Source organism: Methylobacterium komagatae, assembly GCF_042661665.1.
Lineage (GTDB): Bacteria > Pseudomonadota > Alphaproteobacteria > Rhizobiales > Beijerinckiaceae > Methylobacterium > Methylobacterium komagatae.
In genome coordinates this window covers 2,148,938-2,203,842 of sequence record NZ_JBHSWN010000001.1, presented here as the reverse complement: position 1 = coordinate 2,203,842, position 54,905 = coordinate 2,148,938, and the positions used below count along the sequence as shown (strand labels likewise).

The 54,905-nt window shown below is 69.6% G+C and carries 51 protein-coding genes and 6 pseudogenes (1 of these 57 cut by a window edge); 29 read left to right on the top strand and 28 right to left on the bottom strand.

Annotated elements, in window-relative coordinates:
• Window positions 1–556, bottom strand: the 5' end (the start) of a protein-coding gene (locus tag ACFQE0_RS10760; RefSeq protein WP_378969395.1) for an OPT family oligopeptide transporter. It extends 1,415 nt beyond the left edge of the window; only the first 556 of its 1,971 coding nucleotides appear in the window; the start codon lies at window positions 554–556; its stop codon lies beyond the left edge, outside the window.
• Window positions 557–690: 134 nt separating this feature from the next.
• On the opposite strand from ACFQE0_RS10760, the gene ACFQE0_RS10755 reads away from it, so the two are divergent.
• The 5 genes from ACFQE0_RS10755 to ACFQE0_RS10735 all read left to right on the top strand — a co-directional run bounded on the left by ACFQE0_RS10755 (window position 691) and on the right by ACFQE0_RS10735 (window position 5,895).
• Window positions 691–1,026 carry a hypothetical protein gene (locus ACFQE0_RS10755; RefSeq protein ID WP_378969393.1) on the top strand — a complete coding sequence of 112 codons (336 nt, stop codon included), beginning with the start codon at window positions 691–693 and terminating at the stop codon, window positions 1,024–1,026.
• A 33-nt stretch (window positions 1,027–1,059) separates the two neighbouring features.
• Window positions 1,060–1,962 carry an aldo/keto reductase gene (locus tag ACFQE0_RS10750; RefSeq protein WP_378969390.1) on the top strand — a complete coding sequence of 301 codons (903 nt, stop codon included), beginning with the start codon at window positions 1,060–1,062 and terminating at the stop codon, window positions 1,960–1,962.
• Window positions 1,952–2,689, top strand: a complete 738-nt coding sequence (locus tag ACFQE0_RS10745; protein ID WP_378969388.1) for an NADPH-dependent F420 reductase — start codon at window positions 1,952–1,954, stop codon at window positions 2,687–2,689. Before ACFQE0_RS10750 ends, ACFQE0_RS10745 begins: the two co-directional genes overlap by 11 nt.
• Window positions 2,686–4,065, top strand: coding sequence for an NTP/NDP exchange transporter (locus tag ACFQE0_RS10740; RefSeq protein ID WP_378969386.1), 1,380 nt, complete (start codon window positions 2,686–2,688; stop codon window positions 4,063–4,065). Before ACFQE0_RS10745 ends, ACFQE0_RS10740 begins: the two co-directional genes overlap by 4 nt.
• A gap of 1,518 nt (window positions 4,066–5,583) precedes the next feature.
• Window positions 5,584–5,895: a hypothetical protein gene (locus tag ACFQE0_RS10735; RefSeq protein WP_378969384.1), complete on the top strand. Its 312-nt coding sequence runs from the start codon at window positions 5,584–5,586 to the stop codon at window positions 5,893–5,895.
• 129 nt (window positions 5,896–6,024) lie between these two features.
• Here ACFQE0_RS10735 and ACFQE0_RS10730 read toward each other — a convergent pair whose 3' ends face one another.
• Window positions 6,025–6,297: a DUF6894 family protein gene (locus ACFQE0_RS10730; RefSeq protein WP_116655264.1), complete on the bottom strand. Its 273-nt coding sequence runs from the start codon at window positions 6,295–6,297 to the stop codon at window positions 6,025–6,027.
• A 217-nt stretch (window positions 6,298–6,514) separates the two neighbouring features.
• Between ACFQE0_RS10730 and ACFQE0_RS10725 the strand changes: the two genes are divergently transcribed.
• The 5 genes and pseudogenes from ACFQE0_RS10725 to ACFQE0_RS10705 all read left to right on the top strand — a co-directional run bounded on the left by ACFQE0_RS10725 (window position 6,515) and on the right by ACFQE0_RS10705 (window position 11,160).
• Complete coding sequence (locus ACFQE0_RS10725) at window positions 6,515–7,306, top strand: Crp/Fnr family transcriptional regulator (protein ID WP_116655265.1); 792 nt, start codon at window positions 6,515–6,517, stop codon at window positions 7,304–7,306.
• A gap of 33 nt (window positions 7,307–7,339) precedes the next feature.
• Window positions 7,340–9,577, top strand: a complete 2,238-nt coding sequence (locus ACFQE0_RS10720; protein ID WP_116655266.1) for a PAS domain S-box protein — start codon at window positions 7,340–7,342, stop codon at window positions 9,575–9,577.
• Window positions 9,578–9,651: 74 nt separating this feature from the next.
• Window positions 9,652–10,029 (top strand): response regulator, encoded by a 378-nt coding sequence (locus ACFQE0_RS10715; RefSeq protein ID WP_116655267.1) that lies wholly within the window; start codon window positions 9,652–9,654, stop codon window positions 10,027–10,029.
• A gap of 144 nt (window positions 10,030–10,173) precedes the next feature.
• Window positions 10,174–10,718 (top strand): annotated as a pseudogene (locus tag ACFQE0_RS10710) (YciE/YciF ferroxidase family protein).
• A 184-nt stretch (window positions 10,719–10,902) separates the two neighbouring features.
• The gene (locus tag ACFQE0_RS10705; protein WP_116655269.1) at window positions 10,903–11,160 is read left to right on the top strand and encodes a hypothetical protein; all 258 of its coding nucleotides are present in this window, start codon (window positions 10,903–10,905) and stop codon (window positions 11,158–11,160) included.
• Window positions 11,161–11,383: 223 nt separating this feature from the next.
• On the opposite strand, the gene ACFQE0_RS10700 is transcribed toward ACFQE0_RS10705, so the two are convergent.
• The 4 genes from ACFQE0_RS10700 to ACFQE0_RS10685 all read right to left on the bottom strand — a co-directional run bounded on the left by ACFQE0_RS10700 (window position 11,384) and on the right by ACFQE0_RS10685 (window position 13,450).
• The gene (locus ACFQE0_RS10700; RefSeq protein ID WP_378969380.1) at window positions 11,384–11,956 is read right to left on the bottom strand and encodes an alpha/beta hydrolase; all 573 of its coding nucleotides are present in this window, start codon (window positions 11,954–11,956) and stop codon (window positions 11,384–11,386) included.
• Between the two features lie 56 nt (window positions 11,957–12,012).
• Window positions 12,013–12,303 (bottom strand): hypothetical protein, encoded by a 291-nt coding sequence (locus ACFQE0_RS10695; RefSeq protein ID WP_246730628.1) that lies wholly within the window; start codon window positions 12,301–12,303, stop codon window positions 12,013–12,015.
• 207 nt (window positions 12,304–12,510) lie between these two features.
• A complete protein-coding gene (locus ACFQE0_RS10690; RefSeq protein ID WP_116655270.1) occupies window positions 12,511–12,927 on the bottom strand; it encodes a hypothetical protein in 417 nt (138 codons plus the stop codon).
• A 67-nt stretch (window positions 12,928–12,994) separates the two neighbouring features.
• On the bottom strand, window positions 12,995–13,450 hold the full coding sequence (locus ACFQE0_RS10685) for a hypothetical protein (protein WP_133250858.1): 456 nt from the start codon (window positions 13,448–13,450) through the stop codon (window positions 12,995–12,997).
• Between the two features lie 153 nt (window positions 13,451–13,603).
• On the opposite strand from ACFQE0_RS10685, the gene ACFQE0_RS10680 reads away from it, so the two are divergent.
• Complete coding sequence (locus ACFQE0_RS10680; protein WP_378969378.1) at window positions 13,604–14,008, top strand: CsbD family protein; 405 nt, start codon at window positions 13,604–13,606, stop codon at window positions 14,006–14,008.
• A gap of 453 nt (window positions 14,009–14,461) precedes the next feature.
• Here ACFQE0_RS10680 and ACFQE0_RS10675 read toward each other — a convergent pair whose 3' ends face one another.
• Window positions 14,462–14,707, bottom strand: a complete 246-nt coding sequence (locus ACFQE0_RS10675; protein ID WP_116655273.1) for a hypothetical protein — start codon at window positions 14,705–14,707, stop codon at window positions 14,462–14,464.
• A 230-nt stretch (window positions 14,708–14,937) separates the two neighbouring features.
• Here ACFQE0_RS10675 and ACFQE0_RS10670 point away from each other — a divergent pair, with 230 nt between their 5' ends.
• Both ACFQE0_RS10670 and ACFQE0_RS10665 read left to right on the top strand, forming a co-directional pair.
• Complete coding sequence (locus ACFQE0_RS10670) at window positions 14,938–16,470, top strand: sensor domain-containing diguanylate cyclase (protein ID WP_116655274.1); 1,533 nt, start codon at window positions 14,938–14,940, stop codon at window positions 16,468–16,470.
• A gap of 186 nt (window positions 16,471–16,656) precedes the next feature.
• A pseudogene (locus ACFQE0_RS10665) lies at window positions 16,657–17,104 on the top strand (low affinity iron permease family protein).
• On the opposite strand, the gene ACFQE0_RS10660 reads toward ACFQE0_RS10665, so the two are convergent.
• Together ACFQE0_RS10660 and ACFQE0_RS10655 are read right to left on the bottom strand one after the other, a co-directional pair.
• Window positions 17,101–17,379 (bottom strand): hypothetical protein, encoded by a 279-nt coding sequence (locus tag ACFQE0_RS10660; protein ID WP_378969374.1) that lies wholly within the window; start codon window positions 17,377–17,379, stop codon window positions 17,101–17,103. The pseudogene ACFQE0_RS10665 and the gene ACFQE0_RS10660 sit on opposite strands and share 4 nt — an antisense overlap.
• Window positions 17,319–18,095 (bottom strand): HWE histidine kinase domain-containing protein, encoded by a 777-nt coding sequence (locus ACFQE0_RS10655; protein WP_378969372.1) that lies wholly within the window; start codon window positions 18,093–18,095, stop codon window positions 17,319–17,321. Before ACFQE0_RS10655 ends, ACFQE0_RS10660 begins: the two co-directional genes overlap by 61 nt.
• Window positions 18,096–18,343: 248 nt before the next feature.
• Between ACFQE0_RS10655 and ACFQE0_RS10650 the strand changes: the two genes are divergently transcribed.
• From ACFQE0_RS10650 to ACFQE0_RS10625, 6 genes are all read left to right on the top strand, one after another.
• Window positions 18,344–18,814 (top strand): DUF3597 domain-containing protein, encoded by a 471-nt coding sequence (locus tag ACFQE0_RS10650; protein ID WP_116655277.1) that lies wholly within the window; start codon window positions 18,344–18,346, stop codon window positions 18,812–18,814.
• A 484-nt stretch (window positions 18,815–19,298) separates the two neighbouring features.
• Entirely contained in the window at window positions 19,299–21,224 is a 1,926-nt protein-coding gene (locus ACFQE0_RS10645) for a cation:proton antiporter (RefSeq protein WP_378969370.1), read from the top strand.
• Between the two features lie 61 nt (window positions 21,225–21,285).
• Window positions 21,286–21,579, top strand: coding sequence for a CHASE3 domain-containing protein (locus tag ACFQE0_RS10640; RefSeq protein ID WP_378969367.1), 294 nt, complete (start codon window positions 21,286–21,288; stop codon window positions 21,577–21,579).
• Complete coding sequence (locus ACFQE0_RS10635) at window positions 21,576–22,847, top strand: PAS-domain containing protein (protein WP_378975412.1); 1,272 nt, start codon at window positions 21,576–21,578, stop codon at window positions 22,845–22,847. The genes ACFQE0_RS10640 and ACFQE0_RS10635 overlap by 4 nt, the downstream gene beginning before the upstream one ends.
• The gene (locus ACFQE0_RS10630; RefSeq protein ID WP_378969365.1) at window positions 22,817–23,509 is read left to right on the top strand and encodes a response regulator; all 693 of its coding nucleotides are present in this window, start codon (window positions 22,817–22,819) and stop codon (window positions 23,507–23,509) included. The genes ACFQE0_RS10635 and ACFQE0_RS10630 overlap by 31 nt, the downstream gene beginning before the upstream one ends.
• A 118-nt stretch (window positions 23,510–23,627) precedes the next feature.
• A complete protein-coding gene (locus ACFQE0_RS10625) occupies window positions 23,628–23,780 on the top strand; it encodes a hypothetical protein (protein ID WP_160534098.1) in 153 nt (50 codons plus the stop codon).
• A 32-nt stretch (window positions 23,781–23,812) separates the two neighbouring features.
• Here ACFQE0_RS10625 and ACFQE0_RS10620 read toward each other — a convergent pair whose 3' ends face one another.
• The 7 genes and pseudogenes from ACFQE0_RS10620 to ACFQE0_RS10600 all read right to left on the bottom strand — a co-directional run bounded on the left by ACFQE0_RS10620 (window position 23,813) and on the right by ACFQE0_RS10600 (window position 32,280).
• Window positions 23,813–24,187, bottom strand: coding sequence for a response regulator (locus tag ACFQE0_RS10620; RefSeq protein WP_116655281.1), 375 nt, complete (start codon window positions 24,185–24,187; stop codon window positions 23,813–23,815).
• Between the two features lie 100 nt (window positions 24,188–24,287).
• A complete protein-coding gene (locus ACFQE0_RS10615; RefSeq protein WP_116655282.1) occupies window positions 24,288–25,469 on the bottom strand; it encodes a sensor histidine kinase in 1,182 nt (393 codons plus the stop codon).
• A pseudogene (locus tag ACFQE0_RS27630) lies at window positions 25,426–25,812 on the bottom strand (PAS domain-containing protein); the annotation flags it as partial. The gene ACFQE0_RS10615 and the pseudogene ACFQE0_RS27630, both read right to left, overlap by 44 nt.
• Window positions 25,813–25,921: 109 nt before the next feature.
• Window positions 25,922–26,446 (bottom strand): annotated as a pseudogene (locus ACFQE0_RS27625) (GAF domain-containing protein); the annotation flags it as partial.
• Entirely contained in the window at window positions 26,350–26,781 is a 432-nt protein-coding gene (locus tag ACFQE0_RS27620) for a hypothetical protein (RefSeq protein WP_133250859.1), read from the bottom strand. The pseudogene ACFQE0_RS27625 and the gene ACFQE0_RS27620, both read right to left, overlap by 97 nt.
• Window positions 26,782–26,984: 203 nt before the next feature.
• On the bottom strand, window positions 26,985–30,938 hold the full coding sequence (locus tag ACFQE0_RS10605; RefSeq protein WP_378969361.1) for a PAS domain S-box protein: 3,954 nt from the start codon (window positions 30,936–30,938) through the stop codon (window positions 26,985–26,987).
• A gap of 169 nt (window positions 30,939–31,107) precedes the next feature.
• Window positions 31,108–32,280 (bottom strand): YihY/virulence factor BrkB family protein, encoded by a 1,173-nt coding sequence (locus ACFQE0_RS10600; RefSeq protein WP_116655286.1) that lies wholly within the window; start codon window positions 32,278–32,280, stop codon window positions 31,108–31,110.
• A 443-nt stretch (window positions 32,281–32,723) separates the two neighbouring features.
• On the opposite strand from ACFQE0_RS10600, the gene ACFQE0_RS10595 reads away from it, so the two are divergent.
• From ACFQE0_RS10595 to ACFQE0_RS10580, 4 genes and pseudogenes are all read left to right on the top strand, one after another.
• Window positions 32,724–33,740 carry an NAD(P)H-hydrate dehydratase gene (locus ACFQE0_RS10595; protein ID WP_378969358.1) on the top strand — a complete coding sequence of 339 codons (1,017 nt, stop codon included), beginning with the start codon at window positions 32,724–32,726 and terminating at the stop codon, window positions 33,738–33,740.
• Window positions 33,733–36,048, top strand: coding sequence for a PAS domain-containing sensor histidine kinase (locus ACFQE0_RS10590; protein WP_160534100.1), 2,316 nt, complete (start codon window positions 33,733–33,735; stop codon window positions 36,046–36,048). The genes ACFQE0_RS10595 and ACFQE0_RS10590 overlap by 8 nt, the downstream gene beginning before the upstream one ends.
• A 231-nt stretch (window positions 36,049–36,279) precedes the next feature.
• Window positions 36,280–36,594 (top strand): annotated as a pseudogene (locus ACFQE0_RS10585) (acyl-CoA dehydrogenase family protein); the annotation flags it as partial.
• 137 nt (window positions 36,595–36,731) lie between these two features.
• The gene (locus tag ACFQE0_RS10580) at window positions 36,732–37,310 is read left to right on the top strand and encodes a class I SAM-dependent DNA methyltransferase (protein WP_116655289.1); all 579 of its coding nucleotides are present in this window, start codon (window positions 36,732–36,734) and stop codon (window positions 37,308–37,310) included.
• 49 nt (window positions 37,311–37,359) lie between these two features.
• Here ACFQE0_RS10580 and ACFQE0_RS10575 read toward each other — a convergent pair whose 3' ends face one another.
• Window positions 37,360–37,905 carry a PAS domain-containing protein gene (locus ACFQE0_RS10575; protein ID WP_378969355.1) on the bottom strand — a complete coding sequence of 182 codons (546 nt, stop codon included), beginning with the start codon at window positions 37,903–37,905 and terminating at the stop codon, window positions 37,360–37,362.
• A 494-nt stretch (window positions 37,906–38,399) separates the two neighbouring features.
• Here ACFQE0_RS10575 and ACFQE0_RS10570 point away from each other — a divergent pair, with 494 nt between their 5' ends.
• The gene (locus ACFQE0_RS10570; RefSeq protein WP_116655292.1) at window positions 38,400–38,684 is read left to right on the top strand and encodes a hypothetical protein; all 285 of its coding nucleotides are present in this window, start codon (window positions 38,400–38,402) and stop codon (window positions 38,682–38,684) included.
• A gap of 16 nt (window positions 38,685–38,700) precedes the next feature.
• Here the strand turns inward: ACFQE0_RS10570 and ACFQE0_RS10565 are convergent, their stop codons facing one another.
• The 4 genes from ACFQE0_RS10565 to ACFQE0_RS10550 form a co-directional block, all read right to left on the bottom strand.
• Complete coding sequence (locus tag ACFQE0_RS10565; RefSeq protein ID WP_246730632.1) at window positions 38,701–39,483, bottom strand: hypothetical protein; 783 nt, start codon at window positions 39,481–39,483, stop codon at window positions 38,701–38,703.
• Window positions 39,435–39,908 (bottom strand): hypothetical protein, encoded by a 474-nt coding sequence (locus ACFQE0_RS10560; RefSeq protein WP_246730634.1) that lies wholly within the window; start codon window positions 39,906–39,908, stop codon window positions 39,435–39,437. Before ACFQE0_RS10560 ends, ACFQE0_RS10565 begins: the two co-directional genes overlap by 49 nt.
• A 738-nt stretch (window positions 39,909–40,646) precedes the next feature.
• The gene (locus tag ACFQE0_RS10555; RefSeq protein WP_116655294.1) at window positions 40,647–41,315 is read right to left on the bottom strand and encodes a uracil-DNA glycosylase; all 669 of its coding nucleotides are present in this window, start codon (window positions 41,313–41,315) and stop codon (window positions 40,647–40,649) included.
• Window positions 41,312–42,463 (bottom strand): nucleoside triphosphate pyrophosphohydrolase family protein, encoded by a 1,152-nt coding sequence (locus ACFQE0_RS10550; RefSeq protein ID WP_116655295.1) that lies wholly within the window; start codon window positions 42,461–42,463, stop codon window positions 41,312–41,314. The genes ACFQE0_RS10555 and ACFQE0_RS10550 overlap by 4 nt, the downstream gene beginning before the upstream one ends.
• A 206-nt stretch (window positions 42,464–42,669) precedes the next feature.
• Here ACFQE0_RS10550 and ACFQE0_RS10545 point away from each other — a divergent pair, with 206 nt between their 5' ends.
• The gene (locus tag ACFQE0_RS10545; RefSeq protein ID WP_116655296.1) at window positions 42,670–43,191 is read left to right on the top strand and encodes a hypothetical protein; all 522 of its coding nucleotides are present in this window, start codon (window positions 42,670–42,672) and stop codon (window positions 43,189–43,191) included.
• 7 nt (window positions 43,192–43,198) lie between these two features.
• A complete protein-coding gene (locus ACFQE0_RS10540; protein WP_116655297.1) occupies window positions 43,199–43,792 on the top strand; it encodes an Nmad2 family putative nucleotide modification protein in 594 nt (197 codons plus the stop codon).
• Window positions 43,793–44,415: 623 nt separating this feature from the next.
• On the opposite strand, the pseudogene ACFQE0_RS10535 reads toward ACFQE0_RS10540, so the two are convergent.
• The 3 genes and pseudogenes from ACFQE0_RS10535 to ACFQE0_RS10525 form a co-directional block, all read right to left on the bottom strand.
• Window positions 44,416–47,708: pseudogene (locus ACFQE0_RS10535) on the bottom strand (efflux RND transporter permease subunit).
• A gap of 3 nt (window positions 47,709–47,711) precedes the next feature.
• Window positions 47,712–48,878, bottom strand: a complete 1,167-nt coding sequence (locus tag ACFQE0_RS10530; protein WP_378969350.1) for an efflux RND transporter periplasmic adaptor subunit — start codon at window positions 48,876–48,878, stop codon at window positions 47,712–47,714.
• A 132-nt stretch (window positions 48,879–49,010) separates the two neighbouring features.
• A complete protein-coding gene (locus tag ACFQE0_RS10525) occupies window positions 49,011–49,322 on the bottom strand; it encodes a hypothetical protein (protein ID WP_053620323.1) in 312 nt (103 codons plus the stop codon).
• A 107-nt stretch (window positions 49,323–49,429) separates the two neighbouring features.
• Here ACFQE0_RS10525 and ACFQE0_RS10520 point away from each other — a divergent pair, with 107 nt between their 5' ends.
• Window positions 49,430–49,702, top strand: coding sequence for a metal-sensing transcriptional repressor (locus ACFQE0_RS10520; RefSeq protein WP_050735142.1), 273 nt, complete (start codon window positions 49,430–49,432; stop codon window positions 49,700–49,702).
• Window positions 49,703–49,710: 8 nt separating this feature from the next.
• Window positions 49,711–51,045, top strand: coding sequence for an MFS transporter (locus ACFQE0_RS10515; RefSeq protein ID WP_053620388.1), 1,335 nt, complete (start codon window positions 49,711–49,713; stop codon window positions 51,043–51,045).
• 299 nt (window positions 51,046–51,344) lie between these two features.
• Here the strand turns inward: ACFQE0_RS10515 and ACFQE0_RS10510 are convergent, their stop codons facing one another.
• Window positions 51,345–52,469: a nickel/cobalt efflux transporter gene (locus tag ACFQE0_RS10510; protein ID WP_116655299.1), complete on the bottom strand. Its 1,125-nt coding sequence runs from the start codon at window positions 52,467–52,469 to the stop codon at window positions 51,345–51,347.
• A gap of 13 nt (window positions 52,470–52,482) precedes the next feature.
• Window positions 52,483–52,761: a metal/formaldehyde-sensitive transcriptional repressor gene (locus ACFQE0_RS10505; protein WP_050735140.1), complete on the bottom strand. Its 279-nt coding sequence runs from the start codon at window positions 52,759–52,761 to the stop codon at window positions 52,483–52,485.
• Between the two features lie 87 nt (window positions 52,762–52,848).
• Between ACFQE0_RS10505 and ACFQE0_RS10500 the strand changes: the two genes are divergently transcribed.
• Entirely contained in the window at window positions 52,849–53,064 is a 216-nt protein-coding gene (locus tag ACFQE0_RS10500; RefSeq protein WP_050735139.1) for a DUF1289 domain-containing protein, read from the top strand.
• A gap of 78 nt (window positions 53,065–53,142) precedes the next feature.
• Here the strand turns inward: ACFQE0_RS10500 and ACFQE0_RS10495 are convergent, their stop codons facing one another.
• Entirely contained in the window at window positions 53,143–53,367 is a 225-nt protein-coding gene (locus ACFQE0_RS10495) for a hypothetical protein (RefSeq protein WP_133250860.1), read from the bottom strand.
• Between the two features lie 472 nt (window positions 53,368–53,839).
• Window positions 53,840–54,697: a hypothetical protein gene (locus ACFQE0_RS10490; protein WP_378975741.1), complete on the bottom strand. Its 858-nt coding sequence runs from the start codon at window positions 54,695–54,697 to the stop codon at window positions 53,840–53,842.
• Window positions 54,698–54,905: the final 208 nt, after the last annotated feature.

Here is a 54,905-nt window from a genome sequence, read left to right as displayed (position 1 = left end):
CGGCCAGCACCCGCAGCCCGTTGGTGAGGAAGGCGACGATACCCGACCCTGCGGCAGCGGCGAGCAGGGTCGACAGCCCGCCTCTGCCCTCCTCCGTATGCCCGGCACGCAGCACCTCGGCGGCGGCGATGCCTTCCGGGTAAGGCAGGTTGCTGCCGGTCACGAGGGCGCGCCGCAGGGGGATGGAGAAGGCGACGCCGAGCCAGCCGCCGACGAGGCAGACGAGGCTCGTCTCCCAGAACGGAAAGCCGTGCCACGTTCCGATGAGCACGAGGCCGGGCAAGACGAGAATGACGTTGCACAGGGTGCCGGCCGCCGAGGCCTGCGTCTGCACGATGTTGTTTTCGAGGATACCGCCGCCCACGAAGCGCAGCGCCCCCATCGACAGCAGCGCCGCCGGGATCGAGGACGAGAACGTCATGCCCGTCTTCAGACCCATGTAGACGTTGGCCGCCATGAACGCGACGGTGATGACGGCGCCGAGCGCGAGCCCCCGCAGGGTGATTTCCCGTCCGTGCCGTCCCGCCGTGTCGGCGACCGTGTTCCTGGCGTCCATGGAACCCCGTCCATTCCCTTGCGCGCAAGACACCACGTCCGAACGGCCCCGACAACGTGTTGGCCTTCGGGAGAGGCCTCCCCTATCTGAGCCCCGATCGGGACGGGCGATCGCGGGGAGCGGATCGGGACACAATGAAGCAACTCGAGGCCATTATCGCCTGGACGCCGGCCCGGTGGGCCGACCTTCGGCCGGACACCGCCGGGCAGGTCGTGGTGCTGCCGTTCTCCGAGGGCGACGCTGCCAAACGCTTCGCCATGCGGGCCGGAGCCAGTTCTTCGGCGCTGGCCAAGCTCACCGAGGAAGAGCGCATCGCCCGGCTGTTCATCGACTTCCAGACCCTGGTCGTCCGCGACGGGATCGATGTGCAGGCCGCGCACCGGGCCTTCCTCGCCATCGACGAGTACCGCTTTCGCATTGCCCCCGACACGGAGGGCGCCGAGTTCGAGGACCCGCCCGAGGAAGACTGACACGGCCCCCTCATCGCCAGAAGGACGAGCCCGATGACCCTGTCCCGCCGCGCCCTCCTCGCCGCCGCCGCCCTCGCGCCGGTCGCGCAGCGGGCCATGGCCGACGCCCCCCTGATCAGGCGGCCGATCCCCTCCTCCGGTGAGACCCTTCCGGCCATCGGCATCGGCACGTCGCGCCGCTACGAGGTCGCACCCGTACCGGAGCAGGTGAAGCCGTTGCGCGAGGCGATCGAGACCTTCGTGAAGCGCGGCGGCTCGGTGATCGACACGGCCCCGAGCTACGGCACCGCCGAGGACGTGCTCGGCATGATCCTGTCCGAGGGCGATCTTCGCCGGAACGTTTTCCTGGCGACGAAGGTCGACACGCGCGGGAGCGAAGAGACCAAGGCGCAAGTCGCCCGCTCCCTCCAGCGTCTGCGCACGGATCGCCTGGACCTCGTGGCGGTCCACAACCTGATCGACACGGCCAACAACCTCACCGTCCTGCGCGGCCTGAAGGAGCAGAAGACGCTCCGCTATGTCGGCGTCACCGTCTGGCGGGACAACCAGTTCGACGGGCTCGAGCCGGTGATGCGCGCCGAGAAGCTCGATTTCGTGCAGGTGAACTACGCCATCGACAACCGCGCCGCCGCCGAGCGAGTCCTTCCGCTCGCGGCCGAGAAGGGCATCGCGGTGATGGTCAATGTGCCCTTCGGGCGCGACCGACTGTTCAAGGCGGTGCAGGGCAAGGAGGTGCCGGGGTTCGCCAAGGAGTTCGGCTGTGCGACCTGGCCTCAGTTCTTCCTGAAATACGTCCTCGGCCACCCGGCCGTGACCTGCCCGATCCCTGGCATGGCGAAGGCGGCCTATGTCGAGGACAACCTCGGCGCCGCCCACGATCCGCTGCCCGATGCCGGGCAACGCAAGCAGATGGAGGCTTTCATCGATGCGCTTTGATCAGCTCACGCGCCGCGCGGCGCTTGCATTCGCCGTTCTTTCCTTGGCGGCGTCCCTCACATTCGCGCAGGACAAGGCCGCCAAGATCCGGATCGGCGTGATCGGCGGCGGCAATATCGGCGGCACGATCGGCGGGCTGTGGGTGAAGGACGGGCACGAGGTGATGTTCGCTTCGCGCCATCCCGAGCAGTTGAAGCCGCTCGTTGATGAACTCGGCCCCAAGGCCAAGGCGGGCACGCCCGAGGAGGCGATCAAGTTCGGCGACGCCGTGTTCCTGGCGGTGCCGTACAAGGCCTATCCGGACCTGTCGAAGGAGGTCGGCCCGCTCCTGAAGGGCAAGGTCGTGCTCGATGCGGGCAACGCCACGCAGAAGCGCGACGGCGAGCTCTACGACGAGGTGCAGAAGAACGGCCTCGGGATCACCTCCGCGAAGTACTTCCCCGGCGCCAAGCTGGTGCGGGCGTTCAGCACGGCCAACTACAAGGTCTTCGCGAAGGAAGGCGCCAATGGCGGCAAGGATCGCGCAGGCGGTCGCATGGCGATTCCGATCGCGGGTGACGACCCGGAGGCGCTCAAGGTCGCCGAGGGGCTGGTGCGCGATGCCGGGTTCGATCCTGTCGTGATCGGCGGGTTGAAGGACGCCGACAAGGTCGCCATCGGCGCACCCGGCTTCGGGCACAACGTCACCGCGCCGGAACTGCGTGAGAAGCTCGGGATGGCCAAGTGAATGACCGACTGAGTGGCGGCGAGGCGGTCGCGCCCCGGCGCGGGCCCCTCGCGCGGCTCATCGACATCCGGCCGGGCGAAGGCCCGGCTCTGGCCTGGTCCTGGGCCTATATCTTCTCGATCCTCGCGGCCTACTACGTCCTTCGGCCGATCCGCGACCAGATGGGCGTGGCGGGGGGCATCGAGAACCTGCCCTGGCTGTTCACCGCCACCCTCATCGGGATGCTGGCGCTGAACGTGCCCTTCGCATGGCTGGTGAAGCGCCTGCCACGGGCGCGGTTCGTGCCGCTGACCTACCGGTTCTTCGCCCTGAACATCCTGTGCTTCGCTGCCGCGCTCTATCTGGCGCCGCCGGAATGGGACGTTTGGATCGGCCGGGTCTTCTATGTCTGGCTGTCGATCTTCAACCTGTTCGTCGTCTCGATCTTCTGGGCGACCATCGTCGACGTCTTCACCAACGAGCAGGGGCGGCGGCTCTTCGGCTTCATCGCAGCCGGGGCGACGCTCGGCGCCATCGCCGGGTCCGCGACCACGGCGGGGCTCGCCAAGAACGTGCCCACCTGGGGGCTGATGCTCTGCGCCGTGGTGCTGCTGGAAGCGGCGGTGTTCTCGATGCGCGGCCTCGCCCGGCTGGCGCGGCAGCTTCACGAGATGCCCGGCTCGACCGAGACCGGCGAGGCGCGGGATTCCGCCATCGGGGGCAGCATCTGGTCCGGCATCACGCGGACCTTGGCCTCGCCCTATCTCCTGAACATCTGCCTGTTCCTGCTGCTGTTTTCGATCACCTCGACGTACCTGTATTTCGAGCAGGCCGGCATCGCGAAGCGCAGCTTCCCCGACCGGCAATCGCAGACCGCATTCTTCGCGAGCGTCGACCTCGCGGTGAACGTGCTGACGCTCGGCGTGCAACTGTTCCTGACGGGGCGGATCGTCGGTCGGATCGGCGTGGCGGCGACGCTGGCGCTGCTCCCCGCCTTCAGCATCCTCGGATTCGCGGCCCTGGCCTTCGCCCCGACCATCGCGGTGATCGTGGCGTTTCAGGTGCTGCGCCGGGCGGGCAACTTCGCCATCGCCCGGCCGATCCGCGAAGTGCTGTTCACGGTGGTCCCGCGCGAGGACCGCTACAAGGCCAAGAGCTTCATCGACACGGTGGTCTACCGCCTGGGCGATCAGGCGGGCGCGTGGTCCTTCACCGGCATCGGCGCCCTGGGGCTCGGAACGGCCGGCGTGTCGGGTGTGGCCGTTCCGCTCTCGATCCTGTGGTTCTTCAACAGCCTGTGGCTCGGCCGGGAGCAGGAACGACGGCGGGCTGAGGAGATGGCATCGGAGGGCACTACGCCCTCCCCTCTCCCCGTCTTGCGGGGAGAGGCCCGCTGACACCTCGTCCTGTCAGCGGGGAGCGAGAGGCGAAGCCGAAGCGGAGGTGAGGGGGCCAACCGAAGGAGCCTCGTTCGGCGCGACCCCTCAGCTCCGGCTGCCGCCTTGCTTCGGCGACGACAAGGTCGCCGAAGCCCTCTCCCCGCATGCGGGGAGAGGGGATGCTGTCATTTCTCGGCAAAGCTTGTCCTGGTTTGAGGTATCCCCCCAGGGAGTGCTCTCAAATGAGTTTGACTTAAAGCACACGGAACTCTGTCCTTACAGGTCCGTGCTTACAGAGAAGTTTGACCTTGTTGGCGAACGGCCCCTCACGTCCGCTCAGCTTTGCGTTTCCGCGTTCTCGACCGACTGCGGCTTCCGCGATGGCTCGGAGGATAACAGATTGCCCTCGTCTCATCGTCACGCCGGCACAGTTTTTCGGATTGAGGCGGCTGCACCACAGTCTGGTTCGGGAAAAGAGTCTGCGCAGCACAGTCCGCAGCAGAACCGACAACCCGCCTTGGCGCAAGCTAACGTGAGAATTTGTCTCGATTTCTCTTACTCCCGGAGGGGCGGTCTCATTAAAGTTTATCTCGATCTGCAGGGAACGTATTCCGCCTCGCTCCCTAGACCCGTCATGCCCAAGCGTGAATGCCTGTTCCAACCCTTGGAAACAGAGGCCGGCATCAAACCCGATGCCGGCCCGATCATGGTGTCGATGGGTCCAGACCGCATCCTTATCGTGATCTGCGGACCGGGCCATGCCCTTCGGGTTGCCGTACTTTCTTTTCGGATCAGCCGCGAGGACACCACCGGCCCCCAACGCCGGGGGCTGCCATCCGGTCGAGCGCCCTGATCGGTCAGGCCCGCGAAGGCGCCTTGGCGGTCGGCTCGGCTGGCTTCGCCGAACCGTCGCTGCGGTCCTCACGTGGTCGGATCGTCCGCTCCATGATGATCTGGACGGCGGCCCGGCTCGCACGAGGAAGCCGCCTCGGGACGAGGCGAGCCGGACGGCTGGGACAGCCGAGGCAGACTATCAGGAAAGCCTGTCCCGATTTGAGGCCCTGCCAATGGTACGCACTCAAGAGAGCTTGTCCCGATTGTCAGGGAAGCCTGTCCTCACGCCCCGGGATGTGCTTGAAGCCGGTGGCCTCCGCAGAGGGGCGCCCGTGACCGCGCGCCCCTCTGCGAGCATGATGATCCCCGTGGCGGGCGTGAGCCAGGACCGTTGGCCGGGACGAAACCTTTTCGGTTTCGCGGCCTGATCGGGCATCCACTCACGGGAATTGCCGCGCGCAGGAATGCTCTCCGCTTTCGACGGGCAGGGCGCCGCCCACGTCGGACGGGGTCTGCGGAGAGCTGGGAGCGTTTGCGAGGCGGTCGTCGAGCTCCCTGCCTTCTTCCTTCATCGAGGTCATGAAATCAGGGACCGCAGGTCGAAACACCGGTCCGGGGCGGGTCCAGCCCCGACACCGTCGGTCGTCGAGGCCGTTTCAGCTCGCCGCGCTCAGGTCTGCGGCGGTGATCGCATGGCGACGCGTGACGATCAAGCCACAGGCGATCCGGTCCGGCCTCATCTGGAGGTCGTTCGTGAACAAGAGAAGGGAAGTCCCGCTCACGCGGGCGGAGATTATCGCCATCATCCGTGCCGGGCAGGCGAGCTTTGCGGAGATACCGCATGCATGCACGGAGGCGATGCTAGGAGAGAGGGTGGCGAGCCTAACGATGAAGTCCGTCAGGCACCGTCCTTTTGAAGCGAGCCCGGTACAAGAGACGACGCGGCCGCGCGAGCTGCCGCTGTTCGACTGGGTAGTCGACCCGGTCGCAGTCTATCGAGGGCGGGCGGAGTGAAGCCCTGAACACCTCGGTGCGAGGGGCATCGGAACGCCGGCGTCCTTAGCCACGGTTGGCCGCCCGCAAGCTGCCGCGACTATCGAAAACGCGCGAGGCGACCATGGCTGCGTCCGGCCGACGGCGCCCTCAGCCATTGCGGCCGTCGATGGCTCGTAGATCGGGCTCGGGGTGGCACTCCGCGTCCAGGTTCAGGCGCACGGTGCATCGCTCGCTGCCCATCTCGTCGCGGACGAAGGCCACGAAGGTGCGCTTGCCGTCGCTCGGCGGGCCTTCGCGGCCGATGTCGGGCAAGGCGGCGATGGCAGCGTCACGCGCTTCACGCAGGCTATCGTATTCCTGGCCTTCCACATCCTCCAGCCAAACCGGGCCGTCCTGGAAGTCTAGGAAATAACGGGGCATCGGACTACGCGGGCTCCGTGACGCAAGCGGTTTCGAACCTAGAAACCCCTCGCTCGCCCAAAGTTGCATATGTTGGATTTCGCGCACGCGCCGGTTGGGCAAGCCTGCAGAATGCGCCGCCCTTGCCCGGGTATGAGCACTTGTGACCAGACAGCGGTGCAAGCGTTGCGATAACGCTTGCACGCAAGCCGATCTGGACCGAACTGCCGCTACCCACATGCTACCCGACGTCGACGCACTGCTCAGCGGCAACCTGCTCCTCAGCGCACTGCGCCTGCCCGATCAGGCGCTCTTGAAACCGCATCTGGAACTGAAAGCGTACGGACGCGGCGAGGCGCTGTTCGAGGCCGGTGAGGACGTCGGCCACATCGCGTTCCCGCTTGGGCAGTGCGTGGCCGCCCTGGTCATCGGCCTGCAGGATGGACGCGCGGTAGAGACAGCCACGGTCGGCCATGAGGGTGCCATCGGTGGCGTGGTCAGCCAAGGCTCGCTGCCGGCGTTCAGCCGTGCCGTCGTGCAGATCCCCGGTTCGGTCCTACGCATCGAGGCGGCGGTGCTGCAGAAGATCAAGCAGACCTCGCCCGGCCTGCGCAACCTAATCACCCGCTACTCCGACTGCCTGCTCGCCCAGGTGCTGCAATCCGTGGCCTGCAACGCCAGCCATACCATCGAGGCGCGTTGCGCACGATGGCTTCTTGGCCTTCAGGACCGGCTGGGCGGCAACGTCCTGCCGATCACCCACGAGGTGCTGGCCGAGCTCCTGGGCGTGCAGCGCTCCTATCTGTCGCGCGCGCTGAGGACGCTGCAGCAGCAGGGACTGATCCAGGTCCGGCGCGGGCGCATCATCATCGTGAGTCGCCCGGCCGTGGAGGCGTCGGCATGCGAGTGCCACGGGGCAGTCAAACGGCACTTCGAGGCCGTGCTGGGGGCCGTCTACAGCGCCGGCGGCACGCTAATATCGCTCCGCCCGCTGCCGTCCGACGGTAAACCGCTGTGCCAGGCTGTTTGAACGAGAGGGATTTCGCTTGAAGGTCCGGTAGCCGTGCCCTGGTCCGACGATCCCCTCAACAACGTCCCGAAGCAAAGCTTCGAAGATGCCGCGCGCCTGGCCGCCGAACTGTGCCGGACGGCGCAGGCGGTCATCTGCCTGCACGATGCCGGAATCCCTCAGGTGCACGCCTCCTACACCGTCGCGGAGGCGAGCCGACGGCTCCCGCCGGTCGCGTGTGCCGAGGTGCCTGTGCCGGAACGGCTGCTCGTCGTGCCCGACCTGCGGCTGGACCCGGCGTATCGCGACGGCCCGCTGGCTCGCGCCGAAGCCGGTACGCGATTTTACGCGGCCGTTCCGTTGAAGACTGCGCAGGGCGAAGTCCTGGGCACCCTCTGCCTGCTCGACCCAGCGCCGCGGCCGGAAGGCCTGACCGAGGCGCAGGGAGAGTGCCTCTGTGGCTTGGGCCGCCAGGTCGTGACGCTCCTTGAGCTCCGGCGAGCCGGGCAGCGGTACCGCGACCAGAAACTGCTGCAGGAACGCATCCTCGGCAGCGCGACCGACTACGCCATCATCGCGATGGACCGGAACGGCCATGTGACGCGCTGGAACGCCGGAGCCGAACGCGTCCTCGGCTGGCGGGAGGACGAGATCCTGGGCGACCCAGCCCATGTGATCTTCACGCCGGAAGACCGCATGGCAGGGCGGCCCGAGACGGAGATGGCGCTGGCCCTTCGTGACGGCAGCGCCCCCGACGAGCGCTGGCACCTGCGCAAGGGCGGGGAGCGGTTCTGGGCCAACGGCGAGATGATGCCGCTGAGGGACGAGCGCGGCACGACGCAGGGCTTCCTCAAGATCGTGCGCGACCGTACCAAGCAGCGGGCGGACGACGCGACGCTGCACAAGGTTCAGGACCAACTGCACCTGGCGGTCGCGGCCACCGACATCGGCATCTTCGACTACGACCTGGCTACGGGCGACCTAGGCTGGGACGCCCGCGTGTGCGCCCTGTTCGGGCTGCCGCCGGACGCGGAGGTTGGCTACGAGGTGTTCCTGGCCGGCCTGCATCCCGGCGACCGGGACTGGGTCGACCAAGCGGTCAAGGCCACCCTCGATCCCGCAGGTGACGGCACCTACGATATCGCGTACCGCACCATCGGCTTGACCGACGGCGTGGAGCGCTGGATCTCGGCCAAGGGACAGGCCTTCTTCGAGCAGGGACGGCCCGTACGCTTCATCGGCACGGTCCGCGACATCACCGAGAGCCGGCAGGCCGAGCAGACGCTGCGGGAGACCGAGGAGCGCTACCGTCTGGCGGCTCGCGCGACCAACGACGCGATCTGGGACTGGAACCTGCACACCGACCACATCCGCTGGAACGATGCGGTGCGGACGCTGTTCGGCTACGCGCCCGAGGAGGTCGGCCCGAGCGGCAAATGGTGGACCTCGCGCATCCATCCGGACGACCGTGAACGCATCAAGACCAGCATCCACGCAGCCATCGACGGGGCGACCGAGAACTGGACCGAGGAGTATCGCTTCCTGCGGGCCGACGGCTCCCATGCGGACATCCTCGACCGCGGCTACGTCCTGCGTGACGAGGGTGGCAAGGCGGTGCGGATGATCGGCGCCATGCTCGACATCACGGAGCGCAAGAAGGCCGAGAAGCACCAGCGCCTGCTCACCGCCGAGTTGCAGCACCGGGTCAAGAACACGCTGGCGATGGTCCAGGCGATTGCCAGCCAGACCTTGCGCGGCGCCACGGACATCGACGAGGCGCGCGAGGCGTTCTCCGCGCGCCTGATCTCGCTCGGGAGGGCGCACGACATCCTGACCCAGGCGAGCTGGACCGCCGCGCCGATAGTCGACGTGGTTGAGGGCGCCCTCAGCGTCCACCGGCAGGCGGACGCGTCCCGGATCCGGGTGAACGGACCCAACGTGCTGCTGGGTGCCAAGCCGGCCTTGTCCCTGGCGCTGGCGCTGCACGAGCTCGCCACCAACGCTGCCAAGTATGGGGCGCTCTCGACCGCAAATGGCGCGGTCGACCTGCGCTGGCACGTCGTGCACGAGGGCGAGCAGCCGCGGTTCTGCCTGACTTGGACCGAGCAGGGCGGGCCGCCGATCCTGAGCCAACCCACCCGTCGGGGGTTCGGCTCGCGGCTGATCGAGCGCAGCTTCGCGTCCGAGGTCGGCGGCGAGGTAAGGCTGACATACGCGCCGACGGGTCTCGTATGCCGTTTGGAGGCGCCACTCGCCTCAATGCAGGAGCCGCGCGAGGCCGTCGCGGCCTAGTGGCGGCATCCTGCGCCGGCATGTCGTGCCCACCAGCGCTGAAACCATCCGCCCGCCTCCGCGATTGGACTAACATGGATCAGACCACCCCGCCGCCCGCCGTCGCCCTGGTCGCCGAGGATGAGTTCCTCCTTCGCATGGAGGCCGCGGACACGCTGAGCGATGCTGGGTTCACGGTGCTGGAGGTGGCGAGCGCCGACGACGCGCTGCGCTTCCTGGAAGACAAGGATGGCGTCGACTTGCTGTTCACCGACGTGAACATGCCTGGTCGCCTCGATGGCTTTGGTTTGGCCCGTGAGGTTGCCCTACGCTGGCCAGGGATCACCATCATCGTCTGCTCAGGCGCAGCCAAGCCCTCACCCGGCGACCTGCCCGCCAAGGCTCGGTTCATAGACAAGCCGTACTCGCCCGCCCTGGTTCACGAGGTCGTTCGCGAGCTGCGCGCGGGCTGAGCGGTGCGTACGGTTCCCGAAACTTTGCAGCTTTCCCCAAGATAAAGCTTGGACCCAGCCATACGGAACAACGTTCCTCTGAGGCTGGCCCCGGTGAGACCACTCCCGCGGCCGGGATATTCGACAACAGGGAGATGGGATCAGATGGCCACCAAGCAGAAAACCTTGCAGGACGCGTTCTACGCGACCCTCAAGGACGTGTACTACGCGGAGAAGCAATCCGTACGCGCGCTGAAGAAGTCTGCCAAGGCGGCCGAGCACGAGGAGCTGCGCCAAGCGTTCGAGACCCACGCTGAGGAGAGTGCCAACCAAGTTGAGCGCCTGCAGCAGGTGTTCGAGATCATCGGCAAGCCGGCCCGCGCCAAGACCTGCGAGGCGATGCAGGGATTGACCTCGGAGATGGAGGAGGACCTGGAGGACTTCGGTGGCACGCCGGCCGCGGATGCCGTGCTGGCAGGCTGCGCGCAGGCGGTCGAGCACTACGAGATCGCCCGCTACGGCACGCTGAAGACCTGGGCGTACCAACTCGGCTACGAGGATGCCGCCAAGCTGCTCGATGAGACCCTGCAAGAGGAGAAGAAGACCGATCGCTCCTCTCGCAGATTGCCGAGCGCATCAACGTCGTGAGCCCAGGGGAAGAGGCTGAGGAAGGCCCCGCCAAGGGCAAGAGCGGCCGCAAGACCGCCTGAATCAAACCAAATCGTCTGCCGAACTTGGGTGGGCGCCTCTCGCCGTCCTCTCCCCTGCGGGTGGCGTTGCTCAATGCGGTGCGCACGTAGCACAATCCGCTCCCGAGCAAGGGGCATTCGTCTCCATCTTGTCCAGAGACATGGCATTGCCATCTGCTGCACTTCACTCAAACGCGGATGACGGATGCGGCGCCAGCTCCGACGGCTGATGTACCAGACCATGAACGACATCCTCGAACTTGAGGATTACGCGCGTGACATGTCCGGGGCGGCCTACTGGTGCGAACGGGATGGCCAGCACGTCCTCGCCGACGAGATGCGGTGCGTGGGCCGGGAGTACCGCGTCCGCGGCTTGGAGATGCGCGCTACGCTCGCTCTTCTCGAACACATGTTAGCTCAGCCCGATAATACGGAGGCCTCAGGACCCAGCGCTGCCGGCTGAGCGGAATCGATCTGCTGGCGTGGCGCGTTCCTAACCCAAATCCCTTGAGGTCGAAGTTGCCGCCCCCGTGATACGGCTTGAGGGTGTTGTCCGTACGATGCCTGTGCCGGTTGATGCTCCTTTACGAATGAAGGTCACCGGTTGAGCCGGTTTGCAGGCTCGATGAGTAGCGCCACGTCCGAGCATCCACCCTAGCCATTCTTCGGCAACCCCGCCTGGCAGTTCAGCGCACGAAACCCTGCCTGGCCGGCCATGCGCGGCATAGGTTCGGCCGATCCGTCGTCGGGGTCCCCTGTCGGCCCATGCCGAAGCCGTGACCGCCCGTCCCGAACCGATGCACCTCAACCGGCACACCTTGAGCCCGGCAGCTCGCTTCGAGCAGGCTCGCGTTCTCGGGGCTTACGGTCGCGTCGTCCCCGGCCTGCACGATGAACATCGGCGGGTCGCCCGCGCGCACTTGGCTATCCACCGACAAAGCATCGCGCGTCTCACGGGTCGCGTGATCGCCCACCTCGGCACGGGCGGTCGCAGTCCGATCCGAGGGTGCGTCCAGGGTCGCGACAGGGTAAGCCAGCACTACGCAATCGGGGCGGGCCGACTGGTCGTCGATGGCGTCGACAGCGGCGTACGAGCGGGTCTCGCCGCGAACCGCGACCATCCCGAGGACGTAGCCCCCCGCCGAGAAGCCGAGCACGCCGACGCGCCTTGGATCGAGGCGGTAGCGGCCGCCGCGGCGCGCACTGTCCGCATGGCCCGTTGACCGTCTTGCAACGGCGCCGGAGTGTGATCGCGCCATCCCTCCCGCGGGAGGCGGTAGGTCAGCACGAATGCCGTGACGCCCAGATCCGTCAGTCAGCGCGCCGCCGGGTAGGCCTCCGAGGCTTGGCTGATGCCCGACAGGCCACCGCCCGCCGCGACCAGCATCGCGGTGCCGTTCGGCCGGGCCGGTACGAACGTTTCCAGGAAGGATGCGGCGACGTTCGTGATCACCCCGTCCCTCTCGTGGAGCGGTCCCGTCGGGCCACCGCCGCCGGGCGGGGTTCCTGGCCAGAGCCGGAGGCGTTCGGGCACGGGCTCGGCGCGGGAGGTAACGGCGATGGTAGTCGCAGCGGCGGCGAGGAGCGTACGGCGGTCAAGCGGCATGACACTTCCTGACAGAAGTCCCTGCCAAGCAAATCCCATGTCGGAGCGGACGCTGGGCGCCGGGCACCTCGCCATCGATCCTACGTCAGATTCGGTCCATTCCGCTCAGCCGGGAATGACGCCTACACCGTCGTTCGGCCGCACGGGCGCGCGCGAGGCTTGCAGCGCGCGGCCGCGACGCGGGGGTCGGTCGGAGGATCCGAACGACTACTTCGTGATCTTCACCGAGACGGGGTCGCTGCCCGGGAAAGTCTCTTCGAGCGCCTCGTCGAGTTTTTCCTCAAGACGGTCCGGATGGTCGCCGGGCGACGCCCCGTCCACGGACATGTGCATCGCCTCGTCGGAGAGGATGCGGAGCCGCCGTCGCTCACCGCCCTGCCGCACGACCTCGTAGGCGAGGAAGGCGAAACCCGCACCGATGAGGAGCACGGGAAGCGGGTTCGCCCGCACCGTCGCGGCCAGGTGCTCCGTCGTCGCGGTGATGCCGTCCGGGTTGCGGATCCCGATCAGGTCGTCGGCCAGGCTCGACCGATTGAAGCGGGCCGAGAGGTCGGCGAGCGTGGTCTCCAGCCTGCCCCGGGCCGCCTCGACATCGTACTCCAACGCGTCTGCCGACTTGCTCATCCGTTCACGCGCTCGGTGATGACTGCTTCGCCAGCCAGCCTCGCAACGCTTCGCCGGGCGGGTTCGCTCACGGACGGCCCCCGATGTCCGGGACGGGCAGGACGTCGACAGGGACCACCGCGTGCGGCCGCGGGACCGGCCGAAGCGCGGAAGCCTTGAGGAAGCGGAGGAGCGCGATGCCGGCCAACGCCGCGGCGGCCAGGGCGACACCGGGCCTGCGTCGGACGGCAGCCTCGACCTCGTCGTAGAGCTCGCCGACCGTGCGACGTCCGATATCCCCGGAGAGCTCCTCGACGCCCTCCGCCGCGTTGTCGAAGAACGCCTTCAGGCGCGGCGCATCGGTGAAGACCGCGCCCGCCTCGTGGATGCCCGCAGCGACGTCCGACACCGCCCCAACCGCGTCCTGCTTCCGGTTCGCGGCGTAGCGCTGGACCTGCTCTCGGATGGCCCCGGCGAGGCCGACGCCCGGCGCCGGTTCGTGCTCCAAGGCAGCGGCCGCAGGGTCCCCAGAGTGGTCCGGCATGAGTGAGGCTCCTCCACGCGAGCGGACGGCAGGCCCGTCGGAAACGGCAAGCCGCCGAGTGGGTTCCGCAATCCGACGCCCGAGCCGCGGTGGTCCGAACGGGCCTCTGCCGCGTTAAGCCGCCGAAGGCGCATCGCGCCAATGGAGGAAGCCATGGACGAGAAGCGTGTGACCGGCGAGGTCAGGAAAGTGGCGGGCCAGGTCGAGGGCGCCGTAGGCGACCTGACCGGCGACAGGCAGACCAAGGCGGAGGGGCAGGCGACCGAGCTGCGCGGCACCGTCGAGAACCTGGCCGGGCAGGCCAAGGACGTGGCAAGCGACCTCGCGGGCCAGGCGAGCCAGGCCGCCGGACAGGCGGGCGACATCGCGCGCGAGGCCCTGCGGACCGGCCGCGAGAGGCTGCCGGGCAGTGACGAGGTCTATCGGCGCGGCAGCGAAGCCTACCGACGCGGCAACGAGGCCGTCCGGGGCCACGTGGGCGAGACACCGCTGGTCGCGCTTCTGGCAGCGCTCGGCGTGGGATACCTGCTCAGCCTGTTCATCCACGGGCGGGACTGAGACTTAGGGGCGGCCATCGCTCGCCAGGCTCATGCTTCAGGCGTGCCGCCGACGGGGCCCGGAGTGCCCGACGCTTCGGGCACCCGTAGCCGCGCGAACCGCCGAGCCGGGCTGAAGCATGCGGATATGGCGTAACGGCTGCCGTGCATCGCCGATGGGTGGCTCTTCCACTCATCGGCGCGTCAGTGCAAGGAGCGCACGGCCGCCGCTTGTCGCGACCGGTCGGCAAGTGACCCGAAGCCGGCGCCCCTCGCGACCGTGACCCAGGTCCCGCACGCGGCCATCACGTCGCGAAGGATGGCCACGCTCTCCTCGACCTCGGCCAGGGTCCCAAGCTTACGCGTCGGAAGACCTTGCCGGAGGCGAGCACCGCGATGACCGCAAATAGCCCGTCGGGCATGTCGACGATGCGGCACTCGACCGGCTTGACCATGATCCCGTGCGTCCGACGGCTCAGGCCATGAGGCGGCGGGTGTCGGCGGCGACCAACTCCCGGTAGCGCGCGACAACCTGATCGTGGGATCCACCCATCATCAAGGTGTTGGCGGCCTCCATCGCGGCGACGACCTTCTCGCCGACCATCGACACTATCTCGGCCTGCGCGTCAGCGCCGCCCCAGGCGATGCGCACCAGCCGCAACTCGATGACTCTCTGCGCCTCCGCGGGAAGCAGGAACGCGGCACAGAAGGGGTTCAGCATGGGGTCTCCGAAGGGGGCGACGCAACCGACAACGCGAGGGGAGTCACCGCGTTGACGGCGGACGCTTACGTAGACGGCGCCGCCCCTGGCGCCCGGGGGCGCTCCCGGCCACATCAACGCGGCATTAAGGATGATCCCTCGAACCGTTCAGGGACAACCTCCGACGAAAACGCCGCGTAAGGCATCCGCAGCCATAAAACAGGCAACGACAACGCTTGGGGGACGCCCCGATGGCCTTTCCGCTCCGTCATGCGCGACGGCTGCGTTCCGCCCGCACCTGGATCGCGACGGGCGTGCTCGCCCCCATCGGGATGCTCACGGTTTCGGGGCTGATGCTGCTCGACCTGCGGCGGGACGCCTGGGACAAGGCCGAGCAAACGTCGAGGAACCTGCTTCAGGTCATCGAGCGCGACATCGCCAGGAACGTCGAGATCGTCGACCTGTCGCTGCACGCCGTCGTAGACAACCTGAAGGCACCCGGCGTGGCCGAGGCCACGCCCGAGATGCGCCAGCTCATCCTGTTCGACAGGGCCGCGACGGCCCGCGATCTAGGCGTGATGTTCGTGCTCGACGAGGACGGCGACAGCGTCGTAGAGGCTGCCCAGGTCCCCGCCCGCAAGGTGAACTACAAGGACCGGGACTACTTCCAGGCGCACCGGGCGAGCGCCGGCCTCGGGCTCTACATCAGCCGGCCGCTCGTCTCCCGGCTGACCGGGGACCGCATGATCGTGCTCAGCCGCCGCATCGACAAGGCGGACGGCTCCTTCGGCGGCATCGTTCTGGCCACCCTGAGGCTCAGCTACTTCAGCCGCCTGTTCGACCAGATCGGCCTCGGGCCGGAGGGTGCGATCAACCTCTATCTGCGCGACGGCAGCCGCGTGATGCGCCATCCCTACGCCGAGGCCGACATCGGCGCGAGCATCGCCGGGACGCCGAACTTCGAGCGGTTCGTCCGCGAGCGCAGCGGCACCTTCGTGGGCACCTCGGCGCGCGACGGCGTCGAGCGGCACTACGCCTTCTCCCAGGTCGGCGACCTGCCGCTCGTGCTCAACGTCGCCCTCGCGACCGCCGACATCGAGGCCGGCTGGCGCGCCAAGGCCGCCGTCCTCGGCGCGACGGTCCTGGTCCTGTGCGGCGTGACCGTATTCCTGTCGCTCCTGTACGGGCGAGACCTGCGCCGGCGGGACGCGCTGCAGGCGGAACTCGCCCGGCTCTCCCTGACCGACGTCCTCACCGGGCTGCCGAACCGGCGCCGCTTCGAGCGGGTGTTCGAGCGCGCCTGGAGGGAGGCCGGGCGAACGGGCAAGCCGCTGTCGCTGCTCGTCGTCGATGCCGACCACTTCAAGCGCTGCAACGACCGCTACGGCCATGCGGTCGGGGACGAGGTGCTCAAGGGGCTCGCCCGCTGCCTCTCGACAAGCGTGCACAGGCCTGAGGACCTTGTGGCGCGGGTCGGCGGCGAGGAGTTCGTCATCCTCCTGCCCGAGACGGACGGGGCCGGGGCGCTGCGCGTCGCGGACAAGGTGCATGAAGGCGTCGCGACCCTCTCAGTTGCTTCGGCCGGTATCGGCGCCGGGGCCGTCACGGTGAGCATCGGCTTGGCGAGCGGCTTCGGCGACGACGTTGACGGCGGCGGTCTCTACCGCGATGCCGACGCGGCGCTCTACACCGCCAAGGAAAGCGGCCGCAACCGAACCTGCCGCGCCGGAGGTGCCCGTCGAACCGCGGCGCCGGTCGAAGCGCTTCGTCTGGTCGGCTCCTGAACCAAGATCGGCGGAAGAGGCTTTCCGAGGGCGGCGACCTGGGACGCCTTCGCGACCGAAGCGGGAGGAGAGGCTGAGATACGCGATCCGGGCAGGCTTGCCTTCACCGCGCGGCGAGGATCCCGGATCGAACCTTCGGCGTTCCGGATGCCGAGCTCGGCCGAAAGCCGGCGCAGGGTTCCGGTTATGTCGGCCTCACGCGTCTTCACGACCTTCGCAGGCAAGGTGGCCAAGTGGGCCGGGCACCCGCTCGCCTTCGCGCTCGGGGCGGCCTCACTCGTCGTGTGGGCGGCGAGCGGGCCGTACTTCCACTTCTCCGACACCTGGGGCTCGTCATCAACACGGGCACCACCATCGTGACCTTTCTGATGGTGTTCCTGATCCAGAACTCGCAGAACCGGGACGGGGCGGCCATCCAGGCCAAGCTCGACGAGCCATTCGGTCGAGCGCGGCCCAGAACCGCTACATCGGCATCGAGAACCTCACCGAGGAGGAACTCGCCGAGCTTCGGCGGCGCTGCGAGACGCGCGCCCGCGCCGAGCGCCTGGACGACGCCCGGGAGGCCGCCGACGCCGCCGAGGCCCGCGCCCATGAGAAGGCGGCTCGTGCCGCGGCCGAGGCGGGAGGCGGCTAGACCCTAGGCCCGGGCAGAGGGATGGCAACGGCGACCCTCAAACCGTCCGGGTCGAAGGCGATATCGACCTTGGCGCCGACCTGGAGGGTCAACACGCGTTTGAGGAGCTGCGAGCCGAAGCCCTCGCGGGTCGGCAACGCGACGGGTGGCCCGTCGTGCTCGTTCCAGGTCCAGTGGAGCAACCGGCCGTCGGGACCGTCCTCGACCGACCATCTCACCTCCAGGCGCACATCCGGGTCGCCGAGCGCACCGTGGCGGATGGCGTTCGTGGCCATCTCGTGCAGAGCCATGCCGACCGGGACCGCCAGCCCAACGCGAGCACGACCGGTGGCCCGCTCAGGAAGATGCGCGTCCGTCCGGGCTCGTCGTAGGCGCGGAGCGCCGTCGACAGGAGCCCCTCGAACGAGACCGCCTGGGCGCGGTCGTCCGTGATCAGCGCGTGCGTCTGGGCGAGCGAGGCGATGCTTCCCGTGAACGCTTGCCGGAATTCGGCCAGACCGAGCGACGAGCGCAGGCTGGCGTCGAGCACGGCCTGTACGGTGGCGAGCGTATTCTTTACCCGATGGCGGAGCTCGCGCACCAATAGGTTCTGGCGGTCCTCGGCCGCGCGCCGCTCGGTTATGTCTCGCGGCGCCGAGACCCAGCGCGTGATGCAGCCGTCCATGTCTCGCATCGGCGTGATCAGCCACTCGACCATGTAGGTCGTGCCGTCCTTGCGGTGGTTGAGCGCCTCGCCTTGGGCGCACTCGCCGGCTTCGAGAGAGGCGCGCAGCCGGTTTAGCGCGGTCCGCTCCGTGCGGGGCCCTTGGAGGAGGCGCGGCGAACGGCCCAGAACCTCATGCGCCTCGTAGCCGGTCATGCGGGTGAAGGCGGAGTTGGCGTGTTCGATGTGAGGGCCCGGCTCGTCGAGTTCGGCCGAGGTGATGAGGATGGCCTCGCCAGCCACCTCGACCGCGGCCTTGAACACTTCCATCTCGGGCAGCGCCACCATCGCATCCTCACCCACCTCCAAGGCCGCGCCCCGAGTTGGTGTCGGTGCCGCGAGGCTGCACTTAACTTGTGTGGATTCCGCCGGTTGCCGACCGGGCGTTCGGCGACAGACGCTCATACCGCGCCCCGTCGCCGCAACCCCTGCGCCCAGGGCCGCGTGACGCCGGCAACCTCGATCCGGAACGCCCTGCTCCCATCCCGTTGTCGAGCGCTCGCCCCGGGCAAGGGCCCAGGACTACGGAGGAACCCATGAGCATCTTCGGGTCGATCATATCAAAGATCTTCGGCGGCGGCGCGAGCGCCCAGGCGGCGACCCCGCACGCCTCAAAGGCGCCGAGCGTGTCGGCAGCGGCGCAGCGCTCGGACGGGCCGACCGGCTCGGCCAGCAGCGCCGCTGCGCCTTCGATGAGCGGCGCCCCGTCCCCGGTCGCGGCCGGTCCTTCAGGCGCCGGTCAGGCAAGCGTCGACGTGGGCCGGGTCCTCGCCGACCTCGCCTCCGAGAAGGGCCAGACCCTCGACTACAAGCGCTCCATCGTCGACCTCCTGAAGCTGCTCGACCTCGACAGCAGCCTGCAGGCGCGCAAGCAGCTCGCCGACGAGTTGCACTACACAGGCGACAAGGAGGACTCGGCCACGATGAACGTCTGGCTGCACAAGCAGGTGGTGCAGAAACTCGCCGAGAACGGCGGCAAGGTGCCGGACGACCTCAGGCACGCCTGACCGGGTCGGAAGCCGACATAGGGAACCGTGGGGTGGCCGGGGACTTCCCGGTCACCGACCGACGAAGTAGAGCATGACCGAGAAGAAGGGCCACAGGGGCGCGACGGCCAAGAAGGCGAACGCAAAGGCAGTCACGAGGGCAAATCCGACCCGCGGACCTCGTCGTCGGCCCAGGCCGAGCTCGGCAAGACAGGCGGCAAGAGCAAGTAGGAGTACCGCGCGGCGTCGAGGCGCTGCCGGCTCGCCACCACGAGGACGCCAACGGAGCGCGCACGTCGCCGCCTCACGTCGTCGTCCGCGGCGTCTCACCGCGATTTCCGAGCGACTGCCGCATGGGCCTCGCGATTCTGCACCGCCAATTCCCGATGCCACGCGGGCACCGAGCCGGCCGGCGTTGCCCGAGTCGTAATAAGCACGGGACCCTAACCGTCCGGGAGCGTTGTACCGGGTCGGTCGCAACCGGCGCATTCCCGGAGCGTTGCGTATGGAACAAGGTGTGGCGACGGCGGTGTTGTGCATCGTCGCCGGCGGGGTCACCGCGCAGGTCCTTGCCGCCCGGTTCCGCGTCCCGGCCATCGTCCTCCTGCTGGGACTGGGATACCTCGTCGGCCCCGTGCTTGGGCTTCTTCATCCTTCCGAGGCTTTCGGTGCAAACCTTCGCCCCTTGATCGGCCTCGCCGTGGCCGTCGTCGTGTTCGAGGGCGGCCTCGCCCTCGACTTCCGCGAGCTCAGGGCCGCCGGCGCGGGCGTGCTCCGGCTCACGGCTATCGCTTTGCCCATCAACTTCGTGTTGGGCACGCTCGCCGCCCACCTCATCGGCGGCATGCTCTGGGGACCGGCGGCCGTGTTCGGCGCGATTCTGGTGGTGACCGGTCCGACCGTCATCCTGCCGCTGCTGCGCCATGCTCGCCTGGAGCGGCGCTCGGCCGCGTTCCTGAAGTGGGAGGCCATCGTCAACGATCCGGTCGGAGCCATTCTGACCGCCATCGTCATCGAGATCCTGGTCGGCTCGGGTCACCGGTCGGGCGAACAAGCCGTGACCGACCTGGTGCTGCACCTTGCCGAGGGAGCGGTGGCAGCAGCCATCCTGGGTGTCGGCTTTGCATTTCTGGTCGCCTGGGCCTTCAGACGGGATCTCGTCTCCGAGACCCTGAAGACGCCCGTGCTCCTGGCGCTCGCCCTCGTCGCCTATGCCGTGCCGAACCTCCTGATGCACGAGGCCGGGCTGATCGGCGCGACCGTGTTCGGCATCGCGCTGGCCAACCTCCACGTCCCCGGCATCGGGGAGCTGCGGCGGTTCAAGGAAGCCCTCGTCGTCCTCCTGGTCTCCTGCCTGTTCGTCGTCCTCACGGCCGACCTGAACCTCGCGGTCCTCGGCAAGCTGTCCTTGCCGATCCTGGCGTTGACGGCCGCGACGCTGTTCGTGGTGCGACCGGCGTCGATCTGGCTGGCGACCTGGCGCAGCGACCTGACCTGGCGCGAGCGCCTGTTCGTCGGCTGGATCGGCCCGCGCGGCATCGTGGCGGCGGCGGTCGCCGGACTGGCCGGCCCGAGACTGAGCGAGGCGGGCTACGCCGGCGGCGACCTGATCCAGCCGACGGTGTTCGCCGTCATCGTCGCGACGGTGTTCGCCCACGGCTTCTCGCTTGCGCCGCTCGCGCGTCGGCTTGGGCTCTCGGTCGCGGCCGACGCGGAGCGCCTGGCCATTGTGGGCGCCTCGCCCTGGTCGAGCGACCTCGCCGTGACGCTCCACCAGGCCGGCGTTCCGGTGCTTCTTGTCGACACCTATCCCGGAGCCCTGCGCGCGGCCCGGTCCGCGGGCGTGCCGACGCTGCAGGCCGAGCTTCTCTCGCGCCACGCGGAGGAGGGCTTGGCCGATCAGCCGCCGGATTACCTGCTCGCGGCGACCCGGGACGAGCTCTACAACGCCTTGGTCTGCACCCGGCTCGGCCCCGAGCTCGGGCGGGAGCGGGTGTACCAGCTGGCGCCCTCGGCCAACCACCTCCTGCACGCCGAGACCGGCGTGAGCCGGGACCTGCGCGGCAAGGTGCTCTCGGACGGCGGTCTGGACTTCGAAACCCTGGCCGAACGGCATGGCGCCGGCTGGCGCTTCTCGGTCGCGCCCGCCGGCGCAGGGGATGTTCTGGCCAACCCGTGTCTACTGGTCATCCGGTCCGGCGGCCGCCTCGACTTCCTGTCGCCTGAGCACGAGCCGGCGAACCGGAGCAGGGTGACAGGCTGGTCCTGCTGTCGGCGCCCTGCAGGGACACCCGGCCAGCGTCCGATGCTCGGTCCCGCGCCGATGCACTCACCGGCTAGGCGGTCCAACGCGCCCGACGTCCGCAATTCACCCGCAATCGTGCCGCATCGCCCCGGCCTGCCCACTTGGCCGCCGCGACCGAATCCCTGAAGCCACGTGCATCGGCGACGTCACCGCGGCCGTCGGTGGGCACGGCACGGACACGGTGAGCATGAGCCAATATCTCGTCAGGCGCGCCAACGTCCTCGTCCTCGTCGTCCCACTCGTCTTCCTCAGCGTGATCGGGGTTGTCAGTTGGGAGCGGCTCAACGCCTCGCGCGACGCCCGCGAATGGTCGCAGCACAGCTACGCCGTGCTCTCCACGATGAAGGACCTCGCCATCGCGCTGCGCGACGCGGAGCGCGGACAGCGCGGCTATCTCCTCACCGGCCGCGACGAGTACCTGGGCCCCTACCACGCCGCCCGCGACCGTCTCGGCCTGCTCCAAGGCGAGCCCAGAAGCTGACCGCCGACAACCCCGCCCAGCAGGGGCGCCTGCGCGCCCTCTCGCCGGCTGTCCAGCACAAGCTGGAGGAACTCGCGCAGACCGTGCAGGCCCGCCGCGACGGCGGCCTTGAGGCCGCCTTGCGCATCGTCAACACCGACGAGGGTCGGGGCCACATGCGCGCGGCGGAAACCGTGCTCGCCGCCATGCTCACCGACGAGCAGCGATTGCTCGATGAGCGCCTCGCCCAGAATGACGCCCGCGCCGCGTGGGTGCGTTGGCTCGTCATCGCCGGCTCGGCGCTCGCCGTCCTGACCCTGCTCTGGGCCGCCCGCCTCCTCAATCAGGCCTGGTCCCGCTCCTACGAGACCGAGGCCGAGCAGCGGGCGCTGGCGCTGCGCCTGCGCACCACCCTCGACAGCCTGAGCCAGGGCGTCGCGGTGTTCGGGCCCGACCGCACGCTCGCGAGCTGGAACGAGTGCTTCGTGGTCCTGCTCGACCTGCCCAAGGCCATGCTGCGCCCGGGCACGACCTACTCCGCCTTCGTCGAGCACACGAGCGAGCCCGACCGACCCTCCCTTGAGACCGAGGACCAGATCCGGCACGGGAGACGAAACCCGCGCGAGGCGGTCACCTACGAGCGGGAGCGCGCCGACGGGCACCACTTGGAGATCCGCCGCACGCCGATGCCGGATGGCGGCTTCGTGCTCACCATCTCGGACATGACCAAGCGCGCCCAGGCCGAAGGCGTGCTCCGGGAAGCCCAGAAGATGCAGGCCATCGGGCAGCTGACCGGGGGCATCGCGCACGACTTCAACAACCTGCTCCAGGTCATCCTCGGGAACCTGGAGTTCGTCCGCGCCAAGCTGACGGACGACGCCAGGCTGCAACAGCGGATCGAGCGCGCGGCGTGGGCGGCGCAACGCGGCGCGACCCTGACCGGCCAGCTCCTCGCCTTCGCGCGCAAGCAGCCGCTGGCGCCGGCCGCCATCGACCTCGCCGCAACCATGCCGGACCTGATCCCGCTGCTCCGCCGCACGCTCGGCGAGCACATCGAGGTGCGCTACGTCGAGACGGCGGGCCTATGGCCGGCGATGGCCGACCCGGCGCAGCTGGAAGCCGCGGTCCTGAACCTGGCGCTGAACGCGCGCGACGCCATGCCGGGCGGCGGCAGGCTCACCATCGAGCCGGCAACAAGGTGCTGGACGAGGAGTATGCGCGCGACCACGCCGAAGTCGTTCCCGGCGACTACGCCCTGGTGGCTGTCTCCGACACCGGCCACGGCATGACGCCGGAGGTGGTCGCTCGGGTGTTCGAGCCGTTCTTCACGACGAAGCCGGACGGCAAGGGCACCGGGCTCGGCCTCGCGATGGTGTTCGGCTTCGTCAAGCAATCCGGCGGGCACGTGAAGGTCTACTCGGAGCCCGGCGAGGGCACAACGGTGAAGATCTACGTGCCGCGTGCTGTCGGGGCGGCCGCCGCGGCTCCGCGCACCGGCGCGCCCGTCGAACTGCCGCGTGGCACGGGCACGGTCCTGGTCGTCGAGGACGAGGCGGCGGTGCGCGAGATCGCCTGCGCGATCCTCACCGACCTCGGCTACCGGGTGCTGGAGGCGGCCGACGGCGAGGAGGCCATGCTGGTGTTCGGGGCGAACACGGCCTCCGTCGACCTGCTGCTCACCGACGTGGTGCTGCCGGGAAAGGTGCGGGGACGCGAACTCTCCGAACGGGTCCGCATGGTGCGCCCCGAGGTGAAGGTGCTCTTCATGTCCGGCTACACCGAGAACTCCATCGTGCACCACGGCCGCCTCGACGACGGCGTCCAGCTCATCGGGAAGCCGTTCAAGCGCGAGCAACTCGCTCGAAAGGTCGCGGAGGTCCTCGGAGCCCCAATCACCGCTCCGGAAGGCTCCGGCAAGGTGGTGGAGCTCAGGCCGAAGCGGGATACCTAAGGCGGACCGGCGCACCTGCAAGCGCGGGACGCGTCACCGGTCCGCAGGCTATGCTGGCCCCATGGTCGCCGAGGAAACCGAGCTCGCAATGGTCAGGCGACACCTCCGAGAGGGCGGCATGAACGTCGCCCGGCAGACGGCGCTGGTCGACCGCCTGAGGGCGGAGAACCTTCCCGTCGCGGAGGCCGAGGCCCTGCTCGCCACCTTCGAGGACCGCCAGCGCCAGCACGAGGCCCATCTGGCGAGGGCAGAGGCCGAACGCGGAACGTAGGGCGCTCGCCGGGCAGGCGGGGGACACGTCCGTCACGGCAGCGCCCGGACGGCGTCGAGGAGCTGGGACTGCCTGTAGGGCTTGGGCAGGAAGCGCCCGTCGTCGGGCGGGTCCTCGTCCCGCAGTGCGAACCGTCCCGAGGTCACGAGGAGCCGGATGTGCGGCCAGCGCTCGGCTACGCGCCCGGCGAGCGCCAGCCCGTCCAGCGTGCCCGGCATGTCGATGTCGGTGAACAGCAGGTCGACTTGCGGCTCGCGCTCAAGCATCCCCCATGCCTCGTCAACCGTGTGCGCCTTCATGACGTCGAAGCCGGCCTCCTCCAGCATGTCGACCGCGACCATGCGGATGATCGGTTCATCCTCAACGACGAGTACGGCAGGGCGTGCGGTGGTCGTTCGGTGGGACATCCGGAAATGGCCAGGGTGAGATGGGGCGCTTCGTGACGGGCAGGTCGGGCGGTGCGTTTCAGCTTGGCAGCAGATTGCGTAGCCGCGACCGATTACGGCTTCAGCCCTCGTCCTGGAAGTTGCGCAGGGGTGCCTCGACCGCGCAGGTGACCCCTGTCGGCGCGTAATCCAGCGAAAGGACGCCGCCGACCTGGCCGATCAGGCCGCGCTCGATCAGGCGCGTCCCGAAGCCCTTGCGGGCCGGCGGCTCGACTGGGGGACCGCCGCGCTCGCGCCAAGTAAACCGCAGGGCCGGGCCGGTGTCAGGCGCAGAGACGGACCGGGACAGGTCGACCTGCCCGTCCGGGACGGAAAGCGCGCCGTACTTCACGGCGTTGATGGTCATCTCGTGCAGCATCAGCGCGAGCGAGAGCGCCGCCTTCGCGCCGACCTCGATTTCGGGGCCGTCGACCCGCACACGCTGCGACGCCCCCTCCAGAACGCCGATGCCCTCCCGGACGACCGCCGCGAGCGAGGCGCGTTCGGCAACGCCGCCGAGCAGGATGTCGTGCGCCTTACCGAGCGCGATCAGGCGTCGGGAGAGCACCTCGCGCGCGTCGTCCACGTCGGTGGCGCCCCGTAGGGTCTGGGTCACCACGGCCTGCACCATGGAGAACAGGTTTTTCATGCGGTGCGAGAGCTCGTGGTTAAGCAGGCGCTGCCGCTCCTCGGCCCGCAGCCGGGCGACGCCGACCTCGACGCGGTCCGCCACCGCTCGCATGAATTCCAGCTCCTGTGCGGTCCATGTCCGGGGCACGCGGTCGTGCACGAAGAACAGCGCCACGGTCCTCCCACGCTCGCGCAGCGGGGTATCGACGAAGGCCGCTAGGTCGATTTCCTGCAGCGCTCGCACGAACGAGGCGGTGCGCGGATCGGTTGCCACGTCGTGCACCACCAGGGGCTCGCCCCGCATGAAATCATGGTGGAAATCGCCGTAATCGGCGAAGCGGTGGAGGCCGGCGATGCTCGCCTGACCCGGCGCCGTCCAGTCCGGCTCGATGGTCACGTGCTCGCCCGTCGCGTCGAGGCCGCCAAAGCCGGCGCGACTTGCGCCCAACGCGGTGCCGGCGACCGTGGCCGCCGCCCGCGTCACCTCGGCAACCCCGGTCAGGTCGCAGTCGGTCCCCGAGCTCCAGCAGAACGCCCTTGTACCGCTCGCTTTCGGCCAACGCGTCCCGGTCTGCCCTCTGCCCGGTGATGTCGCGGGCCACGCCGACGAAGCGGATCGGTCGGCCGGCCTCATCGTATTCGAGCTCGCCCTTGCGGGCGATCCATCGCAGTTCCCCCGTGTCGGGCCGGCGGATGCGGTACTCCACGTCCCGCGGGGCCTGACCGCTCCGCCGCGTTTCCGCCGTCGAGATGAGGTGCGCATCCTCGGGGATGATGAGGTGCTCGAAGGCCGTGGAGGGGTAGCTGTCGCGCGGAGGCAGGCCGTAGAGACGGCAGAACTCGGGCAAGGCGTGCAGGATGCCGTCCAGCCCGTTGGCGAACACGCCGACGCCGCCAGCCTCTTGCGCCCGGCGCAGCCGGGTCTCGGCCTCGCGCCGGGCAGCGGCCTCGCCGATCTCGGCGAGGCCGGCCGACACGGTGCCGGCGGGAACCTGGGCCAGCTTGAGGTCCAAGGCGGTGAAGGCGCTGCGCCGGCTTGATTAGCTTCAGCACCCCGATTGCCTCACCGGCTCGCCTGACCGGCACCAGCGCGCAGGAGCGCAGGCGAAGGGAGGCGACGAGATCCCGCTTGACCCGGGGGTCCTCCAGAACGTCGGGCACCAAAATGGGCTCGCCGGAGAGCAGGCATGCCCCTGCGAGGCTGTTTCGCAGCGGAAGCCGCAGGCCGGCGTGGACCACGAGCACGCCCTTGGTGGCACGGTAGACCAGCTCCTCGCCGTCCAGCGTCTCGATGACGGCACCCTCGGCATGCGGCACGGCCACCATCGCGCCCGCGACCAAGGCGTCCAGCATGGCCCCGATGTCGCCCTTGGCCACGGACATGGCGGCCTGGGTGCGGATCAACTCCTCGCTCCGGTCGAGCAGACGCCGCTGCTCGGCCAACGCGCGGCGTAGCTCCATCTGCGCCATGACCTGGTCGGCCAGCGCCCGCAGGGACTCGGCCTGCCCCGCCGTCAGCCCGGACGGGCGCGGAGCGACGTCGATGACGCAGAGGCTCCCCAGCGCCTTGCCGCCCGGCGTGCGAAGGGGCGCGCCTGCGTAGAACCGGATGCGGGGCCCACCGGTGACCGGGGGGTAGCCCGGGTGCGCGGATCGCGGCTCAGGTCGGGGATGACGAGCAGGTCCGGCTCGACGAGTGCGTGGGCGCAGACGGAAGCGTTCAGGTCCGTCCCGCACTCCGGGAAGCCGAGGCGTGCCTTGAACCACTGGCGGTCGCCGGCGACGAGGCTGACCAGGGCCACCGGATTCTCGCAGTTGTTGCGGGCGAGCAGGACGATATCGTCGAAGTCCTTCTCCGGGGCGGTGTCGAGGATGTCGTAAGCGGCCAGGGCCGCGAGCCGGGTCGGGTCGACCAGGGTATCCAAGGCGGGTGCAGATACGGTCATGGAGAGGCCGGCGCTACGGGGCCCCGCGCGGAACCGACGGGCGCGGAGCGTCTGGGATATACGGCCATGCGTCGCCCATTCGCTTCGTTCAGGCAACGCTTGACCCTGTCCCGATAGCGCGAAATCGGCGCGCGGTGCAGCTTATGCCGGCGCCAGATGCCGAGAAGGCACGGGATCCTCGACCGGTCGCCATCGCGGGGCCGTTAGGATGCCGCGATCAGATCCTTGATGCGCGTGGCCAGCGCCTCCATCACGAATGGCTTGGTCAGCACCGCCATGCCGGGCTCAAGGTGGCCGTTGCCGACCGCCGCGTTCTCCGCGTAGCCGGTGATGAACAGCACCTTCAGGCTCGGGCGGTTCACGCGCCCGGCATCGGCCATCTGCCGGCCGTTCATGCCGCCGGGCAGGCCGACATCGGTGACCAGCAGGTCGATGCGCACGTCCGACTGCAGCACCTTCAGCCCGGCGGCCGCGTCCGCCGCCTCGATGGCCGTGTAGCCGAGATCCTCCAGCACCTCGGTGACCAGCATGCGGATGCTCGGCTCGTCGTCGACGATGAGCACCGTCTCGCCCTGCTCGGCGCGCGGGGCCGAAGCGAGGTCCGGCATTCCCTCGATGTCCTCCGCGTTGCCGTAGTGGCGCGGCAGGTAGATGCACATGGTCGTGCCCTGGCCGACCTCCGAGTAGATCCGCACCTGCCCGCCCGACTGCCGGGCGAACCCGTAGATCATGGACAGGCCCAGGCCGGTCCCCTCTCCGATGGGCTTGGTCGTGAAGAAGGGGTCGAAGGCGCGCGCGACGACCTCCGGGGTCATGCCGGTGCCGGTGTCGGTGACGCACAAGGACAGGTACTGGCCCGGCGGCAGGTCGCGCTCTCGCGCCGCACGGTCGTCGAGCCACTTGTTGGCGGTCTCGATGGTGATGCGACCCCCCGCCGGCATGGCGTCGCGCGCGTTGATGCACAGGTTCAGCAGCGCGTTCTCAAGCTGCGGCGGGTCAACGAGCGCCGGCCAGAGGCCCGCCGCCCCAACCACCTCGATGTGGATGGCGGGCCCGACAGTCCGGCGGATCAGCTCCTCCATGCCGTGGACGAGGGCGTTCACGCTGGTCGGCTTAGGGTCGAGCGTCTGCCGCCGCGAGAACGCCAGCAGCCGGTGGGTGAGTGCGGCCGCGCGCTTGGCCGCACCTTGGGCCGCCGTCATGTAGCGGTCGAGGTCGGTCAGGCGGCCCTGGCTCATGCGGGTCTGCATCAGCTCCAGTGAGCCGGAGATGCCGGTAAGCAGGTTGTTGAAGTCGTGGGCGATGCCGCCTGTGAGCTGGCCCACCGCCTCCATCTTCTGCGATTGCCGCAGAGCCTCCTCGGTCCTGGCGAGCGCCTCGGCGGCCTCCTTCTCGGCCTGCACGTCGCGACCGACCGCGTGGATGAAGCTCTCGTCCGGCACCGCCGTCCAGGATAGCCAGCGGTAGCTGCCGTCCTTATGCCGGTAGCGGTTCTCGAAGCGCGGGATGACAGAGCCGACGGAGAGGTCGCCGGCCGCAGCCGCGGTGGAGGCCGCGTCGTCCGGGTGCACCAGGTCCATGAAGGAGCGCCCGATGAGTTCGGCTTCGCTCCAGCCGAACAGAACGGTCCAAGCCGGGTTCACCGCGACGATGGTCCCGTCGAAGCGGGCCACCAGCATGACGTCGGTCGAGAGGCGCCACATTCGGTCGCGGTCGCGCGTGCGTTCCTCGACCTGCTCCTCCAGCGTGGCGGCCAAGTGCTCCAACTCGGCGGTGGCCCGCTTCCGGTCGTCGATGTCGGTGTTGGTGCCGACCCAGCGCAGGATCCGGCCGGCATCGTCGCGCACCGGCTCGCCCCGGACCAGGAACCAGCGGTAGGCGCCGTCGGCGCGGCGCACCCGGTACTCGGTCTCGTAGACGAACTCGGCGGCGCGAGCCTGGGCCCAGGCGGCCGTGACCGGTCCCACGTCGTCCGGATGGACGATGCGGGCCCAGGCATCGGTGCCGAGCAGGCTGCCCTTCGGCTCGCCGCAATAGGCGTAGAACTGGTCGTTGAACCAGTACAGCGACCCGTCCGGGTATGCGGCCCAGACCTGGTTCGGAATAGCCTGCGCGAAGACCCGGAACTGCTCCTCGCTCTCGCGCCGGCGCGCCTCGGCGCGGAAGCGCTCGATGGCGGCGCGGGTGCGCTCGGCGACGTCGCGGACGAAGGCGAGCTTGTCGGTGCGCCAGTCGCGGACCTGCCGGTCGTGCAGGAAGAACACCGCCACGATGCGCCCACGCTCCATCACGGGCACGTTGATCAGGGCCCGGGCGCCGATGGCGAGGAGGGGACCCGGGTTGCCGGCGGTCCGCGGGTCGGCGGTGACGTCCCGGATTACGACCTCCTGTCCTAGTTCCAGGCCCGCGCGGACATCGCCGTAATCGGCGAAACGATGGCGACCGGCGACGCTCGGAATGCCCGGCGCCGTCCAGTCGCGCTCGATCTCGACGTGCTCCAGCGTCTCGTCGACCGTGCCGTATCCGGCGCGGTCGAGACCCAGCGTGCGCGCCATGATCTCGGCCCCGGCCGCTGCCATCTCGGCGGTGTCCCGGCATCCCTGGAGGCGGTCGCCTATGGCGATGAGGGCCGTACGGAAGGATTCCTGCCTGCGGCGCTCCGTCAGGTCGCGCGTGACGGTGCCGTAGCCGGTGACGGTGCCCGCCGCGTCACGGACCGGGAAGATGGTGTAGTGGACCGGGACGGCGGCGCCGGTCGAGAAGTTGCGGAACGAAAGGTCGCCTTCCCAGAAGCCGGCCTCGCCCACGGCGGGCAGGACCTCGTCCGCCACCGTCGGCCTGTCCCCGGGCTCGAAGTAGTCCTTTATGGCATAGCGGCGCACCTCCTCCAGGCTCTCCAACCCCACGAGCCTGCGACCGGCCTCATTCAGGAACTCGGCCTTCCCTCCCAGGTCCGCTATGCCGATGAAGTCGCTCGATTGCTCGACGAGGGCAGCAAGCTGGCGTGCCTGCGCTTCGGCAACCCGGGCCTCGGTGATGTCGAGCACGGTTCCGACGAAGCGCATGGGCGCGCCATCCCGGAAGACGGTGTTGCCCCGTGCGGCAAGGGTGCGTTCCACACCGCCGCGCCGGCCGACGACGCGGTACTCGATGTCGAAACCCTCGGGCGAGCCGATGGCGGCCCGGACGGCTCGGTCGGTCCTCTCTCGGTCGTCCGGATGCACCCCGGGCAGGAAGGCGCCTTCGTAGGAGACCGGGTCGTCGTCCGAGAGCCCAAACAGGGCGCGGGTACGCGCGTCCCAGGTCAGCGTGCCGGTGACGAGGTCGTAATCGTAGGTGCCGGTGCCAGCCGCCTCCAGGGCGAGCCGGAGCCGGTCCTCCGCCACCTGCAGGTCGGCCCTTGCGCGGTGGCGCTCGGCGATGTCGGTGACCATGACGAAGATGCCGTCGAGGACCCCATCCGCGGTCCGGCGCGGGATGTAGCGGATCTCCGATTGGCGGGTGGCGCCGTCCCGGTACGGCATCAGCGCGTCGAAGGTGACCTCCTCCCCGGCCAGGGCCCGTGCCATGAAGGGCAGCCGCGCCCGGTAGACCTCCTCGCCGACGACGTCGCGCATGGGGCGGTCGAGGATCTCGCCGGCCGGGAGACCGAACCAAGTCTCATAGTGACGGTTCACGAAACGGTAGACGTGGTCCTTGTCGATGAAGGAGATCAGCACCGGCAGCGCGTCGGTCACGACCTGAAGTTCGTCGCGGCTCCGCCGCGTCGCCCCCTCCGTGTCTGTGGCCTCGGTGCGGTCGCGCAGGATCTTGAGGAAGCCCAGGTCGCCACCGGCCGGCGAACGCAGGGGCATCATCTCGCCGTTGGCCCAAAAGTGCGAGCCGTCCTTGCGCATGTGCCAGCGCTCGTCGGCCACGCGCCCCGTCTGCAAGGCGCATCGCATCTCGGTAGCGGGCCGATCAGCTGCCTGGTCCTCGGGGGTGAAGAAGCTCGCCGCCGGCTGCCCGACCATCTCTTCGGACGACCAGCCCAGGATGCGCTCGGCGCCCGGGTTCCAGGCGGTGACGCGCCCTTCGTGGTCGGTGGTGATGATGGCGAGGTCGACGCCGCTGTTGAAGATCGCCTGGCATATGGCCGGGGTCGGCTCGCCGCGCATGGGTCGAGAGGAGGTGTTCAAGGCAAGGTTACGCGGAGTGTTCGAGGAGAAGGCGGGCGACCGGCGAAGGTGGAAGCCGCTTGCCTGTTATTTGAGGCGAGCCGTAGGCCAACCCATCCGGTTACGCAGTTGCCATGGGCCGGACCGCGTCCCGGGCTGGCGTCCGCAGTCAAGCGGACGCAGCGACGGTATCCGCCATGCGGGCCTGCCGCGCGCCGAGAGGCTTCCCGCCGCCGACCGTGGTGTCGCGGGCTGTCTGATGCTCCATCTCGGCGTTGAGTTCGGCCCCCAGCAGCACCACCGTCGTGGACAGCCAGATCCAGGTCATGAACCCGATGGCAGCGCCCAGCGAGCCGTAGGTCTCGTTGTAGCTGCCGAAGTGGGCCACGTACCAGGAGAACAGGCCCGACGCGACGAGCCACAGCGTGCCGGCCACTGCGCTGCCCCAGGTCACCCAGCGCCATTTCGGCTTCCGGCGGCTGGGGCCGAAGCGGTAGAGCACCGCCAGGCTGCCGATCACGAGGAGCAGCAGGGCCGGGAATCGAAGCAGGGCGATGTACCAAGCCTTTTGGTCGAGCCCGAGCATCTGCAGCGCGGCCGGCACCACGACGATGCCGGTGAGCGCCAGAACGACGAACACCAGCGCGCCGAGCGTGAAGGCCAGCGACTGCAGGTTCAGCATGACGAAGGAGCGCTTCTCCTCCTCCTCGTAGGCGATGTTGAGCGCGTCGAAGACCGCCTTCATCCCGCCGTTCGCACTCCAGAGCGAGATCAGGATGCTGACGATGGCGGTGAGGCCGAGCGCCGTGTCGCCCTTGTCCACCAGCCGCTTCACCTGGCCGCCGACGATGTCGATGGCCCCGTCCGGCAGGATGCCGCGCAACTCGTTCAGGTGCGCGTTGATCGTGCTGGGGTCGGACACCGCGCCGTAGATGGAGACGAGCGCCGCGATGGCCGGGAACAGGGCCAGGATGGCGTAGAAGGTGACGCCGGCCGCGACCAGCAGGATGCGGTCGTTTGAGAACTCCCGGTAGAGGCGCAGGGCGATGTCCTTCCAGCCCTTGGCCGGGATCTCGGACGGCGTGTCCGCCTGGCGGCCGCGTTCCGGCTCACGCTCGGCCACGTGCTCGGCCGCCGCGCCCTCGTGCGAGACGGGTTCGTCCTCAGAGCCGAGTTTGCGGTCGCCCTTTCCGGATCCGCTCGCAATGCGAGAGGGGCCTCCGCGTCGCCTCGGGAGGGCGACCAGGCCGACAAGCGCAACGCCCAGGAAGGCGGTCCACAAGGTCGGGGAGGTCGGCGTTGTGGCTGCAGGGGAAGGAGGTGGAGCGGGCTGGTCCGTCATGGCTCATCGAGACGCAGGGCACGCGGGCGGCCCTGGGGCATCGTCACAACGGGAATGGACACGCTTTGGTGCCAGTCGGTCGCCGAAATTCTGCTTCCCGATGCGGCCTCCGGGGGGAAGCGGTCGTTCGCACGGGGCCGCAATATCCAGGGCCCGGACCGTTCAGCCGCGGCAGGCCAGGGGCCCGGCCGCCCCGACGACTGTGCCTGCGCGATGGACGACCTGACCTCACGCATCCGGCACATGATGGAGGCATGACGCAGGCAGGCCCGTGCACGGGGCGCTGCGATGACCGGGCGGGAACGCGGCCGTCACCACCCGTGAACTTGGCCGCGCGAGGGCAGCACCGGCAAGCTGGCGCTCGTGCGCTACAACTTCGTGGCGCCCGTCGCCGAGGCCGGGGCGCCGGTCACCTCCGAACCCGACGCGAACGTGGCCGCCCGATGACGCACGAGGTCCTCACCGCGGAGAGCCTCAAGGCGTTCCCGCTTCCGGTGCCGCACGAGGGCAGCAAGGACGAGCGCGGCAGCGCACTTGTGCTTGGGGGCTCCAGGTCGGCCCCGGGTGCCGCCCTGCTGGCCGGCGTCGCCGCCCTGCGGGCGGGCGCGGGCAAGCTCAAGATCGCCACCGTCGAAAGCAGGGCCGGCCGCATGGGGCTGGTGGTGCCCGAGGCCATGGTCATCGATCTTCCCGAGACACCGGCGGGCGGCGTCGACGGCGCGCGCGGCACGGACTGCCTGCTCAAGGTGACGAAGGGCTGTGACGCGCTCTTGGTCGGCCCCGGGCTGGTCGAGGACGAACCGACCACGAAGCTGGCCGTGGACCTGCTGGAGGCGCTGCCGGATGCGTCCTCCATCCTCGACGCCGCCGCGGTCTGTGGCCTGGGCGCTTATGCTGAAGCCGTCCGCCGGCACGAGGGCCGTATGGTGATCACGCCGCATGCCGGCGAGATGGCGCAACTGCTGGGCCGCGGTCGGGAGGAGGTCGAGGCGGACCCACTCGACGCTGCGTTGAAGGCGGCCGACCTGCTGGGAGCCGTGGTGGTGATGAAGGGCGCCAAGACCTGGATCGTGGACCCGCAGGGCGCGCGTTGGCTCTATGAGGGCGGCGGCCTCGGCCTCGCGACGTCCGGTTCGGGGGACGCCCTGGCCGGCATCGTCGTCGGGATGCTCGCGCGCGGTCTGGAGCCGTTGGCCGCGGCGCTGTGGGGCGTGTTCCTCCACGGGGAGGCCGGCAGGCGCCTGGCAGCCTCCGTCGGCCCGGTCGGGTTCCTCGCCCGGGGCTCCCCGGCGAGGTGCCGCACCTGCTCCGCGAGACGGCGGCCTAGGGGCCCGAATCCGATCCCTGGTACCCACTCGTGGAGGCCGTTCAGGGTGGCAAGCGGTTTTGGGGCTGTCGCCCGAAAGCCGACCTCGGGTTGCGCATCGGCGCAGCGCCATGCTCACTCGACGGATGGATGAGCGTACGACCATCGCCGATCTCGAACGTCGGCTCACAGAGAGCGAGACGCGGCACCGCCTCCTGATCGAGAGCTGGGTGCAGGCAGTGTGGGAGACGGATGCCCAGGGCGTCGTCGTCGCCGACAGCCTGAGCTGGCGCGCCTATACAGGGCAGGCTCTGGAGGAGTGGCTCGGCTACGGCTGGTTGGACGCGATCCATCCGGAGGACCGCGCCTACGCCGAGCGGCAATGGCGGGAGGCGGTCGCCGCGCATGGCCTTGTCAACGCCGAGTTCCGCCTTCGCGCGCCCGACGGAGGGTGGCGCTGGACCAATGTCCGCGCCGCTCCCGTGTTCGACGCGGGAGGAAACATCGAGAAGTGGGCCGGCATGAACATCGACATCGACGCCAGTAAGGGCGCCGAGGCGCGGTTGCGCGAGAGCGAGGAGCGCTACCGGACGGTATTCGAAGTGATCGACGAGGGCTTCTGCGTCGTCGAGCCGATCCATGACGCGGACGGAAACGCGACGGACTACCGCATCATCGAGGTGAACCCGGCGTTCGAGCGGCAGACGGGCCTCACGGACGTGACGGGCCGGCTCGACTCGGAAATCGCAGGAACCGAGCCGCGGTGGATCGAACTCTATGCTGAGGTCGCGCGAACTGGCGAGAGCAGGCGGCTTCAGGATTATCACGAACCTACGGGCCGTTGGTACGACGTCCACGTCGGTCGACTGGGCGACACGACCAAACCGCGCGTCTCGATTGTCTTCACCGACATCACCGCACGCAAGAAGGCCGAGACGGCGCTGCGCGAGAGTGAGGAGCGGCAGGCGTTCCTGCTCAAGCTGAGCGACGCCCTCCGGCCGCTCGCGGATGCGGTCGAGATCCAGTCCACCACGACCCGGCTGCTCGGCACGCACCTTAACCTCGACCGGGCGATGTACGCCGAGGTCGATGGCGAACTCGGCAACGAGTCCGGAACGATCCGCGGTCAGTACGTGCGGCCTGCCAATGGCGGCCTGCCGTCGGTCACCCCGTTCCCGGAGCGGTTCGCCTATCGCCCCTACGGCGAGCGCACGATGCCGGGGCGCTATCGCGGTGACCTCCTGGTGGTCGCCGACATCGACGCCGTCCCTGGCTTTGACGTGTGCGAGCGGGCTGCTTGGGCTGCGGCCAACGTGCGGGCCGCCATCGTTGCGCCGCTCGTCAAGGGCGGGCGACTGGTGGCCGAGTTCGGCGTGCACAGCGCGATGCCGCGTGCGTGGACCGACCACGAGCTATCGCTTGTTCGAGAGGTGGCCGAACGCACCTGGGCAGCGGCGGAGCGTGCCCGCGCCGAAGCGGCGATGCGTGCGGGCGAGGAGCGGCTGCGAATGTTCGGTGATGCCTCGTCCGACGTCCTCTGGATCCGCGATGCCGAGACCCTGCGGTGGATCTACCTGACGCCAGCCTTCGAGACGATCTACGGCCTCGACCGAGACACGGCGCTGCGCGGCGACAACATAACGGGCTGGCTCGACCTGATCGTACCCGAGGACCGTCAGACCGCTCTCGATGCCATCGAAAGCGTGCGCATGGGGCAGCGCGTTGCCTTCGAGTACCGCATCCGCCGCCCGGGCGACGGCGCAGTCCGCTGGGTGCGCAACACCGACTTCCCGATGCGCGATGCGGCCGGGCGGGTGTGCTGGCTCGGCGGCGTCGGGCGCGACATCACTGAGGAGAAAGTGTCCGCCCAGCGTCAGGAAGTGCTGGTCAACGAGCTGCAGCACCGTGCTCGCAACCTGCTCGGCGTGGTCAGTGCCGTGGCGAGCCGCACGATGAAGCAGGGCGGCGCAGTCGAGGCGTTCGAGGAGCGTCTGCAGGCGCTCAGCCGGGCTCAAGGCCTGCTCAGCCAGCAGGGCAGCGACACCGTCGAAGTCGGAGCCCTTGTCCGCGCCGAGCTCGCCGCGCATGCACAGGAAGGATCGGTGCGGGTACGCGTCGGTGGTCCGGAGGTGAAGCTCACGGCGCGGCAGGTGCAGAACTTCGCCCTGGCCCTGCATGAGCTGACCACCAACGCCGTGAAGTACGGGGCGCTCAAGGACGACCACGGCTGGCTCTCGGTCACTTGGGATGAGGTGCAGGACAGGCGTGGGCGGACGCGCCTGACGCTGAGCTGGACTGAGAGCGGGGTGGCCGTGGGGCCGCAGGCGGTGACGCGGCGCGGCTACGGCACCGAGCTGATCCAGGAGGCGCTCGCTTACGTGCTAGAGGCTGATGTCGAGTACGAACTGAGCTCAGACGGCGTGCGCTGCCGGATCGAGATGCCGGTCGGCCAACCTGAGTGAACGGGGATCTGTGCAGCTCGGTTGGCCTCAGGGAGATGCCTGCGCGAGGAGTGTTTACGCCCGACCCTGCCCTGCCGCTCGATGGCCGTCGCGTCCTCATCGTCGAGGACGAATACCTCATCGCCATGGAGGTGAAGCGCTGGCTGCAACGAGCAGGCGCCAATCCTGGGCGCTTGGGACGACTACCACCGCCAGCCGACGTTCTCGGGCGGTGCTTCGCGCTTCGCGGCGGTGCAGCTCGGCGGCATCGAGGCGGTGTTCTACGCATGGCGGAGGCATCTCGCCGAGACCGGCCGAGGCAGTGACCCGCACCAGCTCGCACGCCTCGGCGAGGGTGCCATCGCGGTCGAGAGCGCGCGAGGCTGGGTCGAGCGTGCGGCCCGGACCGTTACCGAGGACGAACTCACCCCCGAGCGCATTGTCGCCTTCGTCAACTTGGCCAGGTTGGCCATCGATCGAGCTGGCATAGAAGTTCTGCAACTCGCCCACCGCTCCGTCGGCTTACAGGGCTTCCTGCGCGAGCACCCCCTGGAGCGGCTCTCGCGCGACCTCACCACCTACCTGCGCCAGCCCGCGCCGGACCGGGCGCTCACGACGGCGGCCGCCGAGATCCTGGAAGCCCGCGGCGCTGCGGGAGATCTGTTCGAGGCGGGAGCCGCGCGACGACCCGGTACGTCCATTCCCTGCCGGCGAGCTACTTCGACGAGCGCTACGCCGAAAACCCGGACCCCTGGGAGTTCGAGACCAGCGACTACGAGCGGGCGAAGTACGCGGCCACTCGCGCCGCGCTGCCACAGGCTCGGTACGCTTCCGCGCTGGAGGTCGGCTGCTCCATCGGCGTACTGACCGAGGCGTCTGGCGAGCGGTGCGATGCCCTCGTGAGCCTCGACCTGGCCGAGCGCGCCCTGTCGCGGGCGCGCGAGCGGTGCCGGGACTTGTCGCATGTACGTTTCGAGCTCGCGCAGGTGCCCGGACAATGGCCGGGGAACTCGTTCGACCTGATCCTGCTGTCGGAGGTCGTCTACTACCTCGATGCAGGGGACCTAACGCGCTTGGTGGACCGTGTCCAAGGCTGTCTTCGGCCAGGCGGTGACGTGGTGTTGGTTCATCGGACGGGTGAAACGCATTATCCGCTCACCGGAGACGAGGCCGCTGAACGCTTCATCGATGGCACGCGAGCGTTCCTGCGTGTCTTCGGCCAGTCCAGGACGGACAAGTACCGGCTCGATGTGCCGGCTCGCCACGAAGACGCGCGGCCCTAGGCTTCAGCTTGACGGCGGGACGCTCGGAACAGGTCTTGAGTGCGACCGGTCAATGTAGGAGGCCAGATGCATCCCTCTGGGCTTCCTGACGCGCAATCTCGCGCCCGACGTCGCACAGGGCATCATCGATCTGGGGCAGGAGCCATTCGGCGGCATCGACGGCCGACGAGCGGGCTCTCAACAGGTGGTCCGCGAGCAGGTCGAGCTTCGACATGGGTGCGAACTCGCCTGTCGGTTGCACCACCCGGTAATGGCGCAGCTCCGCGTCCGCTATGAGGTCCTGCCCGCTCTCCAGCCTGCTGACGATGCCGAGAAAGCCGATGAACGCCGCGCCTTTCGGGGCGAACGAGGGGGCGGCCGCACCTGCCACCCACATGTGGTCGCCGGTGTATCGCCGCAGCCGGTAGCGCAGCGTGAAGGTGCATCGGTGCTCGAAGGCTTGCAGGAACGCGCCACATATCATGTCCCGCTCTTCGGGATGCACCGCCTCCAACCATCCGAGGCCTAAGCTTTCCGATGGCGGCTGGCCCGTGACGGCGGACCATTCCTCGCAAATGTAAGTGACGCATCTATCGAGTTCCGCGGCCCAGATCATGGCGACGTCTCCCTTCCGGTGGCAGAATTAACCTGCCGGAGGAGGCTGTCCATCCCGGAAGCCGGTAGTCCGGCGCGCCTCAGATTGCCCGCATTTGGAGAATTTTCTTTTACAGGAAGACCAACGCCAAGCTTGAGCCGATGACTTCGCGTCCGCTATCCGGCACCGAAACCGGTCGCCTTCTACTGGAGCGGATCGCGGCTGCGCTCGATCTCCCGGTGGGCATGTTCCTCGACGTCGAGCCCGAGGGGGGCCGACGGAGCAAGCCGGCAGCACGCTCGCCGAGCAGCTCCTGGTCTTGGCCGACCTCTTCAAAAGGATCGACGACCCGAAGGTACGAGGCGAATGCCTCGATTTCGTGCGGAAACGACTGGAGCGATGATGAGACCCCGGTGACGGGGATTATTGCGGCGCACACCATGAATGCCGATGAACGATTTCACGTGTCCCGGCGTTGATCGACGTAGAACGCTTTATATCCTGGAGAAACGCCCATGTTGACGCGGACACTCAGCCTCGCAACGCTGTTTTCGCTTGCTCTTTCAGGGTCTGTCTTTGCGCAGACGCCCGCCGGCGGCGGTCGTACGGAAGGCAATATGAACAATCCCGGCAGCGTGAAGAGCAATTCCGAAAAGGCCGCGGAACGGACGGGCTCGACGGGTTCGGGAATGGCTCCGGGCACCAGTGGCGGCCCTCGCGTCAGCACGCCCGGCGCCCCGGCCGGCAGCAGCATGGGGAACGGGGCGACCGGCAGTGGCGCGGCGCCGAGCGGCAAGTAGCCTAGAGCGCCCTGCATCATGACGATGGCGCGGCGTCCGCCTTTGACGTCGCCCGGCCAAGGCGGCACTCTGAACCGTCCTCACGAGGGACACCCGCCGGCCCGGTCCGAGCAGACCCCCGGCCTAATGGGTCGGGCCGGTGGGCCTTGTTGACGCCTGGCTGTTCTGGACCTCCCCGGCCCACGCAGGGCGGTTCGGATTGGCGGCTTCGCCGGGGAGTGCAGGGGACAGCCGGGAGTTGGTTGAGTAAGATTTCGAGGGTAGCGGGTGCCGCGTAGCGTTCCCCGGAACGCGTTACATGTCCGGGGCACGAGGCAGAGGCCTCAGCGCCGCCGGGCGGCCCTGGCGTCGCGGGCCACGGGCGGTCTTTCCGTGATCCGCCGGCATGCGGGCCCATGCGGCGTCGGTCGTGCTCGATGGCGAACACGTGGGCGTAGAGGTTGGCCAACCAGCCGCGCCCCTCGACCGTCAGGTCTGAGAAGCAGGCCGCGTCCCTGATGACCGGCTCGACCTTCGCCCAGAAGAACGCCGGGTAACGCTCTGCCAGGTCGGCCGGGCTGCCGTATCCCAGCTGGCGGTCGAGGCCGACTTCGGCGAACTCGTGGAACAAGGCGTTCAGCTTGCGCGGGTAGAGCGGGTCGCCGAGTTGCCCGATCAGGTCCGCGGCTCGCAGCCGGCCCGCTTCCGTGCCGGTCTCGCGGTGCTCGTCGTCCTCCGGCACGGGAAAGCGGGTCAGCTCGATGGCACGGATCACCCGTCCCGCGTCGACGAGGTCGTGCGTGCCGAAGCGTTCCCGCACCGCCAGCTTCGAACGTTCGATGTGGTAGGGCGCCCACGCCGCTTCCGAGGCGCCGCGCGACGGCTCACGGTCGTGCCCTGCGCGTCGATGACGAAGGCGTTCGCCCGGTCGCCCGAGCAGACCCCGCGCACGTAGCCGATGTCGTGGTAGAGGGCGGCCACGATCATGTGCAGCCAGTCCTCCGGCGTGACGCCCTGCTGCAGGAAGCGCCCGCGCAGTTTATCCTGGGCGACGAGGGTGACGAGGGTCGTATGGTCGCCGTCGTGGTAGAGCGCGTCGCTGCCGACGGTGCCCTCGATCATGAGGCGCGCGGAAGCCTCGATGATTTCGGCGTAGCGCGGGTCACGGCTGCCGAAGGTGTGTCGGTAGGTGAGCGCGGGGTGCTCGCCCAGGGCGTTGGCCACGACCTTCGTCATATCGAACATGACAGGCACCTGGCGTCGGGACGGGACGCCGGCGTGCGGTGGTGCGCCTGCCGGCTCGGAGTGACTTATGTGGGCCTGTGAGTATCCCGCACCCTCGCCGCCGGTATGCGCCACCCTCCCGCAGGAAACAGGGGCAACGCTCCTGATGAAGGTACCGATTCGTTCGTCAGAAGGCCACCGGGCGAGTTGACCGGGTTTCCCCGTGAGTTTGGCAAGCCTAGCCCCGATGCGGTCCTGCCAAGCCTGCAAATCCAACGGCCGGTAAGCCCCCTTTCGCTAGGGAGCGCTTCCTGCGGGCACGCTGGATCGATGCTCATGACATAGCGGTCGTGAAACCTGGCGGCCACGGTTCAGGCCGACGGCAGGGAACTCGGCGGCGCCATCGATAGGCCGGCGCCGCAGGGGAAGACGAGGCGCCCGGCTTTCATGGAGGCAGCAATCGCGCACGAACCGCCGCGTCCAAACCGCCCCCTTCGTCCGCCGGATCTTCGCCAAGGCGATAGACCGAAGGCACGCCTGAGGTAAAGCAAGGTGATCCGGCTTCCCGTTGCCCGCCCCTAGGGTTCACCGGTGCGTCGCACCCTGGAAGTCTCGCCGGCATAGGTGCGCGTGACCGCCGGGGCGATGGGAAGGTTCGAGGCGTCTCATCCCGGGCCAGCATACGAACACGTGCTGGTGCATCATGCCTGACCTGGAGGGCCGCCAGACCAACGCCGGGAAGATCCGGCTGCGGTTTCCTTACGGCAGCGTGAGTTGCACCGCGTGCGGAGCTCTGGCGGGTAGGCCGTACAACTCGCCCATTCGGGCGATGAACTCGGTCTGCCCTCCGTAGCTGGGGTGGCGGACCCGCTCGGCCTTCATGCCCAAGTCCGCCAGGGCCGCCTCCGCGTCCCTGCCAATGGCGACCAAGGCTCTGGGCCGCAGTTCCGACACGAGCCATTCGAGGAGGTGGCGGGACGCCTGCCGTTCCCGACGGGTGTGGCAGCGATTGGACAGCGGGTCGCCCGACGCGTGCGGATGGAGCGGGAAGACGTTCCAGAGGAAGATCGGACGCCGCAGGTCCCGGAGAACCTGCCAGATCACCGTCGCCGTGCGCTCGGTCATCGCGGGCCCGCGGGTGGCGCGCGCGAGCGGCAGCTGTCCGTAGAGACCGGCATGGGCGGAGAGGTGGGCCTCGTCCGTGAGCGCCAGCCCCGTGCGCCGCCCGCCGCGGTACCCGAGGTCGCGCGCGATCCAGATCGAGTCGACACCTCCGGCGAGCGCCGCCTCCAGGACGAGGCGCAGGTTCTCCCGCCGGACCTGAGGCGCATCGACGCCGTCGTGGTCCGGGCAGGCCTCGGCGTAGGGGTTGAAGGTGTCGCTGAAGCGAAGCGCCGCGAGGGCCTCGATGAAGGCGCCAGGTGTCATGTCGGCAGGTCCTCGACCAGCATCTTCCGCCCGACCAGATCGAGACGAAGGCGCCCGCGGCGCTTCTCCCGCAAGAAACGAAACGCTTCGTTACCGGCGAGGATGGCCTCTTCCCAAAGCCAGAGCGGGCAGGCCTCGACCTCGTAGCCGCGCACGAATTGCCTCACCGATTTCAGGAAGGCGAAGCCTAGGTCGCCCGGGCGCTGACCTTCGAAGAAGCCGAGCTGCTTCGCCTCACCGAAGACGAAGGTCGCCACGCCCTCCTCGATCAGGATCGCGCGCGCCCCGTCCTGCCCCTCGTCGACGCGGGCCTCGCTTTTCCTCTTCAGGCGGAACAGCGCGCGCGTCACCGGCGACCAGCCGAGGACGGCGGCGTAGGCATAGTGGAAGGCGTCGTGGAACCGGTAATCGTCCGGCTTCATGATGTTGTCGGTCAGGCGATCGCCGATGAAGATGCCGTTGCATCGCTGCACGACGTACCGCCTGTCGTTGCCGCCGGTGCGCTCGAAGATGTCGATGGTCAACGCGCGGGGCAGGCGTTCCTCGTCCGGGAACGCCTCGTCGAACAGCGGCGGGGCCACGCGCGTCGCCGGCCAACGGTCCTCGGCCTTCGCGAGGTTGCGCATGGCGGCCTGCTCCAGGGTGACGCCGGCCTCGTTCGCGGCCGCGACGAGAAGGCCGAACACCGCGGAGAGACGCTCCGGGAGGTCCGGGCTTCCCGCGAGGTCGCCCCGCGCCCCTAGCGCGGCCAGCCGGCCCACGGCCCCGGCCAGCTGTAGCAGGGTGTGCTCGAAGGCGACGGTCGGGACGTGCAAAGGCAAGGCGCGCTGCGGCTGCACGTCCGCGAAGGTCGGCTCGGGTCCCCCGGCGACGTCGCGGCCGGCGAGATCCCCCAAGCGCAGCCCGGCGTGATCGGCGATCACCGCCAGGTACCAGAGCGCGTCGCCCATCTCCTCGACGACGCTCGCCTCGTAGCCGAGATAGGACCGCGCGTCGCGCTGCTTCTTCTTGGTCTCGCTCAGCAGGCTGCCCGTCTCGCCGAAGAGGCCGAGCACGGCCAGGTCGAGGCCGGTGCCCTTCCCGCGCGTCCGGTCCGTCCGGATCGCCCCGGCTTGATAACCGTTCAGGCTAAGCGGCGCCGTATCCATGTCCCCTCCCCGCTCCGGGTTGGCATATCCTCAGGTTGCCATCGTCGGACCTTTTCGGCGCTCAGTCCAGGGTGCCGGTGCCCACACACGCCGCGGCGGAATCACCCTTGCCATACCGGCCGCGGCTGACCACCTAAACTTTAGTAAGCCAGGCTCCCGGGCGAAATGCGCGACGGAAGGACCTGGGCATTGGGGAGAAGCCGCACATGCCGAAGGTTCGCGTGCTCGGTCCTGTCGATGACGAGGAACGCACGGCCCTGCTCAAGCTCTTGGCCGAGGCGGGCTGCGAGGTCGTGGACGAGGAGGTCGCCGCCGTCGAGCCCGACGAAGGGGACGACGAGGAAGGGGAAGACGACGAGCACGTCGAGGATCCCGTTGCGACGGAAGACGGCGAGCCCGCGGATGACGAGGTCCGGGCCGGTCACGCCGAGACGCCCGACGAGGACTTGGGGGTGATCGTGCTGTCTCCCGATTGCCTCGCGGACGAGGAGCTGGGGCGCGTGATGCAACGGGCCGCCGCCCAGGGTCGTCGCGTCATCGGGATCTGGCCTCCTAGAACCCAGGACGAGACGCTGCCGCGCGCGTTCGAGGATTACGGCGGCGATACCGTCCCCTGGGATGCGGGCAGCCTGCGGGGCGCCTTACCGCGGAGGAACGCGAAGCCCGAGTGGTTGAAGCCCGACGCCCAGCCGCGGGCGGAGCGCCCGACCAAGCGGAACAAGTGCTGAGGCCGGCGTGCGCGTCCACTCCTACGTGATCGACCACGACCTCGGGTTCGCGCCCAATCCGTTTCACCGGGTGTGCACGCTGAGCGCGTGCAAACCCCTGATCCGGCAGCACGCGAGCGTCGGGGACTTCGTGGTCGGGACCGGCTCGATCCCGAACGGGATCAAGGACCGTGTCGTCTATTGGATGCGGGTCGACGAGATCCTCACCTTCGACCGGTACTGGGACGACGCTCGCTTCGGCGCCAAGCGACCCGTGATGTCCGGCAGCCGCATGCAGATCTACGGCGACAACATCTACCGCCGCTCGGCCGACGGCACCTTCGTCCAGGCCGATTCCTTCCATAGCGAGCCCGGGGGCGTCACCAGCCTGCCGAATCTGGTGCGCGACACCGGTCGGACGGACCGGGTGCTTCTCGGGCGCGAGTACGCCTACTGGGGCGGGTCGGGCCCGCTGGTCCCCCAGGGACTGCGCGATCTCGTGCACAGCACGCAGGGCCATCGGAACCAGTTCACGCCCGAGCGGGTGAGCGCCTTCGTGACATGGCTCCGCGGCATGCCGGGCCGCGGCTTCCTGGGTCGGCCGGCGAACTGGCCAGCCTGAGAGCCGAGCGCCCCGGCGCCCCCATCGCCGGCGAGGACGGCCCGCGGACCCGGTCGCGAGGCCGTGGGCGTGACCCGCGGAGAGGCGGCCTCGCCCCGGTCCTTCGGCGACATCGACGCCGCGCGCCGGCTGTCCCCGACGGGCGGCTCGCCTCGGAAGGCGCAGCGCCTGTCGGAATGAGCCTGGCTCAGAGGCCTCTACCGCCGCCGTGCCCCGTGCGATGCCCAGAGGCCCTTGAGTAGAGGCGGCGGGCGGCGACCTTTCATCCGGTCCGGCTGGAAGTCCGGGCGGACAGCCGTTCGTGGCCCTGGATCTGGCCTCGATCCGTCGAGACGCGGCGGCGGCACGCGATCCGAGACAGGGCGTTCCCGAAGGCGTTGGATGGCGGCGGCACGCGTCGGGTTACGCCCTCCCGCCGCGTGGGCGCCGCCTCGTTCGGTCCGGGGCTGCCTCGGTGATGCCGATCCATGCGCGCGGCTGCGCAGGACACGCTCTCATGAAAGCGTGTCCCGTTTTCGGCTCAGCGACAGCGACGCTCTCAACACAGCTTGTCCCGATTTACCCGGAACCTTGTCCCGCCGTGATGCGGTCGCCCTGATCCGACCGCTCGCGAGGCCGTCCGGCTAAGGCGTTCGTGGGTCGGTCCACGCCACGACATGGCCTCGTGGAGCGGACCGGAAGGACGCCTTGGCCTTGCCGAACCGGACGTAGAGCGCCGGAAGGACCAGCAGCGTCAGGACGGTCGCGCTGGCCAAGCCGCCGATGACGACGGTCGCCAGCGGCCGCTGCACCTCCGCACCCGTGCCCGTCGCCAGGGCCATCGGCACGAAGCCCAGGGCGGCGACCAAGGCCGTCATCGCCACCGGCCGCAGCCGGGTCAGGGCGCCCTCGCGGACGGCATCCGGAATCGCCGTTCCCTCCTCCACGAGCGCGCGGATGTGGTTCAGCAGCACCAAGCCGTTCAGGACCGCGACGCCCGAGAGCGCGATGAACCCGACCGCTGCCGAGACCGAGAAGGGCATCTCGCGCAGCCACAGGGCCGCCACGCCGCCGGTCAGGGCCATCGGTACGGCGCTGAACACGATCAGCGCGTCACGCCCGGACCCGAGCGCCCCGAGGAGCAGGATGAAGATCAGCGCGAAGCAGGCCGGCACGACCACCGCCAGGCGCTGGCGGGCGGCCGTCAGGTTCTCGAACTGCCCGCCCCACTTGACCTCGTAACCGGGCGGCAGCCGCACCTCGGCGGCGATGCGCGCCTGCGCCTCGGCCACCAGCGAGCCGATGTCGCGCCCGCGCACGTTTGCGGTGACCACGACGCGGCGGCGGCCGTTCTCGCGGCTCACCTGGTTCGGCCCCTCGCCGAAGGCGAACGAGGCAAGCTGCCGCAGCGGCACGCTCGTCCCGCCGGCCGGCGCGGGAGCGGCCGGGACCCCGGTGCCCGCCCGCGCGGGCGCGGCCTGCGAGGGCGGTAGCGGCACCGGCAGGTTCCTCAGCGCCTCGACGTCGCCCCGGACGTCGTCGGCCAACCGGACCACGATGGCGAAGCGGCGGTCGCCCTCGAACACCAGCCCGGCATCCTTGCCGCCGACCGCCGTGCCGATGACGTCCTGCACGTCCGCCATGCTCAAGCCGCGCCGGGCGATCTCGCGCCGGTCGACCTTGATCTCCAGGAACGGCAGCCCGACCGCCTCCTCGACCTTCACGTCGGCGGCGCCCTCCAGGCTGCGCAGGATGCCCGCGATCTTGCGGGCGCCCTCGACCATCGGGCCGAACTCCTCGCCGAACACCTTCACCGCGAGGTCGTCGCGAACGCCCGCGATCAGCTCGTTGAAGCGCATCTGGATGGGCTGCGAGAACCCGAGGAGCGTGCCCGGGATCAGCTTCGCCTCGGCGTCCATGCGGGCGATCAACGATTCCTTCGCCTCGGACGGGTCCGGCCACTCCGCTTGGGGCCTCAGGATCAGGTAGGTGTCACAGGCGTTCGGCGGCATCGGGTCGGCGGCGATGTCGGGCGTGCCGCAGCGCGAGTAGACGAAGGCCACCTCCGGGAACTTGCTCATGGCGTCCTCGACGCCGAGCTGCATGGCCTGCGACTGCGAGATGGCCGTCGAGGGGATGCGTCGCGCCTCCATGACGATGTTCTTCTCGTCGAGCGTCGGGGTGAACTCCTGGCCGAGCCGCGTCGCCAGGGCCCCGGCCAGCCCGATGACGACCACCGCGCCGCCTATGAAAGCCAAGGGCGTCCGGACCGCCCCGCCCAGCACCGGTCGATAGGCGGCCTTCAGTCCTCGGATCAGCAGGTTGTCGCCCTCGCCGACCCGCCCGGTGATGAAGGTCGCGACCATCGCCGGGACGAAGGTCAGGGACAGCACGAAGGCCGCCACGAGCGCGATCAGCACCGTCAGCGCCATGGGTGCGAAGGTCTTGCCCTCCACGCCGGTGAAGGTCAGCAGCGGCACGTAGACCAGGATGATGATGGCCTGCCCGTAGACGCTCGGCTTGATCATCTCCTCGGCCGAGACGCGCACGGTCTCCAGCCGCTCGTCCAGGCTCAGCTTCCGTCCCAGCGCGTGCTGCCGCTCCGCCAGGTGCCGCAGGCTGTTCTCGGCGATGATGACCGCGCCGTCGACGATGAGCCCGAAGTCGAGCGCGCCGAGGCTCATCAGGTTGGCGCTGATGCGGCCCGCGAGCATGCCGGTCGCCGTCAGCATCATGGCGACGGGGATGACGAGGGCCGTGATGATCGCCGCGCGGATGTTGCCCAGCGCCAGGAACAGCACCGCGACGACCAGCAGCGCCCCCTCGGCCAGGTTCCTCGACACCGTCCGGATCGTGGCGTCGACGAGGTCGGTCCGGCTGAGCAGCGTCCGGGCCTGGATGCCCGGCGGGAGGAGCTTGTTGATCTCCTTGATCTTGGCGTCCGCGGCCGCCGAGACGGTTCGGCTGTTCTCGCCGATGAGCATGAGGGCGGTGCCCAGCACGACCTCGCGGCCGTTCTCGCTGGCCGAGCCGGTCCGGGCTCGCGGCCGATCCCGACCTCGGCGACGTCCCTCACCAGGATCGGTATCCCGGCCCGGGTCGCCACGACGACGTCGCGGATCTGGTCGACGTTCTCGATCAGTCCTCCGGCCCGGACGACATAGCCCTCGCCGTTGCGCTCGACGTAGTTGGCGCCCCGGGTCACGTTGTTGGCTCCGATGGCCCGGGTCAGGTCGGCGAAGCCCAGGCCGTAGCCGACGAGCTTCATCGGGTCGGGCTTGACCTGGTACTCCTTGACGAAGCCGCCGATGGCGTCGGCGCCGGCCACGCCCGGCACGCTCTTCATCTGTGGCCGGATGATCCAATCCTGGACCGTGCGCAGGTAGACCGTGCGCTCGAAGTCGGACCTCAGCCGCTCGCCCTCGGGCGTCAGGTAGCTGCCGTCCGACTGCCAGCCCGGCAGGCCATCGCGGACCGGGGCGCCGTCGCCGGCGGCCTGGTACTCGACCGCCCACCAGTAGATCTCGCCGAGGCCGGTCGAGATCGGCCCGAGCCTGACCTCGACCCCGGGTGGCAGGGTGTTGCGCACCTCGCCCAGGCGCTCGTTCACCTGTTGCCTGGCGAAGTAGACGTCGACCTTGTCGCTGAACACGGCCGTGAGCTGGGCGAAGCCGTTGCGCGAGAAGGAGCGCAAGCTCTCCAGGCCCGGCGTGCCGGCGAGCGCCCTTTCGACCAGGACCGTGACCTGCTTCTCGATCTCGACCGGCGTCAGCGCCGGCGCGATGGCGTTGACCTGGACCTGGTTGTTGGTGACGTCCGGCACCGCGTCGATGGGCAGCCGCGCGAGCGACCAGGCCCCGAAGGCGGTGGCGATGAGCGTCACCAGGATGACCGCGTAGCGGTTGGCGACGGAGAAGGCGAGGATCGGGCGGATCACGGTTCAGTCCTCCGCCGCGGCCTTGCCGAGCTCGGACTTCAGCGTGAAGGTGTTGGTCACCGCCACGGCCTCGCCGGGCTCCAGCCCCTCCGTCACCTCCACGGCGGCGTCGTCCGACCGCCCGAGCTTCACCGGCCGCGCCTCGAAGCCCGCGGCCACCCGCACGAAGACGTTCGGTCTGCCCTCCAAGGTCTGGATGGCCGAGGCCGGGATGAGCACCCGCACCGGCTTGTCGGAGATCACGATCTCGGCACCCACGAAAGACCCGGGCCGCCAGGTCTCGTCCGGGTTGGCCAGTTCCGCGACGACCCGCGCCGCGCGCGTGGCCTGATCGAGGACGGGCACGATGATGACGATGCGACCGCGCGCGGCCTCGCCGGTCGCCTCGGCCCGCACGGCCACCGTCTGGCCCTCGCGGACCAGCGGCAGGTCGCCGGGGCTCACCGCGAGATCGACCCAGACCGTCGACAGGTCGACGACGCTGTAGAGCTCGGTCTCCAGGTTGTCCCGGCCGACGGCCGCCCCGAGGTCGACGCGCCGCTCCACGACCTTGCCACCGAGCGGCGATCGGATCTCCTGGCGCTCGAACTGCGCCTCCGGCTGGTTCGGCAACGCCTGGATCTCGGCTTGGCTGAGGCCGAGGAAGGTCAGCTTGCGGCGGGCCGCGTCCTCCTTGACCTTCAGGTCCTGGTAGCTCGCCTGCGAGCGCAGGTACTGCTGCTCGGACGAGATGCGCCTGTCCCAGAGCTCCTTGTCGCGCTCGTAGAGCGTCTTCTGCAGGGCGGCCGACACGCGTGCCGCCAAGTATTCCCCCTTGGCGTCGGCGATCTCGCGGCTGTCGAGGAGCGCCACGACCTCGCCCTTGGCGACCTTGTCGCCGAGCCCCTTGCGCAGCTCCACCACCGTGCCGGTGGTCTTCACCGCGATGCGGGCGGTCAGGTTGGCGTTCGGGACGATGGTGCCCGGCACGTGCAGGTGGCGCGAGAGGTTCCCGCCACCAACCCCGTCCGTGCGGATGCCGGCTTTGCCGACTTGGTCGTCCGTCAGCTTGACGAGGCCGGATCTCTCCGGCTCCGGACCGGCCGCCGCGTGCGGTTCGGGCTTGGCGGGCGCGGCGGCCCCCTGGCGCCCGCCAGCATGGTGTGGACCGCATCGGGAGCGCCGGGCCACCAGGTCGCGATCAGGACGCCGCCGGCGAGGGCCAGCAGAACGGGGATGAGACGTCTGGACATGTCGGTGCCATGGACGGGCGGCCGCACGCGCACGGCGCCGTCGTTCGAGGATGGGAAGAGGCGGAAAGCCTCAGGTCCTCGGAGGCTCGAACGGTCCCTGCGCCCCGCCCCCGGCTCGGAAGACGTCGTCCAGGCGGGCGAACGACCGCGCCGCCGACGTGGTCACGCTCGCGGGAGCCTTGGCGGCGACGGGCATCACGCCCTGCGCGTGCGATTGCGCGTGGTGGACCAGGTCATCGGCATCCTGGTGGGCCTTGGCGTCGTCCTGTCCCGCCACCGGCGGCATGGCGAGCGCGACGGGACCGGAGGCCGCGTGCCGGGCCTCGGCGAGCAACGGCATCACCGTCACGGCCGCCAGGAGCAACGCGACGGCCACCGTCATGAGACGCCGTCCGAATGACACCCGACACCCTCTTCCCGGCGAGCGCCGTCCATCTCGGCGCGTCGAACACCCTTCCCTTATCCCCTCCGGGGGGATAGCATGTCAACATGGATCACGTGCACGCCTCCCACCCGGAGATCATCAAGCGGCTGAGGCGCGCCCACGGCCATCTCGCCGGCGTCATCGCGATGATCGAGGAGGGCCGCCCCTGCGTGGACCTCGCCCAGCAGTTGCAGGCGGTCGAGAGCGCCATCGCCAACGCGAAGCGCACGCTGATCGAGGACCACATGGAGCACTGCATCGGCGACGGCGTCGCGGACGGCGGCAAGTCCGCCAAGGCGGCGCTGGCCGAGTTCAAGGCGCTGGCCAAGTACCTGTGAAGGCCCCGATGCTGAGCGTCCTCGCCAACCGCACCTACCGGCACCTGTTCGCCGCGCAGGTCATCGCCCTGATCGGCACCGGCCTGCTGACGGTGGCCCTCGGCCTGCTCGCCTACCGGTTGGCCGGGGCAGAGGCCGGGGCGGTGCTGGGCACGGCGCTCGCCATCAAGATGGTGGCCTACGTGCTGGTGGCGCCCATCGCGAACGCCTTCACCGGGCAGTTGCCCCGCCGCGCTTTCCTGGTTGCGACCGACCTCGTCCGGGCCGGCGTCGCCCTGATCCTGCCCTTCGTCGACCAGGTCTGGCAGGTCTACCTACTGGTGTTCGTGCTGCAAGCCTGCTCGGCGGCCTTCACGCCGACCTTCCAGGCGACCATCCCGGACATCCTCCCGGACGAGCGTGACTACACCCGGGCGCTGTCGCTCTCGCGCCTCGCCTACGACCTGGAGAACCTGCTCAGTCCGACACTGGCCGCCTTGCTGCTGACGGTCATCGACTTCCACTGGCTGTTCGGCGGCACGGTCGTCGGATTCCTGTGTTCGGCCGCCCTGGTCGTCTCGGTGGCGCTCCCGTCCCCGACGCCGCCCGAGCGCCGGGCGGGGGTGTACGAGCGCACCACGCGGGGGCTGCGGATCTACCTCGCCACGCCGCGGCTGCGCGGGCTTCTCGCCCTGAACCTCGCGGTGGCGGCGGCCGGCTCCATGGTCATCGTCAACACGGTGGTGATCGTGCAGGCCCTCCTGCAACGGCCCCAGAACGACGTCGCGGTGGCGCTCGGGCTGTTCGGCGGCGGCTCGATGCTGGCGGCCCTGCTGCTGCCGCGGGTGCTCGACCGGCTGCCCGACCGCACGGTCATGCTCCCGGCGGCGGCGTTCCTCGGCGTCGTGCTGCTCGGCTTCGCCGCCACGACCTGGGGCGGCGTCATCGGCTGGCCTATGCTGCTGGCCGCCTGGCTGGCGCTCGGGATCGGCTACTCCGCCGCGCAGACCCCGACCGGACGGCTGCTCCGGCGCTCCGCGACGCCCGGCGACCGCCCGGCCGTGTTCGCCGCCCAGTTCGCGCTCTCGCATGTCGCCTGGCTCTTGACCTATCCACTTGCCGGCTGGCTCGGCGCGAAGGCGGGCATGCCGGTCACGCTGGCGGTGCTGGGCGCGCTGACCTTGGTCGCCGTCGCCGCGGCGGCGGCGCTCTGGCCGGCCTCGGACCCGGACGTCGTCGAGCACGCGCACCCCGACCTCGAATCTGGCCATCCGCACCTGGACGGCGTCGGGACGCGCCGGCATGCCCACGCCTTCGTCATCGACGACCTGCACCAACGCTGGCCCGCGGCCCGGCCGGGTTGAACCGAGCCGGATGTTCGTCGGGCGCTTCCGTCACGAGGCCGTGGATGCCACGCGCCGCGGCTTCGACCGAATGGCGAAGGTGCGGCGCGATGCGCCGCCGGAACCCCGCCATGCGGGTCTTCGCGGTGGCAGCCCGGTCAGTCCGTCGACTTGCCCCACGCGTCAGGAGGCTCGACCGGTTCGCTCCGAGCGGGCAGCCGCGTCCATCTCGGCCACATCCGCCGATGCACCGGCGCCTCGACGGCTGTGGGCTTTCGCGGCGAGGACCGCCGGGGCGACCAAGCCCGCCGGGACCGCGCTTACGATGGGCTGACCGATGGGACGATCCCGACCGCGTGCGCCGCGGGGTCGGGATGGATGCCCTGCCAGCCAAGCCAGCCGGTGTAGAGGCCGACGAGCACGATCAGGGCTGCCGAGGCGTAGGGCGCCCGACGGGCGAAGGCACCGAACCCGGACCACCGCGACGCGACGTGCTTGACGCTGAGGGCAGCCAGCACCCCGGCCGAGACCATCGTGAGCGCGAGGCCGATGCTGAAGCAGACGACCAGCGCGAAGCCGAGGCTGAACTGCTTGAGCTGGATGCACAGGAGCAGGACGGTGATGGCGGCCGGGCACGGGATCAGGCCGCCGGTCAGCCCGAACAGCACGATCTGTCCAGTCGTCACCTGACGCCCGGCGAAGCGTCGCCGGATGTCCTCCGCATGCGCCCGGGCATGGGCGTCGTCCTCGTCGCCCAGGTTCATGTGACCGTGGTCGTGATCCTGCTCCTCGAACGCGACCTCGTGGGTTTCCGCACCCGCGGGCCCGTCAAGGCGCAGTCGCGCCGTGAAGGCGTGCGGCTCGGGGATCTCCTCCAGGCTCTCCAGGAATTCGCCCCCATCGGCGAAGGCGAACGTCTGCCGCCCGCCGTCCGGACGGACCGTCTCGACGGTGACCGCACCCGGCGCGGGCAGCGGACCCGTCTCGGCCCGGAGGCGCCAGCGCGGCGGCACGCCGTCCTCGTACACCTCCAGCGTCAACCGGCCGTCGCCGGTCACGACGTGCCGGTGCTCGCCATGGTGATGATGGTGACCGTGGTGCTGCTCGCGCCAGGTCCGCCACGCCATCCAGAGCGCGATGCCGACGATGAGCACCGCCGACGCCAGCTGGAAGTACGGCTCGGCCGTCTCGCCACCCCATTCCTGGCCGAGATACTGTCCGCCCAGCGCGATCACCCAGACGACCGCGGTGTGCGAGAGCGTCGCCGCCAGCCCGAGCAGGACCGCCTGCGTGACCGTGCCCCGGACCGCGATGATGAAGGCTGCCATCATCGTCTTCGAATGGCCAGGCTCCAGGCCGTGCAGGGCGCCGAGCAGGATGGCGCTCGGCACGAACAGCCAGGCATGCGCGGTCCCCTGCTGCAGCAGGTCGGCGAACGGGGTCATGGGGCGGCTCTCGTCATTTGAGGTAGGTCCGCACCACCTCGATCAGCTCGGCGGCGCCCCGGGCGCGCTCGGCGTCCGGCTCGGCGTCCGGGTTCACGACGTGGTGGCGGATGTGGTCTTCCATCAGCTCGGCGGTCAGCCCGTTGATCGCCCCGCGCATCGAGGCGACCAGCATCAGCACGTCGGCGCAGCCGTGCTCGGCCTCCAGGGCCCGCTCGACCGCCTCCGCCTGTCCCTTGATCCGGCGCACCCGCGCCAGCAGCTTGGTCCTGTCCTTGATCGTGTGAGCCATGAATGGCGTCCTCGTCCTCGCAATACATAGGGGGGTACCCTATCTGTGTCCAGCGACCGATGCGTCGCGTGGCGGGGAGGCCCTAGCATGAGGAAGGACGACCCCTGCATCGGGGTTTGCCAGTGGGATGGGCGGACCGGCTGGTGCCTCGGTTGCGGCCGCACGGTCCCGGAAATACGCGCGTGGCGGAAGATGACGCCTTACAGGAAGGCCGCCCTCGCTCGCGAACTGCCGCGGCGCGTTCGGCAGGTCGCAGTCGCGCAGGTCGAAGCCGAGCCCGGCAGGACCCCGAGCCGCTCCTAGATCGCAGGATCTGCCGGGCGGAACGGCGGCCCCGGTCAGATCGTCCCGGACATGGGTTTCGTCCAGCCGGACGCCCCGTCAAGCCACCCCGGTGTAGCCGAGCCGGAATCGAAAGGCGTCGTGACCGGTGACCGTCACCACCGCGATTGCGTCCGGCACGTCGGGCGGCATGCGTCGGACGATGCGCTCCATCCCGCAGCAGCAAGCCCGGCGGACGAGGACGGCGAGCCCCGATCCGTTTCCGGCGGTCGCGGTCGCCGTCTTGTTGCGCCGGGACACGCCGGGCCAGACCACGAGGCTCACCAGCCCCGCCGCTGCCGATGCCCGAGGCGCGAACCGAGCCCGCCGGCGTCGATGGGCAGGTGCAAGCCTGACCGCGAGGGTGGACGTCGGCACCGGGGCGGCCTCGCAGGCCGGTGGTGACTTCATAAGCGCGTTGGAGGCCGAACCCGAGCGGCGGCAGGACCGAGATCCGATCCAGCCAATGCCGGGCGATCCGGCAGGTCGCCGCCTGCAGCGCCGCCAGCACCGCGACGTCGGTCGCACCGAGGACGGATCCGAGCGCGAGGCCGCGCCAGCCGAACCGATGGGCCGCCGCCGCGATCACGGTCGCGGCGATGATCCATTCCGTTCACGTGCCCTGGAAGGCGACGGGGTCCCCGAACCAAGACGGCGTCACATCCTTCCTCGGTCGACGCCCCGCGCAGATCCTCATCGCCCCGCTCCTGGCTTTGCGCCGACGGCGCTCGCGCGGCACGGCGGTCCCGGCGTGCTCCTAGGGTGGCGGCGCGTGGGTCCTGGCGATGCGGCGCCGAAGGTCCGTCGGGACATCCATCCGGCGCCATACCGTCGTGGTCTTTCGGCCCGTGATCGCGAAGGCTGGCCCGACGCCGGCCCGATCCAAGGCTTCCCGCACCCACCGCGCGCCGGATCCCATCTCCCTGGCGAGCGCACCCGTGGTGGCGTACTCGGCCTCGTAAGCCGCGAGCGCATCGTCCCTGACGAGGATCTCCCCGCACGGCATCGCTGTCCCCGCCATGAGGCCTGCCCGGACGATCAGGCCGACGCTGTCCGTCGGGACCGTGAGCCGCCGGCCGACCTCTTCGAGGGTGAGACCCCCACCTTCGCGCGAACGCCGCGCGACCCTGATGTCCTCCGGGTCGACCAGGAAGCCCGCGAGGCCGGGTACGTCCCGCAGGACCGCCCTGACCCGAAGCTGGCCGGCCAGGATCATGTCGCAGGTGCCGCGCACGCCGTCGACCTTGCCGTGCTGGCTGGCTCGCGCGAGCGGAAGGAGGCCGGCGGGCATGGCCTCGACGGTCGGCGCCGAGCCACGGATCCGGGATAGCACGGCGGCCACGGCATCCCGGTCGAAGACGTCGGCCTTGATGCCGGCGCGCGCGTGGATCTCGGCGGGCGGGACGATCCGCGCCGCGACCAACATCCGCGTCTGGCGCTTCGCCAGCCCGAGCGCCGCCGGCAGATCCTCCGCGCGGAGCGCGCGGTCGAGGATAGCCCGGATCTCGGCGGCGGTCTCGCGGGCGATGCCGATGGGCGTGCCCCTCCGCGTCCGTTCCGGCCAGGCGCCCAGGGCCTTGACGTAGCCGGCGATGAGCCCGGCCTGCGGCCGCATTCCGCGGCGATGTCGGCGAGGCTGACCAACGGGACGTCGGCATGCCGGATCACCACCGAGGTCTTGTGAACCGGGCCCCGGGCGGCGTGATGCGCGTAAAGCGCCGCCCGAACCGCATCCCCGCTCGCTCCGGTCGGCAGCCGCTTCGCCCAGAGATACAGGTAGCCGTAGACCTGCTCGGCCCCCCAGGCGCCGAGGCCGACATGGT

What these genes read in the sequence shown, in the direction of transcription:
- ACFQE0_RS10755 (WP_378969393.1), top strand. Translation starts at nt 691, where the DNA reads ATGAAGCAACTCGAGGCCATTATCGCCTGGACGCCGGCCCGGTGGGCC.
- ACFQE0_RS10750 (WP_378969390.1), top strand. Translation starts at nt 1,060, where the DNA reads ATGACCCTGTCCCGCCGCGCCCTCCTCGCCGCCGCCGCCCTCGCGCCG.
- ACFQE0_RS10745 (WP_378969388.1), top strand. Translation starts at nt 1,952, where the DNA reads ATGCGCTTTGATCAGCTCACGCGCCGCGCGGCGCTTGCATTCGCCGTT.
- ACFQE0_RS10730 (WP_116655264.1), bottom strand. Translation starts at nt 6,297, where the DNA reads ATGCCCCGTTATTTCCTAGACTTCCAGGACGGCCCGGTTTGGCTGGAG.
- ACFQE0_RS10725 (WP_116655265.1), top strand. Translation starts at nt 6,515, where the DNA reads ATGCTACCCGACGTCGACGCACTGCTCAGCGGCAACCTGCTCCTCAGC.
- ACFQE0_RS10715 (WP_116655267.1), top strand. Translation starts at nt 9,652, where the DNA reads ATGGATCAGACCACCCCGCCGCCCGCCGTCGCCCTGGTCGCCGAGGAT.
- ACFQE0_RS10705 (WP_116655269.1), top strand. Translation starts at nt 10,903, where the DNA reads ATGCGGCGCCAGCTCCGACGGCTGATGTACCAGACCATGAACGACATC.
- ACFQE0_RS10700 (WP_378969380.1), bottom strand. Translation starts at nt 11,956, where the DNA reads ATGGCGCGATCACACTCCGGCGCCGTTGCAAGACGGTCAACGGGCCAT.
- ACFQE0_RS10695 (WP_246730628.1), bottom strand. Translation starts at nt 12,303, where the DNA reads ATGCCGCTTGACCGCCGTACGCTCCTCGCCGCCGCTGCGACTACCATC.
- ACFQE0_RS10690 (WP_116655270.1), bottom strand. Translation starts at nt 12,927, where the DNA reads ATGAGCAAGTCGGCAGACGCGTTGGAGTACGATGTCGAGGCGGCCCGG.
- ACFQE0_RS10685 (WP_133250858.1), bottom strand. Translation starts at nt 13,450, where the DNA reads ATGCCGGACCACTCTGGGGACCCTGCGGCCGCTGCCTTGGAGCACGAA.
- ACFQE0_RS10680 (WP_378969378.1), top strand. Translation starts at nt 13,604, where the DNA reads ATGGACGAGAAGCGTGTGACCGGCGAGGTCAGGAAAGTGGCGGGCCAG.
- ACFQE0_RS10675 (WP_116655273.1), bottom strand. Translation starts at nt 14,707, where the DNA reads ATGCTGAACCCCTTCTGTGCCGCGTTCCTGCTTCCCGCGGAGGCGCAG.
- ACFQE0_RS10670 (WP_116655274.1), top strand. Translation starts at nt 14,938, where the DNA reads ATGGCCTTTCCGCTCCGTCATGCGCGACGGCTGCGTTCCGCCCGCACC.
- ACFQE0_RS10660 (WP_378969374.1), bottom strand. Translation starts at nt 17,379, where the DNA reads ATGGCCACGAACGCCATCCGCCACGGTGCGCTCGGCGACCCGGATGTG.
- ACFQE0_RS10655 (WP_378969372.1), bottom strand. Translation starts at nt 18,095, where the DNA reads ATGGTGGCGCTGCCCGAGATGGAAGTGTTCAAGGCCGCGGTCGAGGTG.
- ACFQE0_RS10650 (WP_116655277.1), top strand. Translation starts at nt 18,344, where the DNA reads ATGAGCATCTTCGGGTCGATCATATCAAAGATCTTCGGCGGCGGCGCG.
- ACFQE0_RS10645 (WP_378969370.1), top strand. Translation starts at nt 19,299, where the DNA reads ATGGAACAAGGTGTGGCGACGGCGGTGTTGTGCATCGTCGCCGGCGGG.
- ACFQE0_RS10640 (WP_378969367.1), top strand. Translation starts at nt 21,286, where the DNA reads ATGAGCCAATATCTCGTCAGGCGCGCCAACGTCCTCGTCCTCGTCGTC.
- ACFQE0_RS10625 (WP_160534098.1), top strand. Translation starts at nt 23,628, where the DNA reads ATGAACGTCGCCCGGCAGACGGCGCTGGTCGACCGCCTGAGGGCGGAG.
- ACFQE0_RS10620 (WP_116655281.1), bottom strand. Translation starts at nt 24,187, where the DNA reads ATGTCCCACCGAACGACCACCGCACGCCCTGCCGTACTCGTCGTTGAG.
- ACFQE0_RS10615 (WP_116655282.1), bottom strand. Translation starts at nt 25,469, where the DNA reads ATGAGGCCGGCCGACCGATCCGCTTCGTCGGCGTGGCCCGCGACATCA.
- ACFQE0_RS27620 (WP_133250859.1), bottom strand. Translation starts at nt 26,781, where the DNA reads ATGACCGTATCTGCACCCGCCTTGGATACCCTGGTCGACCCGACCCGG.
- ACFQE0_RS10605 (WP_378969361.1), bottom strand. Translation starts at nt 30,938, where the DNA reads ATGCGCGGCGAGCCGACCCCGGCCATATGCCAGGCGATCTTCAACAGC.
- ACFQE0_RS10600 (WP_116655286.1), bottom strand. Translation starts at nt 32,280, where the DNA reads ATGACGGACCAGCCCGCTCCACCTCCTTCCCCTGCAGCCACAACGCCG.
- ACFQE0_RS10595 (WP_378969358.1), top strand. Translation starts at nt 32,724, where the DNA reads ATGACGCACGAGGTCCTCACCGCGGAGAGCCTCAAGGCGTTCCCGCTT.
- ACFQE0_RS10590 (WP_160534100.1), top strand. Translation starts at nt 33,733, where the DNA reads ATGGATGAGCGTACGACCATCGCCGATCTCGAACGTCGGCTCACAGAG.
- ACFQE0_RS10575 (WP_378969355.1), bottom strand. Translation starts at nt 37,905, where the DNA reads ATGATCTGGGCCGCGGAACTCGATAGATGCGTCACTTACATTTGCGAG.
- ACFQE0_RS10570 (WP_116655292.1), top strand. Translation starts at nt 38,400, where the DNA reads ATGTTGACGCGGACACTCAGCCTCGCAACGCTGTTTTCGCTTGCTCTT.
- ACFQE0_RS10560 (WP_246730634.1), bottom strand. Translation starts at nt 39,908, where the DNA reads ATGTTCGATATGACGAAGGTCGTGGCCAACGCCCTGGGCGAGCACCCC.
- ACFQE0_RS10555 (WP_116655294.1), bottom strand. Translation starts at nt 41,315, where the DNA reads ATGACACCTGGCGCCTTCATCGAGGCCCTCGCGGCGCTTCGCTTCAGC.
- ACFQE0_RS10550 (WP_116655295.1), bottom strand. Translation starts at nt 42,463, where the DNA reads ATGGATACGGCGCCGCTTAGCCTGAACGGTTATCAAGCCGGGGCGATC.
- ACFQE0_RS10545 (WP_116655296.1), top strand. Translation starts at nt 42,670, where the DNA reads ATGCCGAAGGTTCGCGTGCTCGGTCCTGTCGATGACGAGGAACGCACG.
- ACFQE0_RS10525 (WP_053620323.1), bottom strand. Translation starts at nt 49,322, where the DNA reads ATGACGGTGGCCGTCGCGTTGCTCCTGGCGGCCGTGACGGTGATGCCG.
- ACFQE0_RS10520 (WP_050735142.1), top strand. Translation starts at nt 49,430, where the DNA reads ATGGATCACGTGCACGCCTCCCACCCGGAGATCATCAAGCGGCTGAGG.
- ACFQE0_RS10515 (WP_053620388.1), top strand. Translation starts at nt 49,711, where the DNA reads ATGCTGAGCGTCCTCGCCAACCGCACCTACCGGCACCTGTTCGCCGCG.
- ACFQE0_RS10510 (WP_116655299.1), bottom strand. Translation starts at nt 52,469, where the DNA reads ATGACCCCGTTCGCCGACCTGCTGCAGCAGGGGACCGCGCATGCCTGG.
- ACFQE0_RS10505 (WP_050735140.1), bottom strand. Translation starts at nt 52,761, where the DNA reads ATGGCTCACACGATCAAGGACAGGACCAAGCTGCTGGCGCGGGTGCGC.
- ACFQE0_RS10500 (WP_050735139.1), top strand. Translation starts at nt 52,849, where the DNA reads ATGAGGAAGGACGACCCCTGCATCGGGGTTTGCCAGTGGGATGGGCGG.
- ACFQE0_RS10490 (WP_378975741.1), bottom strand. Translation starts at nt 54,697, where the DNA reads ATGCGGCCGCAGGCCGGGCTCATCGCCGGCTACGTCAAGGCCCTGGGC.